The sequence below is a fragment of the Orrella sp. 11846 genome (assembly GCF_048820935.1).
GTDB lineage: Bacteria > Pseudomonadota > Gammaproteobacteria > Burkholderiales > Burkholderiaceae_B > Algicoccus.
Genome location: NZ_JBMERD010000008.1, coordinates 112644 through 158574 on the forward strand (window position 1 = coordinate 112644; position 45931 = coordinate 158574).

General features: G+C 48.5%; 42 protein-coding genes (1 of these 42 running past the window's edge). 37 read left to right on the forward strand and 5 right to left on the reverse strand.

Features of this window, described 5'->3' with window-relative positions; all coding sequences use genetic code 11:
• From ACOI06_RS08630 to ACOI06_RS08695, 14 genes are all read left to right on the forward strand, one after another.
• On the forward strand, window positions 1–239 hold the 3' portion of the coding sequence (locus ACOI06_RS08630) for an NAD(P)-dependent oxidoreductase (protein ID WP_420662125.1). The gene continues 661 nt to the left of window position 1, outside the view; the window shows 239 of its 900 coding nt (coding positions 662–900); the start codon falls outside the window, past its left edge; the stop codon is at window positions 237–239.
• 260 nt (window positions 240–499) lie between these two features.
• Entirely contained in the window at window positions 500–1354 is an 855-nt protein-coding gene (locus tag ACOI06_RS08635) for an amidohydrolase family protein (protein WP_420662126.1), read from the forward strand.
• A gap of 114 nt (window positions 1355–1468) precedes the next feature.
• Window positions 1469–2467: a DctP family TRAP transporter solute-binding subunit gene (locus tag ACOI06_RS08640; protein ID WP_420662128.1), complete on the forward strand. Its 999-nt coding sequence runs from the start codon at window positions 1469–1471 to the stop codon at window positions 2465–2467.
• Window positions 2468–2983, forward strand: coding sequence for a TRAP transporter small permease (locus ACOI06_RS08645; RefSeq protein ID WP_420662129.1), 516 nt, complete (start codon window positions 2468–2470; stop codon window positions 2981–2983).
• Window positions 2980–4251 carry a TRAP transporter large permease gene (locus ACOI06_RS08650; protein WP_420662130.1) on the forward strand — a complete coding sequence of 424 codons (1272 nt, stop codon included), beginning with the start codon at window positions 2980–2982 and terminating at the stop codon, window positions 4249–4251. Before ACOI06_RS08645 ends, ACOI06_RS08650 begins: the two co-directional genes overlap by 4 nt.
• Before the next feature lie 127 nt (window positions 4252–4378).
• Window positions 4379–5152: a class II aldolase/adducin family protein gene (locus ACOI06_RS08655; RefSeq protein WP_420662131.1), complete on the forward strand. Its 774-nt coding sequence runs from the start codon at window positions 4379–4381 to the stop codon at window positions 5150–5152.
• Between the two features lie 57 nt (window positions 5153–5209).
• Window positions 5210–6175, forward strand: coding sequence for a ZIP family metal transporter (locus ACOI06_RS08660; protein ID WP_420662132.1), 966 nt, complete (start codon window positions 5210–5212; stop codon window positions 6173–6175).
• A gap of 253 nt (window positions 6176–6428) precedes the next feature.
• Window positions 6429–6680 carry a helix-turn-helix transcriptional regulator gene (locus ACOI06_RS08665; RefSeq protein ID WP_420662133.1) on the forward strand — a complete coding sequence of 84 codons (252 nt, stop codon included), beginning with the start codon at window positions 6429–6431 and terminating at the stop codon, window positions 6678–6680.
• 1 nt (window position 6681) lies between these two features.
• Complete coding sequence (locus ACOI06_RS08670; RefSeq protein WP_420662135.1) at window positions 6682–7977, forward strand: type II toxin-antitoxin system HipA family toxin; 1296 nt, start codon at window positions 6682–6684, stop codon at window positions 7975–7977.
• A gap of 172 nt (window positions 7978–8149) precedes the next feature.
• Window positions 8150–9610: a DUF3375 domain-containing protein gene (locus ACOI06_RS08675; RefSeq protein WP_420662136.1), complete on the forward strand. Its 1461-nt coding sequence runs from the start codon at window positions 8150–8152 to the stop codon at window positions 9608–9610.
• Window positions 9597–10307, forward strand: a complete 711-nt coding sequence (locus ACOI06_RS08680) for a DUF4194 domain-containing protein (RefSeq protein WP_420662137.1) — start codon at window positions 9597–9599, stop codon at window positions 10305–10307. Before ACOI06_RS08675 ends, ACOI06_RS08680 begins: the two co-directional genes overlap by 14 nt.
• On the forward strand, window positions 10304–13678 hold the full coding sequence (locus ACOI06_RS08685; RefSeq protein ID WP_420662138.1) for an ATP-binding protein: 3375 nt from the start codon (window positions 10304–10306) through the stop codon (window positions 13676–13678). Before ACOI06_RS08680 ends, ACOI06_RS08685 begins: the two co-directional genes overlap by 4 nt.
• Window positions 13665–14861: a Wadjet anti-phage system protein JetD domain-containing protein gene (locus tag ACOI06_RS08690; protein WP_420662140.1), complete on the forward strand. Its 1197-nt coding sequence runs from the start codon at window positions 13665–13667 to the stop codon at window positions 14859–14861. The genes ACOI06_RS08685 and ACOI06_RS08690 overlap by 14 nt, the downstream gene beginning before the upstream one ends.
• A gap of 242 nt (window positions 14862–15103) precedes the next feature.
• Entirely contained in the window at window positions 15104–16153 is a 1050-nt protein-coding gene (locus ACOI06_RS08695) for an FUSC family protein (RefSeq protein ID WP_420662141.1), read from the forward strand.
• Window positions 16154–16353: 200 nt separating this feature from the next.
• On the opposite strand, the gene ACOI06_RS08700 is transcribed toward ACOI06_RS08695, so the two are convergent.
• The 3 genes from ACOI06_RS08700 to ACOI06_RS08710 are packed head-to-tail and all read right to left on the reverse strand — an operon-like array spanning window position 16354 to window position 19101.
• Window positions 16354–17544, reverse strand: a complete 1191-nt coding sequence (locus tag ACOI06_RS08700; RefSeq protein WP_420662142.1) for a CaiB/BaiF CoA transferase family protein — start codon at window positions 17542–17544, stop codon at window positions 16354–16356.
• The gene (locus ACOI06_RS08705) at window positions 17534–18292 is read right to left on the reverse strand and encodes a CoA-transferase (RefSeq protein ID WP_420662143.1); all 759 of its coding nucleotides are present in this window, start codon (window positions 18290–18292) and stop codon (window positions 17534–17536) included. The genes ACOI06_RS08700 and ACOI06_RS08705 overlap by 11 nt, the downstream gene beginning before the upstream one ends.
• Window positions 18289–19101 (reverse strand): CoA transferase subunit A, encoded by an 813-nt coding sequence (locus ACOI06_RS08710; protein ID WP_420662144.1) that lies wholly within the window; start codon window positions 19099–19101, stop codon window positions 18289–18291. Before ACOI06_RS08710 ends, ACOI06_RS08705 begins: the two co-directional genes overlap by 4 nt.
• Before the next feature lie 332 nt (window positions 19102–19433).
• Between ACOI06_RS08710 and ACOI06_RS08715 the strand changes: the two genes are divergently transcribed.
• Both ACOI06_RS08715 and ACOI06_RS08720 read left to right on the forward strand, forming a co-directional pair.
• Window positions 19434–20627, forward strand: coding sequence for a CaiB/BaiF CoA transferase family protein (locus tag ACOI06_RS08715; protein WP_420662145.1), 1194 nt, complete (start codon window positions 19434–19436; stop codon window positions 20625–20627).
• Between the two features lie 119 nt (window positions 20628–20746).
• On the forward strand, window positions 20747–21343 hold the full coding sequence (locus ACOI06_RS08720; RefSeq protein ID WP_420662146.1) for a cysteine dioxygenase: 597 nt from the start codon (window positions 20747–20749) through the stop codon (window positions 21341–21343).
• A gap of 93 nt (window positions 21344–21436) precedes the next feature.
• Here the strand turns inward: ACOI06_RS08720 and ACOI06_RS08725 are convergent, their stop codons facing one another.
• Both ACOI06_RS08725 and ACOI06_RS08730 read right to left on the reverse strand, forming a co-directional pair.
• A complete protein-coding gene (locus tag ACOI06_RS08725; protein WP_420662149.1) occupies window positions 21437–22195 on the reverse strand; it encodes an SIR2 family NAD-dependent protein deacylase in 759 nt (252 codons plus the stop codon).
• A 32-nt stretch (window positions 22196–22227) separates the two neighbouring features.
• Entirely contained in the window at window positions 22228–22482 is a 255-nt protein-coding gene (locus ACOI06_RS08730) for a hypothetical protein (protein WP_420662150.1), read from the reverse strand.
• Between the two features lie 411 nt (window positions 22483–22893).
• Between ACOI06_RS08730 and ACOI06_RS08735 the strand changes: the two genes are divergently transcribed.
• The 21 genes from ACOI06_RS08735 to ACOI06_RS08835 form a co-directional block, all read left to right on the forward strand.
• Window positions 22894–24084: an ABC transporter substrate-binding protein gene (locus tag ACOI06_RS08735; protein WP_420662152.1), complete on the forward strand. Its 1191-nt coding sequence runs from the start codon at window positions 22894–22896 to the stop codon at window positions 24082–24084.
• A 72-nt stretch (window positions 24085–24156) separates the two neighbouring features.
• Complete coding sequence (locus tag ACOI06_RS08740) at window positions 24157–25035, forward strand: branched-chain amino acid ABC transporter permease (RefSeq protein ID WP_420662153.1); 879 nt, start codon at window positions 24157–24159, stop codon at window positions 25033–25035.
• The gene (locus ACOI06_RS08745; RefSeq protein WP_420662154.1) at window positions 25032–25976 is read left to right on the forward strand and encodes a branched-chain amino acid ABC transporter permease; all 945 of its coding nucleotides are present in this window, start codon (window positions 25032–25034) and stop codon (window positions 25974–25976) included. The genes ACOI06_RS08740 and ACOI06_RS08745 overlap by 4 nt, the downstream gene beginning before the upstream one ends.
• Entirely contained in the window at window positions 25976–26668 is a 693-nt protein-coding gene (locus ACOI06_RS08750) for an ABC transporter ATP-binding protein (protein WP_420662155.1), read from the forward strand. The genes ACOI06_RS08745 and ACOI06_RS08750 overlap by 1 nt, the downstream gene beginning before the upstream one ends.
• A gap of 5 nt (window positions 26669–26673) precedes the next feature.
• Window positions 26674–27378: an ABC transporter ATP-binding protein gene (locus ACOI06_RS08755; protein ID WP_420662156.1), complete on the forward strand. Its 705-nt coding sequence runs from the start codon at window positions 26674–26676 to the stop codon at window positions 27376–27378.
• A gap of 20 nt (window positions 27379–27398) precedes the next feature.
• The gene (locus tag ACOI06_RS08760; protein ID WP_420662157.1) at window positions 27399–27593 is read left to right on the forward strand and encodes a hypothetical protein; all 195 of its coding nucleotides are present in this window, start codon (window positions 27399–27401) and stop codon (window positions 27591–27593) included.
• A complete protein-coding gene (locus ACOI06_RS08765; RefSeq protein ID WP_420662158.1) occupies window positions 27586–28977 on the forward strand; it encodes an amidase in 1392 nt (463 codons plus the stop codon). The genes ACOI06_RS08760 and ACOI06_RS08765 overlap by 8 nt, the downstream gene beginning before the upstream one ends.
• A 345-nt stretch (window positions 28978–29322) precedes the next feature.
• Window positions 29323–30411 carry a TRAP transporter substrate-binding protein gene (locus ACOI06_RS08770; protein ID WP_420662161.1) on the forward strand — a complete coding sequence of 363 codons (1089 nt, stop codon included), beginning with the start codon at window positions 29323–29325 and terminating at the stop codon, window positions 30409–30411.
• A 108-nt stretch (window positions 30412–30519) separates the two neighbouring features.
• A complete protein-coding gene (locus ACOI06_RS08775; protein ID WP_420662162.1) occupies window positions 30520–31131 on the forward strand; it encodes a TRAP transporter small permease subunit in 612 nt (203 codons plus the stop codon).
• 2 nt (window positions 31132–31133) lie between these two features.
• Complete coding sequence (locus tag ACOI06_RS08780) at window positions 31134–32882, forward strand: TRAP transporter large permease (RefSeq protein ID WP_420662163.1); 1749 nt, start codon at window positions 31134–31136, stop codon at window positions 32880–32882.
• 189 nt (window positions 32883–33071) lie between these two features.
• Window positions 33072–34238 (forward strand): TAXI family TRAP transporter solute-binding subunit, encoded by a 1167-nt coding sequence (locus ACOI06_RS08785; protein WP_420662164.1) that lies wholly within the window; start codon window positions 33072–33074, stop codon window positions 34236–34238.
• Window positions 34239–34465: 227 nt separating this feature from the next.
• The gene (locus ACOI06_RS08790) at window positions 34466–34858 is read left to right on the forward strand and encodes a VOC family protein (protein WP_420662165.1); all 393 of its coding nucleotides are present in this window, start codon (window positions 34466–34468) and stop codon (window positions 34856–34858) included.
• 186 nt (window positions 34859–35044) lie between these two features.
• On the forward strand, window positions 35045–36634 hold the full coding sequence (locus ACOI06_RS08795; protein WP_420662166.1) for an AMP-binding protein: 1590 nt from the start codon (window positions 35045–35047) through the stop codon (window positions 36632–36634).
• Between the two features lie 36 nt (window positions 36635–36670).
• Complete coding sequence (locus tag ACOI06_RS08800) at window positions 36671–37831, forward strand: ABC transporter substrate-binding protein (protein ID WP_420662167.1); 1161 nt, start codon at window positions 36671–36673, stop codon at window positions 37829–37831.
• Between the two features lie 108 nt (window positions 37832–37939).
• The gene (locus ACOI06_RS08805) at window positions 37940–38743 is read left to right on the forward strand and encodes an enoyl-CoA hydratase/isomerase family protein (protein WP_420662168.1); all 804 of its coding nucleotides are present in this window, start codon (window positions 37940–37942) and stop codon (window positions 38741–38743) included.
• 8 nt (window positions 38744–38751) lie between these two features.
• Window positions 38752–39579: a cyclase family protein gene (locus ACOI06_RS08810; RefSeq protein ID WP_420662169.1), complete on the forward strand. Its 828-nt coding sequence runs from the start codon at window positions 38752–38754 to the stop codon at window positions 39577–39579.
• A gap of 10 nt (window positions 39580–39589) precedes the next feature.
• Complete coding sequence (locus ACOI06_RS08815; protein ID WP_420662170.1) at window positions 39590–40453, forward strand: branched-chain amino acid ABC transporter permease; 864 nt, start codon at window positions 39590–39592, stop codon at window positions 40451–40453.
• Complete coding sequence (locus ACOI06_RS08820) at window positions 40450–41382, forward strand: branched-chain amino acid ABC transporter permease (protein ID WP_420662171.1); 933 nt, start codon at window positions 40450–40452, stop codon at window positions 41380–41382. The genes ACOI06_RS08815 and ACOI06_RS08820 overlap by 4 nt, the downstream gene beginning before the upstream one ends.
• The gene (locus ACOI06_RS08825) at window positions 41379–42137 is read left to right on the forward strand and encodes an ABC transporter ATP-binding protein (protein WP_420662172.1); all 759 of its coding nucleotides are present in this window, start codon (window positions 41379–41381) and stop codon (window positions 42135–42137) included. Before ACOI06_RS08820 ends, ACOI06_RS08825 begins: the two co-directional genes overlap by 4 nt.
• A complete protein-coding gene (locus tag ACOI06_RS08830; RefSeq protein ID WP_420662173.1) occupies window positions 42124–42834 on the forward strand; it encodes an ABC transporter ATP-binding protein in 711 nt (236 codons plus the stop codon). Before ACOI06_RS08825 ends, ACOI06_RS08830 begins: the two co-directional genes overlap by 14 nt.
• Window positions 42835–43197: 363 nt before the next feature.
• Window positions 43198–45931 (forward strand): retention module-containing protein (locus tag ACOI06_RS08835; RefSeq protein ID WP_420662174.1); only part of this gene is annotated, 2734 nt, incomplete at its 3' end.

Below are 45931 nucleotides of genomic sequence, written 5' to 3' on the forward strand. Positions count from 1 at the left end.
AATTTCCTGCACAGATTCTGAGTGGAAAATTTGAACGCGGCTTTACGGTGGCACTTATGACGAAAGATCTCGGTATTGCGTTGGGCATGGGGCAAGTCAATGGAATTCCTGCCCCTGTCTCGGCCGCCGTGAATGAACTCTGGAAAGCCAGTGTCTGTGCTGGACTGGGAGAGGAAGATCATACGGCTATTGCCCAGTACGTTGAAAACATGGCGGACGTGAAGCTTAGATACGTCTAAGACTGAAAAAGTGAAGGCTTTTCTTTCATCTCTGGCGTTAGGAATAGGTTGTTTGATGAAACATTTTCACTATATGAAAATATTTCGCTAAAACTCCAGAGAATCGCTGGCAGTCAGCGAGCCCCTCATATACCTTTTGTTTTGCAAATGACAACTATAAATAACGACTGGAGATGATAAATATCAATAAAACATCAGAATGTATGTTTGGTTTAGAACAAAAAACTCCGACCAAGATGTGACAGAAAAGTGAGGAAACTTTGGAATACTTACCCTTTGACACCAATTTAAAGCCAGCTCGAGCAAAGCTTCCCAGAGGCACCTGTGATTGCCATTTTCACTTCTTTCAGGATTTTGATCGATTCGCACTCGCAAAGACGGCCGTTTATAAGCCGACACCGGCCACGATCGAAGACTATAGAAAAATGGCCCACGCGTATGGGATTGACCGTGGCGTTTTGGTTCATCCCAGTGTGTACGGTTCTGATCATTCAAGCTATGAGGTTTTTATGGCTGAAAATCAGGACTGGTTACGTGGTGTGGCGGTATTGCCTGCGGATGTCGATGAACAAACGGTTGCTCGTTTGGATGCATTAGGTACACGAGGTACCCGCATTAATCGTAGTTTTGCAAACGGGCCCAGCGATCGAGAAATCGAAAATATCATTCAGAAAGTCAAACCATTTTCGTGGCACGTTCAGCTTTTTGCACCGTTAGTGCAAGAGGCCGGCTTGTTAAAGCGTATTGCAGACCAGGACGTGGTGGTCGTTGTTGATCATCTGGGTCACACGTCTAGCTCAGAGCTTTTGGCCAGTCATGAGTTTGCAACACTCACGGAATTGATGCGTCAAGGTCAAGCTTGGGTCAAGCTTTCTGCACCTTATCGTTCCTCGGAACAGATGCCTGATTACGCTGATTTGCGGCCTTTGGTTGATGCTTTGTTGAAAGCGAACCCCGATCGACTTGTTTGGGGAACGGATTGGCCACACCCCCACATTACGTCGATGCCTAACGATGGTGATCTGGTTGATTTGCTGTTTGATTGGCTACCTGATGAGTCTTTGCGACAAAAAGTATTGGTCGACAACCCAACTCAGTTGTATTGGGATGCGTAAATTAACACGGTGTGTTTGAGTGGCTAGTTCACGGCAACTTATTCACGCAGCGTTATGGATAGAAGATATCCAGTTTTATTTTATAAAAAATAATTTTTATCTCAGGAGACAAAAATGAAATTACTACCTAAGCTTTTAGCAGTTGCTGCAACCTGTTGTGTCGTCGGCATTTATACGGGGGCCAATGCGCAAACCAAAATCCCCCTGAAATTAGGCTGGACGACGACGGATGCGCAAACGGACCCTTATGCAATTGGAGCACGTGCTTTTGCGCAGGCTTTGAGTGAAGATCCGAACGGTAAAGTGTTTGATGTTCAGTTCTACCCTAATCGTCAGTTAGGCGATGAAAAAGCATTACTTGAAGGTCTCAGAATGGGTACCGCGCAAGCTGGGCTTATTACCAATGCAGTTACCTCTCAGATTGAGCCAGCTTTTCTCTTAAATGATCTGCCGTTTTTGTATAGTTCATCCGATCAGGCTTATGAAGTGCTAGACGGGGAAATTGGTCAAATACTTGCTGACAAAATTAGTTCTAAAGGAATTACCCTCATGGGTTATATGGGTGGTGGATTCCGAAACATGATTAATAATGTGCGTCCGGTTAGTACGCCCGAAGACGTTGCTGGTGCAAAGTATCGCGTGATGCAAAGCCCGATCTATATCGGGATGTACGAGGCGTTAGGTGGTAACCCAGTGCCCATGGCTTGGAGCGAAACCTACACAGCAGTTCAGCAAGGTGCGCTCGATGGTTTGGAAATTCCCCTGTCTGTCATTGATTCCACAAAATCTTACGAGATCGCCAAATATCTCTCACTCACGAACCACACTTTCTCTGTCATTGAACTTTTGTTTAATAAACGCTGGTTAGACAAGTTGACACCTGCGCAACAGGAGGCGATTGCCAAAGCGTCCAAAGTGGCAGTTGAAAAGCAACGAGTGGCCAGTGAAGAGAACGCGAATCAGTTAGTGACTGTACTGGCAGATAAAGGCATGGTTGTCAATGAAGTTGCGAGCATGGATCAGTTCCGTGACAAAGTGAAACCAGTCTATGAGCAGTTCCGCCCGCAAATTGGAGCGGATCTTCTTGACAAGGCTTTAACGAGAGTTCAGTAAATGTTAGGGCGCCTTTCATTCATTCACGCAATGCTGCGCCGATTGAATACAGCGATCACTTTGCTGGTTAAGTGGGTGGTCGTTGTACTTGCTCTGGGGATGGCGTTTTGTATCTTGTTTCAGATCATCATGCGATATGTTTTTAACAATCCGCCTGTCTGGACCGAGGAACTGGCCTTATTGCTTTTTAGCTGGAGCATGTTGTTGATGCTTGCCGTGGGCGTCAGAGAGGCATTTCATGTCCGCATGGATTTGTTTCTGGCCTGGCTGCCTAAAACTGGCAGCCAGGTGATAGAGCGCATCATTGATTTTGCCATTGCCGCATTTGGTGGGTTCCTAGCTTGGTCTGGGGCTGAGTACATGGAGATGATGGCTGGCTCAACATCGGCAGCAATTGCTTATCCGATTAATGTGTTGTACGCCGTTGCACCAGTCTGTGGCGTGATGGTGTTTCTTTTTAGTCTTGAATTGTTGCTTGATCCGAAACGATTTGAGAGACAGGAGGATGCATCATGAGTGATGTGATCTGGGTCCTGACGATAAGTTTCACATTGCTCGTGATTCTTGGTTTTCCGTTTGTTTTTGCAATTGGTATCACGGTTGTTCTAGCACTGATTGTGGCTGATTTGTCCATCATGCTGCTGCCACAAACCTTGGTTGCCAGCTCTCAGTCATTTAGCCTCTTAGGCATTCCGTTTTTCATGTTAGCGGGCGAGTTGATGCTTCAAGGCGGTTTATCACGGCGCTTAATTGCTGTGGCAGATGTATTTGTACGGCATTTGCTCGGTGGGCTTGGGCATGTGACAGTCGTTGCATCCTGTATTTTTGCATCAATATCAGGATCTGCACCAGCCACCACTGCGGCCATTGGTTCTGCCATGATTCCTGCAATGGCTCAGCGAGGCTATTCAAAAGCTTATGCCACTTCACTCGTTGTCAGTACCGGCGTATTGGCACCGCTCATCCCACCTTCGATTGCTTTCATCATCTGGGGTGTGATTGCAGAACAATCGATTGCCACATTGTTTCTTGCAGGCATTGTGCCGGGGCTGGCATTGGCAGTTGGGCTCTCAAGCCTAGTCGCTTGGCGGGCTCATCGTGAAAACATTCCGCGACTAAAGCGTGCATCTTTTGCTGAGGTTAGGGTTGCTTTTAGAGAAGGTATTTGGGCGCTACTTGCACCGGTGCTGGTTTTGGGGGGAATCTATGGCGGTATTTTTACGCCAACAGAGTCAGCCGCAGTCGCTTGCCTTTACAGCTTTGTCATTGGCGTATTTGTCGAGAAAAAACTCAAACTTCGTGACGTGCCGGCCGTGATTTTGCAAGCCATGAAAATCAGTGCAGTGGTGATGGCGGTCGTGGCAGTTTCTGGTGGTTTGGGTGTGATTGTGGCGCAAGAGCAGTTAGCCACAAAATTCGCAGCGTTTCTGTCAGCAACCGTCTCTGAGAAATGGATGATGTTGCTGTTACTGAATCTGGGCTTTTTCTTATTAGCTGCTGTGATGGATGAAGTGGCTTTGATGCTGATTTTTGGTCCTTTGCTGATCGCGATTGGCAATCAGTTCGGGATTGATCCCATCCATTTTGGCGCAATGATTGTGACCAACGTTGCGATTGGAATGGCCACACCACCCGTCGGATATTGTCTGTTCGTCGGTGCATCGGTCAGCGGGGAAAGCCTTTGGTCAATTTCTAAAGCGATCTGGCCGCAGATTCTCGTCATGCTCATTGTTTTGATGCTGGTCACCTATTGGCCAAATTTTTCTTTATTTTTCATTAAGTAAGACACCGTACTGTGATGATTCGCATCAGGCTGCGTTGTTTATTTAAAACGGATGTGCCGGAACTGCCAAGTCTATTGAGTTAATTATCCGTACAACATAATGCATTTTTAATATTTGGAGATACACCATGAATAAGATGAACACCGATAATGTTCGAGATCTGGTTTCTGAGGCAGAGTGGCAAGCGCGCGTTGAGCTGGCAGCTTGTTATCGGTTGATGCCAATGTTTGGTATGAGCGATCTCGTCTATAACCACATCACTTCGCGCATCCCAGGCGAAGAAGGGCGCATCCTCATCAATGCATTTGGATTAATGTATGAAGAAATTACAGCATCCAATCTGATCACAATTAATGTTGAAGGCGATGTGTTACTCAACCCGAACGAAGACTACGAAGTCAACCGCGCCGGCTACGTGATTCATAGCGCTGTCCATGGTGCCCGTCATGATGTTGGATGTGTTATTCACACCCATTCACGGGCTGGTATGGCAGTGTCTGCGCTTAAGTGTGGCTTGCTACCTCTGACGCAAACAGCCATGCGTTTTGCAGGCAGTATGACTTATCACGATTACGAGGGACCAGCTGTTGACCTTGATGAGCGTGCGCGTCTTGTCGCGGACTTGGGCGAAAACGATGTCATGATTTTACGTAATCACGGTCTTTTGGTTGCTGCGCCCAACGTACCTGAAGCGTTTAACAAAATCTATTGGTTAGAAATGGCGTGCAAAGCGCAAATTGATGCCATGTCCTGCAATACAGAGCTGAACTTTCCTGATCCGGAGGTCATTGAGAGAACGGTTCATCTGTATAAGCCCGAGACTCGCAGACCTTATGGCCTGATGGAATGGCCTGCGATGTTGCGTATGTTGGATCGTCGTGATGCGTCGTACCGAAATTAAGATTTTGTAAGCGTTTATTCGGCAGCTTCTATTCCAGTAGGAGCTGCCACTTATGTTTTGAAGAACCGGAATCGACTGAGTCGCATGCGCCAAAACCCCATATCTCCCGTCTATCCACAGCCTTTCTGGATCAGACGTTTATATAAACACACCCAAAAACACCGCAAGCATCTTGCTCTGCTGATCGGTGCGTTCTGTGTGTTGTTGCTGCTTTGGGTTTTTGCATGGCTTAATCCCCTAGAAAACCGAAGAGAAGTGACCAGCTTGGCGTTGTTAGGAGGTCTGGCCGGATTTGTCAGTACAACGTTGGGCGCCATCCCTGCTTTATTAATCAAAAAACTTCAGCAACGAACCGAAGATGTCATGCTGGGCGCTGCCGCGGGGATGATGCTTGCAGCCACATCGTTTTCGCTCATTCTTCCAGGGCTTGAAGCAGGCATAAACCTAACAGGACATATGGTTTGGTCAGCCACCCTTGTCGTGACTGGGATGACAATTGGTGTGCTTCTCATGCTTGGTTTAGAGGCTTTAACACCACACGAGCATTTCAAGCTCGGCCCCTGTGGTCCTGGGCATGAGCGTTATGCGCGGGTCTGGTTGTTCGTATTTGCAATAGCCTTACATAATTTGCCAGAAGGCATGGCAGTTGGTTTTGGGTTTTCTCGGGGTGATTTGACCGTTGGAATTCCATTAACCTTGGCGATTTCATTACAAAACCTACCTGAAGGCCTTGCGGTTGCAATGGCGCTTCGAACTGTGGGCGCTAGTCGCTGGACTGCGCTTTGGATTACGGCTGCGACTGGACTTTTAGAGCCATTGGGTGCGCTTATCGGCGTGAGCCTTGTGGGAGGTTCTGCCTTTGCATACCCAGTTGGCCTCGGGTTGGCTGCGGGTGCCATGATATTTGTCGTTTCTCATGAAGTGATTCCAGAAACGCACCGCAATAACCATCAGACTCCGGCTACTTTGGGATTGATGGGTGGATTTGCACTCATGCTGGTGCTAGATAGCATCTTGATTTGATCGGTTTTCAATAGATTGATGTGGTGTGTCTAAGTAGGCTTGATCGTGCAATTGCGCGTCTACGTGACTATCGTATGTCAGCATAAGTCTGCCAAATATTTTAATATAAAGTGTTGTTTTACTCCATAAAACTTCCCGATCGGGAAGTTTTATGCCTAAGTTTGAGTTTTTTGATAAATATTTCCCGATCAGGAAATATTGCTTGATTCATTCTTTAAGTTGATCGATAATTTCCCGATCGGGAAAAAAATTAATGATGACCTCCATTCGAACGACAAAGCAACTTGGTGACGCATTACGTGCCGCACGCAAGCAATTGAGCTTGACGCAGCCACAGCTTGCACTGGCTGCGGGTGTTGGTGTGCGCTTTATTGTTGATCTAGAAGCAGGCAAACCTACATTGCGTTTAGAAAACGTAATGCGCGTGATTGATGTATTGGGTGGAACGTTACAGATCATTGACCTGCCATCGGATACATCTAAGAATTTCTCTAGAGGCAAATAGCATGGCGCGTGAACTTGATGTTTGGCTGTGCAATCAAAAGATTGGTGTTTTATCCCTTATCGATGGACGGTTGTCTTTTTGTTACACGCCGGTTTGGCTTTTGCGGGCTGATGCAATTCCTTTATCTAGCTCTTTGCCGTTACAGGTAGATCCGTTTGACGATCAGCATACCCGCCCCTTTTTTTCAGGGTTGTTACCGGAAGGGCAATTAAGACGCATCATTGCTCAGAAATTTCAAGTGTCGCGTCAGAATGATTTTGCGTTGCTTGATCACATCGGTGGAGAGTGCGCTGGTGCTATCACCTTATTGAGACCAGGGGAGTTAATCACTCAATCCCAGAATGAACAAGATATTCAATGGTTAAACGATGAGGAAATTGTTGCACTGCTGGCGGAACTGCCTCATCGACCAATGTTGGCTGGTCGAGATGGTCTGCGGCTTTCACTAGCGGGTGCGCAAGATAAGCTACCTGTGGTTTTTGATGGTGAACGGATCGGCCTACCAAAAAATGGAGCACCCAGCACGCATATTTTGAAACCGGCTATTCGCGCTTTAACGGATACGGTGATCAATGAAGGTTTTTGTCTGGCACTGGCTGATGCCATGAAACTCAAACCAGCGAGATCTCAGATGCGAATCGTACAAGGACAGAGGTTTCTTTTGATTGAGCGTTACGATCGGGTGATTAATGAGCAAGGCCAGCTGCAACGTTTACATCAAGAAGATTTTTGTCAGGCGTTAGGTGTGGTACCTGAAATGAAATACCAGAACGAAGGGGGTCCGAATCTGGCGCAGTGTTTTGAACTGATCCAACGTCTTACACGCCCGAGTGCGCCACATATTTTACGCATGTTGGATTATGTGATCTTTAACGCTTTGGTTGGCAATAACGATGCGCATGCTAAGAATTTTTCACTGCTTTATGAAGGGAAGTCCCCTGTTTTAGCACCTTTTTATGATGTGCTTTCAACAGTGGTCTATCCGAACCTGACACCGAAAATGGCGATGATGATTGGTGGTAAATACAAGTTTAGTGAAGTACAAACGCGGCACTGGGATCGGTTTCTGGAAACATTAGGTCTCAATGTGGCTCAAGGTAGAGCTCGGATTCTGACCTTGGCAAAATCGATGCCGGCTATTGCGCGTGATCTTAAGTTTGATGTATCGCGCGGTTTTGCTAACTATGATGTAGTGGATCAAATTGTGGCCGTGATCGAACAACGTTGTGCCTTAACTGAAAGAAGACTGACGTCACTTTCTGTCGATTTAAAGGATGAGTCCGGGGCATCTATTTAATTGCCGATTGTATTTGACGCTTGTTACAGCAACTAACAAACCAACCGCGCTGACATCACTAAGATTCGTAGGCCGTCGGATTGTTATGATCTAGCAAACCATCCTGAGCCTGCTGTTATGCTGAAATTCGGATAAGCACTCAGGATAAACACAGCTATTATTCGAATTTGGTATGAAAGCAGACAAAGCCATCGCAACCTATCAACGTCTACGAACGCAGCCTTTGTGGCGTTTGCTTGCTTCGGCTCATGGACCCATCGTCATTGGTCTATTACAGACCCATCTTTATGAAAACGAACGTAATCTGCCCGCCTCTATTTTTCATGAGCGAATTGCACGGGCATTGGAAGAATTGCGCGCCCAAGGGGAAGACTTTCCGCAGACAGCACAAGCGTATGTTGCGAGCTGGTTGGTTGATGGTTACCTAGAAAGACGCTTTCCGCCGGGTTCTACAGAAGAAGAGTATGAGTTGTCCACGGCTGCAGTCGAAGCGATTCGGTTTGTTTCCGGTCTAGAACAACCACATTCGGCCGCGACTGAAAGCCGATTAACTTTAGTGATTGAGGCGTTGTCTCGGCTTGCAGAGGATACAGATACCGACAAGTTTCGTCGTGTCGATCGACTGATGGCTGAACGTGCTCGTATCGATAAAGAAATCGATGCCATCGAACAGGGTCAAATGCGGGTATTGCCGCATTCCACTGCGCTTGAGCGTACGCGTGAGATCATTACATTGGCCGATGACCTTGCGGGTGATTTTCGGCGTGTTCGTGATCAGTTTGATCAGCTCAACCGTAATCTACGTGAGCGAATTATGGACAGTGATGGCAATCGAGGAGAGGTGCTGGATTCTCTGTTTTCTGGAATTGATCTCATTGCCGAAAGTGACGCAGGCAGAACTTTCTCGGCTTTCTGGCGATTGCTGACGGATCCGGAGCAGGCGGCAACGCTCGACCAGGCCCTTGATAACGTCATGTCGCGTACGTTTGTTGATCAGCTTGATATGAAGGAGCGACGTTTTTTGTTGCGATTGACGCGAACGCTTCTTGAGCAAGGTGGGATGGTTCATGATGTGTTGCAAACTTTTGCACGCAGTTTGAAGCATTTTGTGGAAAGTCGTGAATACTTGGAGCAGCGTCGATTGAATCGAGTGCTCAGAGAGGCACAGCGTGCAGCACTGACCTTAAAAGATGAAATCAGGGTCACCGAAACATTGCAGTACACATTAGAACTGACAGGTAGTCGCTTGCGATCTTTGTCTCAATGGGTGTTGCATGATCCTTCTTTGCAAGCGGCGCCCAGTCAAATGATGCAAGGTGAAGCGGCACCTATTGACCTAGAGTCGGTCAGTGACTTGATTGCGCATTCAGAGATCGATTTTCGGACTTTAAAACTGAATGTGGTAGCGGTGTTGGAAAAACGTTCGCAGGCCTCAATTGGGGACGTATTGGATCAATATCCAGCGGCTCAGGGTTTAGGGAGTGTGGTCGGTTTGTTGGCACTCGGTAGTCGACATGGATTGAAATCGGATGGGCAAGAAATGGTGAGCTGGATTGGAGACGATGAGGTGCATCGAAGTGCCAGAATTCCGAAAGTTTTCTTTTTGAAGGAGCGTGTGCATGAGCTGGTCTGAAGAGGATGAGAACGTTGCACAAGAAGGTGAAGCGGCGCAGACAGACACGGATGTCCTTTTTGTAGGCGACTACGGTGAACTTGCGCTAGAGACGCGTCGAGTATTAGTGCAGTTACTGGCGGGTCCATCGCTGGATGCGCGCCGACATTCAAAGCTTTGGCCAATCTTAGTGCGCGATGAAATTGCCGTGCGTCGGTTTCTGGCTGAGTTGTTTCTAGAGCTTGTGGTCGATCTGGACATGCAAGTGGCCTTTACACGTCAAGCGGATACGGGTGAACTCGATGTTCCAATTCTATTGCGACGTGTGCAGCTCACTTTCATTGACTCTATTTTGTTGCTATACCTTCGCCAACGATTAACGCAAGCGGAGTCTCAGGGCGATCGTGCGGTAGTTTCCACCGAAGAAATCACAGAGTTTCTGTCTCTCTATGAACGGGCCGCCAGCACGGATCGGGCTGGGTTCGTAAAGCGAGTTCATGCGTCTATAGAAAAGATTAAAAAGCACAGCATTCTTCAAAAAATACGTGCAAGTGACGATCGTTTTGAGGTGTCACCCACATTAAAACTTTTGTTTTCAGCCGAGGAAATTCAAGGCTTGACCCGTTTGTATCAACAAATGATTGATGATGACGTTCCATTACAAACGCCGCAATTGGCTGTTGATTCTGGTACGGATGAAGAGGAGATTGAGCCATGATGCAGCAGCCACAAGCCATCTCTTTGTTTTCTCGCGAGCAGTTCCGGATGACTCGGTTGCAGGTGTACAACTGGGGGACTTTTTCAGGACTGCATGACGTTCCGATCAGTGAACGAGGCTTTTTGTTTGTGGGACGTTCGGGAGCGGGTAAGTCTACGCTACTGGATGCGTTTTCAGCTTTGCTCGTGCCACCCCGGTGGGTTGACTTTAACGCAGCCGCGCGTGAAGCGGATCGCAGCGGCCGAGACCGAAGCCTAGTGACCTACATACGAGGTGCTTGGGCAGAACAAAAGGATGATGATTCGGGTGAAATTGCCACACGTTATTTGCGTTCAGGCACCACGTGGTCAGCTTTGGCTCTGACTTATCGCAACAACTTAGACCAGTATGTTGTCCTGGTTCAAGTGTTCTGGCTTCGTGGCAATGCGAATGGTAATGCCGATGTGAAGCGTCACTATCTTGTTTTGGAACGAAATTTTGAACTCAATGAGCTCGAGGATTTTGGGCAGTCCAATTTTGATATTCGAAAGCTCAAGCAATCGTTGCCAGATGCTTTTGCACGCAATGAATTTCGTCCTTATTGCGAGCGGTTTTGTCGCCTGCTTGGCATTGAAAGTGAAATGGCTCTGCGCTTGTTGCATAAAACTCAGTCCGCAAAGAATTTAGGCGATCTCAACACGTTCTTGCGTGATTTTATGCTCGATAAGCCTGAAACCTTTAAAGTGGCAGATCGCTTGGTCAGTGAGTTTGGTGAGTTAAACGCTGCCCATCAGGCAGTTGTAACTGCGCGCGAACAGGTTCAGACGCTCGTGCCGGCCAGAGAACAATATGAGCGCCGAACGTCTTTGATACAGGAGCGCAACGAATTAGATGAATTGCGCCTAGGTGTCGACAGTTATCGGGAAACCCGTCGTATTGCGCTTTTGAAGCAACATGTCGAGTCTTTGGAGATACAAGCCAGCGGCTCGCAAGGTGAAGTTAATCGACGTCAGCAAATTCTAGATAATCATACGGTTGCTTTGCGTGATTTGGAGCGTCGTCATCGGGAAGCCGGTGGTGATCAAATTGAGCAATGGGAGGCGGAGAAATCTGGGCTTGAAACCCAACGCAATGAGCGCATGCGTAAACGAAACCAGGCTGAGGACGTGTGCCAAAAGCTTGGTTGGCACTTCCCAGATTCACCCCAAGGCTTTGCGCAGCTGCTAGGCAATGCACGTCAAGAAGTTGAAGGCTGGGAGCAACACAGTAATGAAAGCCGCGAGGAACAGTTTCGTCTTGCTGCTCAAAAAAGAGATGCAGAGACGTTATTTTCTGAGACCGTGAAAGAAGTGCAGGCACTTCAAAGCCAACCATCCAATATTCCTGCCGATATGCTGGCCATGCGTCGCAACATCGCTCAAGCGATCGAGGTGTCAGAAACAGCACTTCCATTTGTTGGGGAGCTCATTGAAGTCAAGCCAGATGAGTCCGCTTGGCAAGGTGCCATTGAGCGTGTTATGCGAGGTTTTGCGCTTTCTATCCTGGTGGATGAGCGACATTATTCGGCGTTGGCAAATTATCTTAATCACGCTCACCTTGGACAGCGCTTGGTGTATTACCGAACGGATCGTTCGGCATCGCGCCAAACCCGACCCATTGGCATGGGATCGATGGTTTTGAAGTTGAATGTGAAAGACGGCGTGAATACGGAATGGTTACAAACCGAATTGCGACAGCGTTTTGATTATGCGTGTGTGGATTCTGTCCAATCGTTTAGAAGCGCGGATCGTGCGATCACCCGAGAAGGGCAGATTAAACATAGCCAAACCCGCCATGAAAAAGATGATCGCAGAAATGTCAGTGATCGACGCAATTGGGTGCTTGGGTTTGATAACCGCGAGAAGCTTGACTTGTTTAAAGCCCAAGCTCAGGAACTCGCTGAAACGATTACTGATCTTCAGAAAAAGATTGAATCACTGGCTAATCAGGATAAGAACCGCGCGAATCGGGCCATGCAGTGTCAGATGCTAGTGAACCTGCAGTGGCAAGAGGTCGATGTCATCCCGCTGTTAGATCGTATCTCGATGATCGAACGTCAGATTGAAGAGGCGCGCAAAGGCAATGAGGCTTTGTTGCAAATCAGTGATCTGCTTGAGCAGCAAACCAAGCGGGTGGATCAGGCGGATCACGATTTGCGTGATGCAAAGGTTGCGTATGACGCCACACTCAAACAAATCAGTGAAAGCCGACAACGACTTGAAACACTTCTTCAAGATGTCTCGATTGTTGCTTTGACACCGCATCAGACGCAAGGGCTGGACGCCTGTTTTGAGAAACAATCGGGTGCAATTCGACTAGAGAACCTCGATAGAGTAGCCACGGCAGTTGAGCGCAGCTTAAATACGGACATCAGTGAAATCCAAGCGGGTGTTGGTGTTTGCGAAAGAACCATCGAAACGCACTTTGCGGATTACAAGCGGCAATGGCCGATGGATGCCGGCGACATGGACACCACCATGGCCAGTGCGTCAGACTTTTTTGCCAAACTGACTCGGTTGGAAACGGATGGGTTGCCAGCCTATGAGCAGCGGTTTTTTGAGTTGCTGCAAAACCAAAGTCACCAGAATTTGGCTGCGTTGTCGACGTATCTGAATGATGCCCGTAAAGCCATCTTAGAGCGCATGGAACTGGTCAATGAAAGCTTGGGTCAGGTGCCGTTTAATCAGAGCGTGGATCAACGCACTTATCTTCGTATTGATGCCAATGACCGACAGCTTGCAGAGGTTCGGGAGTTTAAACAAGAGATTCACCAGACACTGAGTCATGCATGGTCCGAAGATCGCGAGTTTGCTGAAGAACGGTTTTTGGTTTTGCGCCAAATGGTGGATCGCCTTGCAAGCTCAGAACCAGAACAAAAGCGCTGGCGTGAAACGGTTCTGGATGTGCGCCAGCATGTGGAGTTTGTTGGGCGAGAAATTGATGAAGGCGGCGTTGAAGTTGAAATTTATCGCAGTGGCGCTGGCAAATCAGGTGGTCAACGTCAAAAGTTGGCGACTACGTGTTTGGCTGCTGCGCTTAGATATCAACTCGGTGGACATCACTACGGTGTGCCGATGTATGCGCCGGTCGTTTTGGATGAAGCTTTTGATAAGGCAGATAATGAGTTCACCGCTCTGGCGATGAATATTTTTGCCAACTTTGGCTTTCAAATGGTGGTTGCGACACCTTTGAAGTCAGTCATGACCCTGGAGCCTTTCATTGGTGGTGCCTGTTTTATCGACATCAGTGATCGACGAGTCTCTGGTGTGCTGCTGATTGAATACGATTCTGAACAGCAACGACTCAAGTTGCCAGCGCAGACGCAAGAGGACGGTGCCATTGAGGCTTCCTGAAGAGGTTCACAAGTTGCTCGTTCGCCGTTTTCAGCGTAAGCATCGGGAATGGCTCGTGGGTGATGCCCACGATCAGCAGTGGCCGTTGGAAGTTACGCTGGGCGTACCGACTGAGCAAACCGCACTTAAGCAGATTGACGGTGTTCGTGCCTGGGTGCAGGCTTGGCGAAGCTGGCAAACCAGTGGGCAGAGTGTGGGCACATTGTCGTGGTGCGAGCGACGCTGGAGAACGCTGGGTGTACAGAGTTTGCCAGACAAGCTGTCATTACAAAATGCACAAGAGGTCGCTTTGTGGGCTGGTGAACTGACCAGATGGGAGCGAGCGAAATCTCGCTACCAGACGCTTGTCACGCGCTGGCCAGCGTTGGAACGACAACTTGCGAAGTATTTTGAAGTTCTTGCTGATTACGACGACATTGATTTTCGTCGAATGGTTGACATGTTGGACTGGATTTTTAGCAATCCTCATTCCAATCTGTATCCACGGCAAATTCCGGTCGTAGGTGCCGACAGTAAATGGCTGGAAAGCAGAAAAAGTTTGATTTCTGATTTAATCGGCGTCCTTCGGGGTGATTTGGCAGATGATCGCGACTTTTTTAGTCGATGTGGCTTGAAGGCACAACCGCAATTAATCCGTCTGAGAATCTTAGATCCTTCGTTGCGGGTACGTCTAGGTGGCTTGAGCGATGTGAGTGCACCGATTGATGAGGTGGCGAGACTTACAATCGAACCCCAGAATGTTTTTATTGTTGAGAACCTGCAGACCGGCTTGGCATTTGAAGATTTGCCTAATAGCGTTGTCATCATGCGCTTAGGTTATGCCGTCGATGTCTTAGGTCAACTGCCTTGGTTGCAACAGGCACGATGTTTTTACTGGGGCGATATGGATACACATGGTTTTGCGATTCTGAATCGTGCACGGACATATCTTCCTAATCTCCAATCTGTGCTCATGGATGAAGCAACGCTTCTAAGTCATCAGAGTCTGTGGGTTCAAGAGAAAGACCAGCATCCCGCCAGTGAGCTTGGATTGCTCACCGATGCAGAACAACGAATCTATGCTTCACTCAAAACTCAGACTTATGGTCAGCAAGTTCGGCTTGAACAAGAACGAATAGGTTGGGACGGGGCGTGGACTGTGATTCAAACTGTTTCAGCACAAGACGCGGATAGTGGTGAGTGAATAGGTTTTCTCGACAGTTTGTCGTAGAGTTTGTGGCCAGACTGGATAAGCTTTCAACACCCAATGAATCATTGCAAAACTGCACCTTGGGAGGTACAGTCGTAAAGATTGTCGTCTCTGAAACATCTGAGTCACTTCCACAATGTGTATTGGCGGTAGGGATTGATAGGAATCGCGTCTGAAGGTCTTTGCGCTATAAATTCCTTTAATATCCATGTGACGAACTGAAAGAGCAGAATCACATGACAAACTCCTCGAACGTGACTGGCTTGACGCTTCACAATCTGTTGCAACTAAAACCCGCAACATGGAATTGGGGGCGTTGCTTACGTGCTGCGTTCTGCGTGGGTGTGCCTTTTTTGATTGGGGTCGCGGTTGACGACATCATGTCGTGGATGTGGATCGCCATGGGCACATTAATGATGACGACAGGCGAGCGCGGCGCGGTTGCTTACGGTCCTCGCGCACTCGGTTTGTTGGGGACCGCTTTATTGGGTGCAGCGGGTTATCTGTTTGGTTATCTGAGCCTTGTCCCTTTCGGTTACACCATTGTCGTGATGGCGGTTGTTGGCTTTCTTGCGGGCAAACTGAGTCAGCGAGGTCCTAACTGGTCAATTGGTTTTTTGCAGTTGTTGCTCACAGCCAGTATCGCCATCGGGGTGCCCAGTATCGGCACATTCTGGTGGTCTTCAGTGTTGTATTTGGTGGGTGCGGTTCTCTATGTGATGGTTTTGGGGATTGAGGCGCTTTTGGTTCGCTCAGTGCCCGCGTCAAGCGTGACCCCTAACACGCCCCATAAAACGCCCAGTGTGACAAACACTGTGGGAGCCATCATTCTGTCAGTGAGCCTGACGATTGCGTATGCATCGCATTTTGTGATCTCAGCCAGTCATTGGTTCTGGATCCCATTGACTGTTGGGCTCATTGTGAAACCTGATTTAGGAAATATCTTTGAACGTTCGGTTTTGCGTGCTATCGGAACCGTCTTTGGTGTCCTCATTGCAACCGCGCTCTTGATGGTTTTTTCAAAGGGGGGTTGGTTAGCGTTTAGTCTGGCATTGTTGGCAGGTGTTTTGCCATGGTGTATGGCACGCTCTTATGCGTTACAAGCCATTGTCTTGACGCCTTTAGTGTTGTTGCTGGTCGATATGATCATGCCAGGTGCACACAACATTAATTATGGTCTGCAGCGTTTAATCGACACGGTGATTGGTGGCGTCATTGTCATCCTGACAGGCTATCTGACATTATCTGCATCTAAATTTTTGACAAAAGATTCAAAAAATATCTAACTCAACGGTTTTTGTCTTCAAGCGTTAAATTGGTTTGGACATACGGTTTCACTGCACCGTTTACATCACACTGTTTACGCCACACTAAGTGGCAGAACCTAAACGGTAAAAATGAGGTCTGAAATAACAGCACGCCGATACGATTTGTAACCGTACCGGCGTGTTGTTGGTTTTTTCGACTGGTAGAATCGAGTGCTGTCTTAATGCTGTGGTTTACGGGGCAAGACGCCTTCGTAATCGGCAGGATCAATGCCCAACTCTTGCAGTACCTCGTCAGTGTGTTGTGCAAATGAAGGTGGACGCATGCGATATGTTGCAGGTGTGCGAGACAGTTTCACAGGGCTGCCCGTACCACGATAATCATCGATATCAACAATCATGCCACGGTGCAGTGTGTGTTCATCAGTTGCAACCTGGTGGATATCGCGCACGGGTCCGCAAGGCACACCCGCCTCCATCAAATCGTTTGAGATCTGAACACCGTCTTTGTCAGCCAGCAATGCAACGAGCTCTTCACGCAGCTCATCGCAGTGTTGATTGCGATCAGCTGTGCTGATGAAGCGAGGATCTGAAGACAGTTCGGGCTTACCTAAAACCTTACACAAAGTGACAAACTGGCGATTGTTACCCACGGCCAAAAAGAGAGGCACTGTGCTGGTTTTAAAGGAATCGTATGGGCTGATGTTGGGGTGTCGGTTACCTGTACGTCCGGGCACTTTGCCGTTCAGGTAATAGTTTGGCAAATGCGGGTGCAACATTGAAATGCCGGAATCGTAGAGCGTGGCTTCGACAAACTGACCTTCGCCGCTGCGATTACGTTCTTGCAATGCCAGCAAGATCCCAATGACACCGTTCATGCCTGTGACCATGTCAATAATGGGCACACCCATGCGCAAGGGTTCGCCACCGGCTTCACCGTTGACGCTCATCAGGCCACTCATAGCTTGGACGGCTGCGTCGTATCCAGGCAGGCTGCCATATGGGCCATCTGCCCCAAAACCTGAAATTCGGCAATGAACCAGACGCGGGAATTTCTCTCGCAAAGTTTCTGCGCTCAACCCCCATTTTTCTAGGGTGCCGATTTTAAAGTTCTCGATAAAAACGTCAGCATCTTCGAGCATGCGCATCAGGAGTTCCTGACCTTTGGGTTCGCGCATGTCGACAGAAATGTCACGTTTGTTGCGGTTGACACCAATAAAATAACTGGCTGCATCACCCACAAACGGAGGCCCCCAGCCACGTGTTTCATCACCCATTGGGGGCTCGACTTTAATGACGTCAGCGCCATGGTCAGCCAGAATTTGACTACAGAAAGGCCCGCCCAGCACGCGGCTTGCGTCGATAATCCGAATGCCCGCCAGCGCGCCTACGGAAGCGTTTTCATTCTGCATGAGAAGCAATCTCCTTGGTAAGTTGTGAAGCAAAATCAGGGTAGGTTTCTTTGAGTTCGGTCAGCACTCGGCCTCTGAGTAATGCCAACGTGTCGGCATCGGCATCGGGTGTTGCGCACAAATCCGGATCGACATCAAACTCAAAACCCGTCGCTTCACGAATGTCTTCAAGCGTGAAGCCAGGATGAATGTGTTTCAACCGAAATTTGGCCTTGTCTGGATCGAACATAAACAGGGCTTTGCCTGTTAACAGCGCATAAGGTCCACCCTGACGATAAACCTCAGGCGCGCTGGTGCCCGGTGCACTAATAAAATCAACTTTCTCCACCAAAGTACGGGCTGAGTGCTCTTCCCGAAACAAAATAACTTTGGGGACTGTGAAATAGAGGTAGGCAGAACCAAAGGAACCTGGCCAGCGAACCTTACTCGTGGGATAGTCGCCGATCCCAACCAGGTTAATGTTGCCCTGACCATCAATTTGACCGCCCCCTAAAAAGAAGGCATCAATTCGTCCTTGACCCGCGCAGTCAAACAATTCAGCTGAACCATTGGTAAACAGGTTGTGTTTGACAGAGCCCAGAATCGACAACCGCACGATGGGCTCATTGAGCGCTTCTTTCTGTGCACGTAAGAGCATCGCAGCCGCAGCCGGAATGGGTGAGGAGGCGCCTACAGCGACGTGACGTGCGCCATCAAGGAGCGAGGCAATGGTGATGATTAAGCGTTCACGTGGGGTTACTGTCGTCATCGATAAGTCTCCGAAATCCATTGCTCAAACCCTTCAGGGGTGCGGGCCATTTGAGCATACTTTTGTAAGACGGCAATGTCAGCAGGATACTCGCCCCACAAACCATAAGGCCAAGCGCCTTTGGGTGCCAGTGCTACGCCTTCGACATATAAAGCGGGTAACACGCCAGCAGCGGTCATCTCATCATCTAATAAGCGTTCATCAACGATGCGCTCTACCGTCACAAATGTTTTACGGCTGGCATAAGCCATAGCGGCGAGTTCACGGCGACGTCCGATCCAGACGTTACCTTCCCGATCGGCCATTGGCGCATGAAAGATTGAGATATCAGGCTGCAGTGCAGGAATGGCAACGACCGGATCTGGTTCTTCAGAAAACACGTTCTGAATCACTTTCCAGTCAGTGCGATGACGTAAAACATCGGTACCAATCAAACCGCGCAGGGTCACAAAGGGTGAACCTTTTTGGGCTGCCATAAGACCTGCATGAACTGCAGGACAAGTGCTGTCTTTAATCTCAACCGTGCCTTGTGCCGTCGCGCGCATAAAGCAGGGTGCGCCACCAGCCTCCCCTAGGCTGACTGCACTGGTTTCAAGACTTTTAACCAGACCTGCACCAATGAGGATGTCAAAGGCAAGGCCGCCGGTAGGGACGCCGATTAGGTTAAGGTTTTTTGGGGCTTGTTTTAAGAGGGCAGGAATCGTGGCCATCGACACCCCGGCATAGTCGACCGGGAATGCCAGTCGACATCCGTCTTGGATGTGTTTGACGATATCCTCCACGCTGATTTGGGCCATAGTCTGTGCCATGGAGTCTCCTTTTTTGATCATCGCTTGATAAACAGCTTCTAAAGATCTGTCGTTGTGTGTCACGCAAGTGTTTGATACGTTAGCCTATACGGATTCAGATCAAGAACTATTGCTTGTTGTGACTTTACCCGATTCGCGGTCTGAAAATGACCATGACGCAGGGTCGACTACTCAATGCATTCTAGGCTCAGGAATGACGAAATCAACTCGTATTGTGGATTTTGATGCGTGAAGTATCAAATTTGTTGTGGTTTTGCTAATTGAAAATAATTTCAATTGAACATGGTGAACATGAATCATACGCTAATCCTAATCAGAATAAGGAGGGATTCATGACGATAGATCAAGTGGGTGCGCTAACCGGACTGCGCGTGCTTGATATGTCCCGCATTCTTGCAGGACCCAGCGCAACACAACTTCTCGGTGACCTTGGTGCCGATGTGGTGAAGGTGGAAAAGCCTGGCGAGGGCGATGATACCCGTAAATGGGGGCCTCCTTATGTACAAGATCCTCAGGGGCAGGCTACAGACGAAAGTGCCTATTATTTGTCTGCTAACCGTAATAAACGATCGATTGCGATCGATTTGTCTAGTGAAGAAGGTCGCGAGCGCATCCATCAACTTATAGCCAAAGCCGACGTGCTGGTCGAGAACTACAAAGTTGGTGGACTGTCTCGCTATGGGTTGAGCTATGAGCAAATCAAAGATCGGTACCCACGTCTGATTTATTGCTCCATTACTGGGTTTGGTCAAACAGGTCCCTATGCCAGTCGTGCAGGCTATGACTTCCTGATTCAGGGTATGGGCGGCATTATGAGCTTAACCGGTGAGCCGCAAGGCCAGCCCATGAAAGTCGGTGTGGGCATTGCGGATGTCATGACCGGTATGTATGCCACAGTCGGGATTTTGTCAGCGCTGCGTCATCGCGACCAGACTGGGCAAGGGCAGCATATCGATATTTCATTGTTGGATTCGCAAATTGCTTGGTTAGTCAACGGTGCAACCAACTATCTGACAGATCGTCAGTTACCCACCCGATTGGGTAATGGCCATCCGAATATCGTGCCTTACCAAGTTTTTACAGCCGCGGATGCACCCTTGATCCTAGCTGTGGGCAATGATGCTCAGTTTAGACGGTTCTGTGAAGTGGCTGGGATTGAGGCGCTGGCGGATGATCCGCGTTATGCGACCAACGTTCAACGCGTTCACAACCGTGAGGCGATTTGTGCTTTGGTTCAGGAGGCGTTAACGAAACAGCCTCGTGCCTGGTGGCTTGAGAAGTTGGAAGCGCAAGGGGTGCCTTGTGGACCTGTCAATAACCTAGAAGATGTCTTTAATGATCCGCATGTTCAAGCCCGAGGTGCTGAGTTGCGCATGCCTTGCGATTGGTCAGAGAGTGGCGAGCTCAGTTTGATTGCAAACCCGCTCAAATTATCTGTAACGCCACCGACTTATCGTCATGTGCCACCGCGTTTGAATGAACATGAGGCTGAGATTCTGGCCGATTGGTTGGCAGAATCTGACTAAATGTCACAACCGAATTGTCGATGATGGACTGCGTTCGGCTAAGCTATAGCAATGCATTGCAGGAAATGCGAAAAAAATTGACAGAAAACTCGTCAAAATCAGGAAAAGAGGAAGACAAGATGGAAAAAAATACAGCACGATTTGAAAAGTTCGCCAAAGACTTTACGGCCGTAGTGGATGCACACGAAAACGACGAGGTGCAGATTCTTGAGAAAGGGCGCTCAATTCTGCAGGAGCTGGTGGCCAATGATGACTGGTTGCCTGAAGAGTTTGCACAACCACACCCTGAGTATTATCAGCAATACTTGCTACACGAAGATCCACAGGATCGGTTTTCTGTGGTGAGTTTCGTGTGGGGTCCTGGACAAAGTACACCGATTCATGATCACACCGTGTGGGCATTGATCGGCATGATGCGTGGTAGTGAACGTGCCGAAAACTTTGAGCTGGGTGAACCCGGTACGCCGATGAAATCACTGGGTGTGGATATTCTTGAGCCGGGTGTGGTTGAGAGCCTGCGTCCTGTCACTGGCGATACGCACAAAGTATCTAACGTCTATGATGATCGCGTCTCCATTAGTATTCATATTTACGGTGGCAACATTGGCAAGATTGCTCGTCATGTGTTTGACGCACAAACGAGCACAACCAAGCCATTTATTTCTGGCTACACCAATCGTCCAGATTTACCATCGGGTGCACAAGCGGTTCAGTAAAATCGATTCATCGATTGTCATGTTTTGAAAGCTTGACATCGATGTTCAGTCGTAACAAACACGCGCTCAGGCTACAAGGTCTGACGCGTGTTTTTAAATGGATGAGACTAAAGCGGTGAGCACTTCACCAGCTTTACCGTGCAAGTTGTAATCGGCTACGACATCTAGACTTGTCGTTTGTGGATTGATTTGAATGACACAAGCACCATTCTCTGACGCGGTAAAGGGTAGTTCTGCAGCAGGATAGACCACCGAGGATGTGCCCACACTGAGTAAGACATCACATTGCTCGATCACTTCAACCGCGCGCGACCATTCATGTTCGGGCAACATTTCACCAAACCAAACAACCCCTGGGCGAATCGGTCCACCACATTCAGGACAGCTGGGCGGTGGTGAGGCACGATGTGCGTCGATGACTGAAGTGGCTGTTTGTGTGTATTCAAAAGGTGCATGGCAATTGCGACACCGTGTCTGAAAGATGCTGCCATGTAAATGGATGACGTCTGAGCTGCCCGCTCGTTCATGGAGGTCATCGACGTTTTGTGTGACGACGTGAACGTTTGGTTGCAGCGCTTGAAGTTGGGCGATCGCAAGGTGTGCCGGGTTGGGTGCGCATTGCAAGAGTTGCGCGCGACGAAACTCATACCAGCCCCAGACAATCTCTGGCTGACGGTCAAATGCTTCGAGTGTGGCCAGTTCATTGGGGTCAAAGTTTTTCCAAAGACCCGTGAGTGCATCCCGAAACGTCGGAATGCCGCTTTCTTGAGAAACGCCAGCGCCCGTAAACACAACAACGGATTTGGCTTGCGCCAAGCGTTTGAGCATGAGCGGATCAAAGTCGAAAGACATGGCAGGTTTCTCCTAAGGGTGAAATTAGCGGCTTAGAGATTCAAGTTTTGAATTCTGGCAATTTCAAGCTTGTTCAAGCGTCGTGCCTCGAGTTCTGCATAGCGTGCTTCACCCGGTTCATATTGACCTTTGTAATCACAACTTGCTGGACTTAATGTGCACTGCATCGAGCGGCTTTGACGCTGGTGACTGCTGGAACTGTGAAAGTTCATCGCATCAAATAGCGTGCAGCCTGAAAAGAGAGCCAGTAAGGCGGATAAAAAACTGAGGCGAACAAGTTGTTTCATACGTAGCATTTCCTGCGTGTAGCGACTTAGAAATCAGTCCTTGATGTGGATGCGTTTAGTGGTTTGCGCATGCCGCAAAAAGATTGGTGTCGTACTTAAAGGATTTAGGTTAACAAAACAAAATGATTTGGTCATCGTGTCAGAATCGAAAATCATAGAATTTCTTAAGGTGTGATTTCTTTGTGTGCTGAAATTGATATATAAATTGGAATATTTAATGTGTTTTTGAGCATAACTGAGCAGAGATTCTTTGTGATAGGATCATTTACGATATTTTCAATAAAAATTTAATGGGTTTTTGTTGAATAATATCCGGTCAGCTCGAAATGTGCTTTCTGAGTCGCATCAGCGCAGACACGTAAATTCAAAGTGCTTGATTGCATTGTTTAAAAAGTAGGGGAGATCAGAAGTATGAACGTTTTTCGACAAGGCTTGAAATTGGCGGTGTTGTCCTCCGCGCTCATCATGATGGGAACGTCAGTCGCAGCAGATAAGAAAATTGTCGTGGGCGGTAGTTTGCCGCTCAGTGGTGAGTTTCAGCGCATTGGCGATATGACCAATAAAGGTTATCAGCTTGCGTTTAAACAACTCGCAGATTCTGGTGATCTGAAAGATTACTCAGTTAATTTGATCATTGAAGATGATCAGCAAACGCCAACACAAACCAATAACATTTGGAATACGCTGATTGCGGATAATAACGCTGTGGCGATGCTTGGACCCTACGGGAGCACCACATCCATTGTGGCCAGTAATGTAGCTGAGCGTTATCAAGTACCACACGTGCTCAATAGTGCCAGCTCATACAAAGTGCACGAAAGAAATACCAAAAACCTCTTTAACGCCTATGCCTCATTATCAGTTGTTCGTGATCCACTGATTGCAGACTTTTTGGAGAGCGTGGGTGCTAAGAAAGTCGCCGCGTTTGGTGAAGATGGCGAATTCGGTACCGAAGGTACACGTCGTTTGGACTCCTATGGCAAAGACAAAGGTTATAGCTTGTCTAGTAATGAACTGATCAAAGGGGGGACACCTGATCTGTCGCCATCATTGCTGAAATTTAAAGCCAATGAACCAGATGCTTTTGTTGGTTACTTCTACATCAACGACTGGGCAAAAATTGTCCGCCAAGGTCGCGAAGTTGACTTCAACCCCAAGTATTTCATCGTGCCCCCAATGGGTGATGCCATCGATAAGAAGTTTATCGATGCAATGGGTAAGGATGCAGACTATTTGGTTGAAGTGAACGTCTGGTTGCCCACGCTAGAGTCAGATCAGAACAAAACCTTTATGGATGGCTTTCGTGCCATGTTTAATGAAGAGCCTGATTACAACGCAGCAGCTGGTTATGTGGCCGCTCAAGTCTTGATCGATGGTTTGAAAAATGCAGAAAAACCAGATGATCGTGCCAGTGTCACAAAAGCACTCAAAGATGCCAAAGTGGATACGCTGTTTGGTGAGCTGACATTTGACAAAGATGGTCGCGGTTTGGGCTCAAACTTGTTCCTGACTCAGACAATCGAGGGTAAGCCCGTGGTTGTGTTTCCTGAGAATGTCGCTGAGAAGCCGGTTGTCGAAACGCCGAAGTGGAAAGATCGATAAACGGATAAGTACTGCGAAAAAAAACACTCGGTCTAGATCTCTAGATCGGGTGTTTTTCAATGAGACTTTTGATTGGGAACATCTGTAATGATTACGTTCTTGCAGGGCATCATTACTGGCATCTCGATGGGTGCCATTTATGTCACAGTCAGTCTAGGACTGACTTTAATTCTTGGTGTCATGAACTTCAAGAATTTTGCGCACGGTGAGATGGTGACCTTAGGGGCCTACTCGTCTTTCTTACTTTTCTTTTTTCTGGGAATTAGCCCATTTATTTCGTTATTTTTGGTCGTACCCATCCTGTTTTTCTTTGGTGTTTTCCTTCAGAAAACCATCGTGAAACCGGTGATGAACCGAAGCTTTACGACCCAGTTGGTGCTGACTTTTGGTCTATCGATTTTTATCCAAAGCTTGTTGACGTTTGTGTTCACATCTGACTTGAAAGGTGTGCCGACACAAATTTCCGTGGCAAGCATTTCTCTGGGTGGAATCGCCATTTCGACCATCAAACTGATCAACATCGTGTTCGCTATTGCATTGGTGATTGCGTTGGCCTTGTTCTTGAAGAAAGGACGGATGGGTCAGTTTATGGTTGCCGTGTCTGAAAGTCGCCAGGGTGCAGAATTGGTGGGTATCAACGTCAACCGAGTTGACCAGTTTGCATTTGGCTTAGGAACCGCGCTTGCGGGGGTTGCGGGCGCCATGTTGATCCTGACTCAAGCGATTTCGCCGTTTGTTGGATTTCACTTCTTGCTCAAGGCGTTTATTGTGCTGGTGTTGGGAGGCATGGGCAGTATTGTGGGGGCCATTTTTGGTGGATTCTTGCTGGGTGTCGTTGAGAGCCTGACAGGTATTTACCTGACGGCAAACTTAATCGATCTGGTTGGATTCATTATGTTGGTTGTGGTCTTGATTTTCAAACCAACCGGTTTATTTGGAAAGTCGTTATGAATAGTTCCCACTCAAATAACAAAACACTGCCATTCATTGTGCTGGCCATCTTGGCGTTGGTTGTCATTGCTGTGCCGTATGTGGGTAACACCTACCTAGTCAAGATTGTGATTAACTTGTGCATCCTGATTGGTTTAGCAGCAAGCTGGAACCTGGTGGGTGGATTGGCGGGGCAATTGTCTTTTGGTCATGCTGCATTTTTTGGGATGGGTGCGTATGTGCTTGCCGTGGCATCCGATCATCAGATTCCCTATCCGGTGGCATTTTTGCTCGGCGGATTTGGGGCGGTTGTCCTGTCACTAATTGCCTATCCGACTTTCAGAACGAGCGGGACTTATTTTGCAATTATTACGATTGCATTTCTGGAATCCGCTAAGCTTATAGCCGTCAACATGGAAGGCATCACGCACGGTAACTCGGGCTACATCATCATGGACTCTTTCATGAGTAATGATTTGTTCCCTTATTACTTGATTGCTGGAATTGCTGCGCTGATCTTGCTGTTGTCTTGGGTCATTATTCATTCACGCTTTGGTTTGCGTTTGCGTGCTTTGAGTCAAGATCAGGATGCGGCGCAAGATCTGGGTGTTCCCGTTCAGCAATACAAGATGGCAAGCCTTGCAATCAGTGCGTTTTTCTGTGGCGTTCTAGGCGCTTATTACGCCAAGTACATTGGCTTTATTGATCCGGAATCTGTGTTCTCCATTCGCTGGAGTTTTGACATGATCATGATGTCAATCATTGGCGGTTTAGGCACATTTTTTGGTCCGATTGTCGGTGCGATTGTGCTGACTTTGGTGTCCGAGTTCTTCAGAATTACGGTGCCTTCTTTGAGCCTGTTGGTCTATGGCGCCATCATGATGTTGATGATTGTGTTCTGGCCGAGCGGCATTGTGGGCTTCTTCCAGAGGCTTTCTTCCGGCTTCAAGAGAGGTAACTGATGTTAAAAGTCGAAGGTTTATCAAAGTCATTCCGGGGATTGCGCGCAGTCAATGAGGTCAGTTTCAACGTGGCGCAAGGTGAGGTGATCGGACTGATCGGACCTAACGGTGCCGGAAAAACGACCTTGTTTAACATGATCTCAGGCCGGATCCGCCCTGACAGTGGACGTGTTCATTTCAACGGTGAAGACATCACGGGTAAGCAGGCGAACTGGATTGCTAAACGAGGTTTGCAACGAACTCACCAGATTGTGAAGCCGTTTAATGAAATGACGGTTTACGAAAACATGCAGATTCCCTTTCATCGTAAGGGTGATGGGCAGGTTTATGAAATGCTTGAGTTTCTGGGCTTGTCATCGACCCTGAATGATCTGGCGAAGAATCTGACGTTTCCGAACCAGAAAAAACTGGAGCTGGGCAGAATCCTGATTTCAGAACCCAAGATGGTGTTACTCGATGAGATCGCGTCAGGTCTGAACCCGACAGAAATCGTTGATTACATTGAGTTGATCCGCGCAGTGCAACAAAAGGGCATCACAGTCATTCTAGTGGAGCATATTATGCACTTCGTTAAAGAGTTGTCTGACCGGATTGTAGTGCTGGATCTGGGGGCAAAGATTGCGGATGGGTTGCCAGAAGACGTGCTGAAAGATCCCAAAGTCTTGACAGCGTACCTGGGTCAGAGCGAGTAAAAGTCATGCTTGAAATCAAAGATGTAAATGTAAGTTATGGCAATGTTCAGGTTCTCTGGAATCTGAGTATGCATGTCAAAGACCGTGAAGCACTGGCCATCTTGGGTGCCAATGGTGCAGGAAAAACCAGCCTTTTGCGCACGATTTCTGGTCTGAATGTGCCCACATCTGGAGAAATTCGCTTTCAAGGCGAAAACATCGTCGGTGTGGAGCCTTATAAGATCACGCAGATGGGCATTGCGCACGTTCCTGAAGGTCGTAGCCTGTTTCCCAATATGTCGGTGGGCGAGAACTTAGTTCTGGGGGGTAATCTTTCGACACCACAACAACGTGCACAAACATTGGAGTGGGTGCTCAGTTTGTTTCCAAAGCTTGAAGAGCGTTACAAGCAAAGTGCGGGCTCATTGAGTGGTGGTGAACAGCAGATGGTGGCACTTGGGCGTGCTTTGATGCTTAAACCCAAGTTGTTGCTTTTGGATGAACCATCGACTGGGTTGGCCCCCATCATGTTGCCAGTCATCTTTAACGCAATCGAGAGTATTAAAGATGAGGGTCTGACGGTCGTCGTGGTGGAGCAGCACGTTCAGGAAGCGTTTAAACATGTGGAGCGTGCCTACATCATTGAAAACGGGCGTATCACCATTGAAGGTCTGCCAAAAGACCTCGAAAACAATCCAGAAGTTCGTAGAGCTTATCTGGGTATTGATTAAATTAAATCAAGGGGAGACAAATGCAGGATCAAACCGTCTTTAACGATGATCGGGCACAAAAGCTCGCACGGGCCCTGGCGTTGGCCGATACGCAGGCACTTAAAGCACAATTTGCAGCAAATGAGGCAGCTGACGAGAAGATCAAACAAATGATCGGGATTGCGTTGACCGCACCTGTTTTTTCAGTCAATCAGAAGGTTGCGAGCGATGAGTAATACACCCGAAAACATTTGTGCATTGAGCTTGACGCAACTCTCAAAAGCTATTCATAGCAGAGAGATCACCTCGCAAGCGGCAACCGAGGCGATTTTCCAGCGCATTGATGAAAAAGATTCACAGATCAATGCGTATGTGCACCTGTTCCGTGAAGCAGCTTTGCGCCAAGCGCAGCAAGCCGATCAAGAGATTGCACAAAATCAATCGCGCGGTCCACTGCATGGTGTGCCCGTTGCGATTAAAGACATGATTGATACGATTGAGGGACCCACCACCATGGCGTCTCCGATTTATAAAGATCATGTGGCAGGGCGTAATGCCACGGTGGTGGATCGATTGGATCAGGCAGGTGCAATCCTGATTGGTAAGCTCAATATGCACCAATTTGCGTTCGGTGCCATGGGTGACCGATCGTTGGAAGATCCAGCCAGAAACCCCCATGATTTGTCCAAAATTACAGGTGGCTCGAGCTCTGGTTCTGGCGCAGCTGTTGCAGCTGATATGGCGTTTGCAACGATTGGAACCGATACCGGTGGTTCAATCCGTATTCCTGCCTCTTGTTGCGGCATTGTGGGGATGAAGCCGACTTTTGGGACGGTCAGTAAATATGGTGTCTTCCCTTTGAGTTGGACGCAAGATCATATTGGGCCCATGACAAAAACGGTCGCGGATAACGCCACTTTTCTGAATGTGCTTGCAGCCCATGATCCAAAAGATCCCTATTCCTTGCGCCGACCTGAAGAAGATTTTGGTGCGTTGATTGGGCAAGCGGTAACTGGTTTGAAGGTGGGGGTGCCAGAAAATTATTTTTTTGACATCATGGAGCCCGAGGTTCAGAAGATTTTTGATAGAAATGTCAAAGTCTTGCAAGATCAGGGTGTTGAAATTGTTCCGATTCAACTGCCCTTGATGGATGAGTTGATGGCTGCGAATCAGATGATTCTTGCGTCCGATGCGTATGCCGTCCTGGGTGAACATGTTGTCAATCAGCCAGAAAACTTTGATCCTGAAGTCTTGACTCGAATACTGTCAGGGGCAGGTGTTTACGCCAGTCAGTACGTGCGAATGCTGGCGGCAAAGAATCAAATCATTGAAGCCCATGCAAAGGTGATGGCATCACTCGATGCGGTGATCACACCGACTTTGTGTGTGCTGCCGTTTGACATTGATCAGCGCCAGATTGATGTCCAGGGTGTTATGCATCAAGCGCGTGTCATTGTGCGTATGACTGTGCCTGCGAACTTGACGGGTTTCCCAGCGATTTCTGTACCAGGTGGTCGTGTCGGTGCTTTGCCGGTCGGAATTCAGATGATGGGATTGCCGTATACGGAAGGCAAACTGTATCAGTTGGCCGCCGCACTGGAAGCTGCCACAGACGCATAAATTAAAGCTCGATGTTGTGAGCACTTAGGCCGGATTGGGTGTGATTTGCCTAGTCCGGTTTTTTTGTTGGTTACGCATATTTTGCTCAAGAAAACACACAAAAATTGATCGTGTCTGGAGGTTATAGAACGTGTGGATGGTGGAATGTTGAAAAGGTTAAAGCCTTTGTGAATGCTGGTCTTCGCTGGATGATTTTAGAGTTTTTGTGACTCTAAAGCGTATTGGACTAAGCGTTTTTACTGATTGTGAACCCTAAGAAAAGTAGCGCATGATGCAAAGGACTTGAAGTTTGTATTTGTTTTCTTTCGCTTTGCGACAGGTTCGTTCATTTCTTAAGGGGCTCATATGCAACGTCGATCTTTTATCAAAAAAGCCGCTCTGGGTGCGGCAGCTGGGGGTGCAGCTTTTGCAGCACCGGCGATTGCTCAGGAAAATCCTACGATTCAATGGAACTTGGCGTCCAGTTTCCCGCGCAGTGCAACGGCGATCTACAACGGTGGTGAAAACGTTGCTAAATATATTTCAGAAGCCACAGGCGGCAAATTTAAGATTCGTGTCTATCCAGCCGGTGAGCTGGTGCCTGCACTAGGTGTGCTTGATGGTGTTGAAAACGGAACCGTTGAGTGTGGACACACAGCTTCGTATTACTACTACGGTAAAAACCCAGCGCTGTGCTTTGATGGTGCGGTGCCATTTGGTATGAACGCGCGGCAGATAAATGCTTGGATGCGTGCAGGCGACGGCATGACGCTCATGCGCAAGCTCTATTCCAAATACAATATTGTGAACTTCCCATGTGGAAACACAGGTGCCCAGATGGGTGGCTGGTTCCGTAAAGAAGTTAAAACGGTTGAGGATCTGAAAGGTCTGAAATTCCGTGCATCCGCCTTTGCTGGCGCTGTCTTAATGAAGCTAGGTGTGGTGCCTCAGCAAATTGCGGGTGGTGATATTTATCCTTCCCTCGAAAAAGGCACGATTGATGCAGCCGAGTGGATTGGGCCTTATGATGATGAGAAGCTGGGTTTCCATCGCGTTGCGCCTTATTACTACTTCCCCGGCTGGTGGGAAGGTTCATTGCAGGTCTCACTGTATGTGAACAAAGATAAATACGAAGGCTTGCCACAAAACTACAAAGACATTATTGCGCAAGCGTCTGCAACAGCCACTGAAACCATGCTGGCCACGTTTGATGCAGAAAATCCGAATGCACTTAAACGCCTTATTGGTGAAGGTGCCAAGCTGCGGATGTTCTCTAAGCCAGTGATGGATGCTTGCTACAAAGCGGCTGAAGAGACTTACGCAGAGCTTTCCGCTAAAGATCCTGAATTCAAAGAAATCTATGAGAACTACATGAAGTTCCTCGCGATGGAAGTGCCCTGGTTCCGTATCGCAGAAGGCAGTTTTGATCAGTTCATGGCATCGGTCGTCAAGTAATTGTCGTTTGTCTGTCTGGCCTGATCAGGCCAGTTTCCCGCCCCTATTCTGCGGTTCGTCTGCTGAGTGACGAATCGCAGGGGCTGCTTCTATAGAGTGATTCGCAACATGCAAATGCTGCTTGCTTTGGCAAGACTGATTGATGCGTTGACGCGACGTGTTGGTCAAGCTGTGACCTGGCTGATTTTGGTCGCAGTGCTCGTCAGTGCCACCAATGCCACAGTGCGTAAGATTTTTAATGTCAGCTCCAATGCGTGGCTTGAGCTTCAGTGGTACCTGTTTGGAGCCATTTTTATGCTCGCCGCGGGCTATACCTTGCTTAAAAATGAACATGTCCGTGTTGATGTGCTTGCATCCCGGTTTTCTCGCCGCACTCAGCTTTGGTTAGAAATTTTTGGGGTGGTGTTTTTTCTGTTTCCAGCTTGCGCCCTGATTATGTGGCTGGGTTGGCCATTCTTTATGGATGCTTTTGTGCGTATGGAGCAATCGGGTAATGCGGGTGGACTAATTCGCTGGCCTGCCAAACTGATGATTCCGGTTGGTTTCGCATTGCTGTTACTGGCTGGTTTGTCACATTTAATTAAGTGTGTGGGTGCGTTGATGGGGATTGCTCCGGATCCGCGTGATGTGACGCAAGGTAAGAGCGCCGAAGAAGAACTGGCCGAAGAAATCGCGCGTGAAGCCCAAGCGCGTGAAGCCGGCGTTCTGAAGGAGCATTGAGCATGGAAGCGTTTTTGATTGCCAACATGGCTCCGGTGATGTTTATCACCCTCGTGCTTTTGTTGCTGGTCGGGTTCCCAGTGGCCTTTGCACTGGCAGCGAACGGTATTTTGTTTGGGTTAGTCGGAATCTATCTGGATTTATTGTCACCCGCACTGTTTCAGGCCTTGCCTCAGCGGGTGTTTGGCGTGATGTCCAATGATGCCCTTTTAGCAATCCCGTTTTTTACATTCATGGGCTTGATTCTTGAGCGCTCAGGGATGGCGGAGGATTTGCTTGAAACTATCGGTCAGTTGTTTGGGCCATTACGCGGTGGGCTGGCGATTGCGGTCGTTTTAGTCGGTGCCATGTTGGCGGCAACCACAGGTGTGGTGTCTGCGTCGGTGATTTCGATGGGGTTGATTTCGTTACCGATTATGTTGCGCTATGGGTATGACCGTCGACTGGCAACAGGGGTGATTGCGGCTGCGGGCACCTTGTCCCAGATTATTCCGCCTTCGTTGGTTTTGATTGTGCTGGCGGATCAGCTGGGGCGCTCAATCGGGGATATGTATAAAGGGGCGTTTTTACCTGGTTTCGCACTCACAGGGTTATACATTCTCTATGTCATGGTGATGGCGTGGATGCGGCCTAAATCGGCACCAGCGATTCCGCCTGAGCACCGAGCATTTATTGAACCGAATGGCAGTCATGGCACTCGTTCATTGTTGGTTTTGATGGTGATTGCGGCCATTATCTCGATTGCCGGTGTGCAGATGATTTTCCCAGATGGGGATGGTCACGTCGATGAAACCATTGTGACCAGTATTCTGATTTGGGGGTTCTCAGCTTTTATCATCGCTGTCGTCAACAAAATTCTGCGCTTAGGCTGGTTGTCTCAGTTGGCAGAACGTGTCACGTTTGTCATGATCCCACCGCTTGCCTTGATCTTTCTGGTGTTGGGGACGATTTTTATCGGGGTTGCCACACCAACGGAAGGTGGTGCCATGGGAGCTGTAGGTGCTCTCATCATGGCGATCAGTAAAAAAAGGTTGAACTTTAAATTGTTACGCCAAGCGATGGATACCACCACAACATTGACTTGTTTTGTGGTGTTTATTTTGATCGGATCATCGGTTTTCAGTTTGACATTCCGTGGCGTCAATGGAGATCTCTGGGTAGAAAGTTTACTGATTGGCTTGCCCGGTGGCGAAATGGGCTTTTTGATTGTGGTCAGCTTGTTGACCTTTGGCCTAGCCTTTTTCTTGGACTTCTTTGAGCTTGCTTTTATCGTGGTGCCGTTGATTGCGCCTGTGGCTGAGAAGTTGGGCATTGACATGATTTGGCTGGGCATTTTGCTCGCAGTCAATATGCAAACATCCTTTATGCATCCGCCATTTGGTTTCGCACTGTTCTATTTGCGATCTGTGGCGCCGAAGAAAGACTATCTGGATAAGATCACTCGCAAGATGATTCCCAAAGTGTCGACTGGCGATATCTATTGGGGATCGGTGCCATTTATTGTGATTCAGATTGCGATGGTGATTCTTGTGTTGATGTTCCCAGGTATGGTCACACACTATAAAGCGGATCGGCCGGTGGTGAATGTGGATGAGATTAGTCTGGACTTTGGGCAGACTGAGTCTTATGGGTCAGGCGGTTATGGAACTGGTGGTTATGGGTCTGGATTTGGAGGCTTTGGTTCAGATGATGCAAAGTCAGAAGAAGAAAAGACGGACGATGATGACCAGTTCACAAAGATGTTTAAGTGACAAGTTCGTCCAGTACAGATACGGCTGATGTCGGCCAGAGACGCTGATCATTGGGGATATACCCTTGTTTTGTCGGTTTGTTATGGGTTTTACTGAGATTGCCTGATATAAAGAATAGTTGGACCGTTTCGAAATAAAGACGGTCCAAACCGTCACGTACGGGCCAAGTTGAATTTTTCTGGAGACAAGATGAAACAAACGTTTAAATGGGCTGGATTGTCGTTAGTTGGTTTGATGTTTTCACCGCTGGCACTGGCTCAGCAGAACTCATTGGAACTGCCCACAACTCTGGCATGGAGTGCCTATGACGTTGGATCGGCAGGCTACAACCAAGCCGTGGCGATCGGTAATGCATTTAAGCAAAAATATGGTGTGAATATTCGTGTTCTGCCAGGTAAAAATGACGTGTCCCGTAATCTGCCTTTGCGTGAAGGCAAGGTGAGCTTTTCTGTGAACGGCGTGGGGGGCGTGTTCTTTGCACAAGAAGGTATGTACGAATTCGGTGCCAAGCAGTGGGGTCCACAGCCTGTGCGTAACCTGATGTTGAATGCTGGTAAAGCCGCACTCACAGCGATGACGGCAGGTGATATTGGCGTGAAGACACCGGCCGATCTGAAAGGCAAGCGCATGGCTTGGATTATTGGTTCACCCGCATTGAACCAAAATATGACGGCCACACTGGCATTTGCTGGATTGACTTGGGATGATGTGGAAAAAGTCGAGTTTGGTGGATACGGTGCGGCATGGGATGGCATTGTAAACAACCAGGCTGACGCTGTGTTTGGTTCTTCCATTGCTGGTAAAGCGTATGCATTGGAAAAATCGAACCGTGGTATTACTTATCCAGTGATGGATCCCAATGATAAAGAAGGCTGGGCCCGCACGTTGACCGTTGGACCATTCTTTTACCCATTGCTCGCCACAGAAGGAGCGGGTTTGAGTGATGCTGATCCTGTGAACTCATCTGCCTATCCTTATCCTATTTTGATGACGTATGCCGATCGCGACAACACCTTGGTGACCAAAGTCACCAATGCCATGATCGATACATTCGATTTGTATAAGGATTCTGCACCGGGTGCCGATGGTTGGGCATTGGATAAGCAGCGTCTGGAATGGGTTGTGCCCCTGCATGAAGGCGCCATTAATGTTTACAAAGCAAAAGGCATGTGGAATGAAGACCTGCAGAAGAATCAGGATGCGGTTGTGAAGCGTCAGGAAATTCTGGAAGCAGCTTGGAAAGATGTGAATAGTCGTTCACACGATAGTGACGAAGCTTTTGCGAAAGATTGGATGAAAACTCGTGCAGATGCATTGAAAGCAGCTGGCATGGATCCAATTCTTGAGAGCTGGTAAGTAACCTGTTTAGCGCATACGTCTCATATGACATGATGTGCTTTGACTAGTGGTTGTTTAAAAGGAGCGTATTGCCCGAATGTGTGGTGATACGCTCTTTTTATTGACGGTTAGTGAATGAAACAGGCGATCGGTTTGGATGTTCGATTGGCCTGATTATTTGCGCCACTGTCTGTTTTTTACCAACAATCCCGAAACTAGATTGTTATTAGAAGGAAAAAAGACTCATGATTCAGATAGATCGGATTGATCATTTGGTTTTAACTGTTGCTGATATTGAGCGAACGTGCGCCTTTTATCGGGATCTTCTTGGTTTCAAAGAGGTGATTTTTGGCGAAGGTCGTCGGGCTTTGGAATTTGGGCATCAAAAATTCAATTTACACCAGGTTGGACAAGAATTTGAACCCAAAGCGGAGCGGCCGACACCGGGCTCAGCAGATCTGTGTTTGATTGCGCAGACACCGATTGAAACCGTTATTAAGATGCTTGAGCAGGCTGGTGTAGAAATCGAGCTTGGACCAGTGGTGCGAACGGGCGCACAAGGATCGATTCGTTCAGTCTATATCCGAGATCCCGATGAAAACCTTATTGAAATCTCGAATTATGACGGCCTTACATGAACATTGAATGGGGATGAGCAAATTCATTTAATAAGTCCGCACAAATAATCCAATGCGTAAAAACCCGAATTGTCGATGGGCGCGCCGAAGTTCACAGTGAGACGATAAGAAACAAAGTTGAATGCATAAAAAGACCGTTTTTTGCATGATCAACTTGAACTAGATGAGCATTTTGGCAGCAAAGTTATGACTATTGTTCTGGCCGATCTCTATCGGCATCAACTGTCTGATCGTGGAGATGAGATTGCTTTTCAGGCCCCTGGCGGTACGACAACGTTTGGTGAGTTTCATCAGCGCGTCCTAGAAACAGCCGGCTGGTTACGGGCGCAGGGTGTAAAGCCTAGTGATGTGGTGGCCGTGTGGATGGTCAACCGTGTTGATTGGCTGGCCTTGTTGTTTGCGATTTCTAGAGTGGGTGGAACCTTGGCAGCTGTGAATACCCGTTATAAGTCGGGTGATGTACAGCACGTTCTGAGGCAGTCGGGTGCGACAATGCTCATTATGGAAGCCAGCTTCCTGAAAATTGATTTTCTGAGTATTTTGGCCGATGTCGACTTTGAACAAACGCCCTCTTTGAAGCACATCAGTATTTTTTCAGACAATACCAGCTTACCGAATTTCCCAGAGATAACCGTCAGTCGGTTTGAACCCACGTCGGCTCAGGCAGCTTTGGGTGAAGCGGATGCGCATGATGCACAAACGCCATCGATCCTCTTTGTCACGTCTGGCACCACTAAAGCCCCCAAACTTGTCGCGCATTGTGCACACACATTTCATTACAACGCGGGCAAAGTCATTGCCTCACAAAAATATGACCATGACACTCGGTTGTTAGCGGCTCTGCCTTTGTGCGGCGTCTTTTGCTTGATGGGTGTTTTTACAAATCTGATGGCAGGTGGTCAGACGGTTCTGATGGAAACGTTTGAAGGCCAAGAAGCGGCTCGGCTTTTGTTAAAGCATCGGATTACACATTTGTATGGCTCTGAAGAGTTGTACATACGAATCGCAGAAAACATTCCTGAAGGCAGCGATCTGAGTTTTGCGCATTTTTATGGCATTGCCAGTTTTAATGCCAGTTTGCGTGTGGTCGGCCCCAAGCTGCTGAAGCTCGGCTTTCCATTGGGGAGTTTGTATGGATCGAGTGAAATTCTCGGGTATGTGGCGTCTTTTTATGACGATCCGGATGTCGAGGTACGTTTGACACCAGGTGGCTACCCCATTGCGGGTGCTGAGTTTGAAATGCGAGTACGGGATCTTGAAACAGGCGAACTCTTGCCACCGAATCACTCAGGTGCACTAGAAGTGCGTACGCCAGCAAACTTTGTGGGGTACTACAACAATCCAGAAGCCACTCAAGAGGCGATCACTGAAGACGGTTACTTTAAAACGGGCGATATGGCTCAAATCACGCCAGATGGCGCCCTAATCTATGAAGGTCGCATGGGTGACGCCTACCGATTAGCAGGATATCTGGTGAATGCCGAAGAAGTGGAAGATGTCATGAATGCGATCGAGGGGGTGCGCGAGGCGCACTTTGTAGTAGTACGACATCAGGGTGAGAACCACGCTGCTGCATTCGTGATGCTTGAGCCCGATTCAGACTTAACAGGGGCGTCAATACAAGCAATCTTGCGTGCCGGCTTGGCCAGTTACAAAGTGCCACGCAATGTGTGGATAGTGCAGGAGTTTCCAATGGCGCACGGCACCAACGGATCTAAAGTTCGCAAAGAGGTTTTGCGATCAGATGCGATTAACCGGTTATCTACCGGTCTTTAAAACAATATATTTCGTTTGCTCTGGAGGGGGGTGATTATGAAATTTTTAGTTAAACCAGTATTGGCATCTGTTCTGATGCTCTCGGCTGGGCTTGCAATGGCTCAGGAATCGATCAAGATTGGTGTGATTGCACCAATGACAGGCGCTGCTTCGGCTTGGGGGATTGCCGCAGCAGAGGGTGCGAAGATTCTCGCAGAAAAACATAATGCCAATGGTGGCATCGAAATTAACGGCCAGAAGCATCCTGTTGAGATTTTTGCGTATGACGATAAATATCAGGCTGCAGAAGCGGTTGCCGCATTTAATCGACTGGTGAAGTCTGACGGTGTGAAATACATTGTGGTCTTGTCGTCTGCCGGTACCGTGGCCGTGCGAGATATGGCTGAAGAAGAAAAAGTCATGATTTTGTCGGGTGCCTATGCCCAGGAACCGATGGATAAAGACAATCCCTATCTGTGGCGCATTTATTCACCACCAGCCGATTACATCCCATCCATGATCAGCTGGTTGCGTGGTCATGTAGGCGATGATGTGAAAAAAGTGGCCATTATGAACCCCAACGATGAAACCGGTTGGGGTGTGATGAAGGTGGACGAGAAAGCTTTTGCTGACAATGGCTTTGAGGTGGTGAATACTACTTTATTTGAACGTTCCACCAACGATTTTCAGGCCATTATCACCAAAATGTTGCGTGATAAGCCTGATCTGATTGAGCTGGGTGTGACCCCGCCAGGATCGGCTGCTTTGTTTGTTCGCCAAGCGCGCGAAATGGGTTTTAAAGGTCTGATCTTTATGTCAGGTGGTTCTGGCCCTGACCATGTAATTAAGACGGCTGGTGAAGACGCCGAAGGTTTGATCACCATGATGTTTGGTGATCCAGAAAACGAAGGCTGGAAAGAGCTGGAAGCTGTCTACAAAGAAAGAAATAATCACCAGCCCAATATGATTATCGTGCCTTACTACGACGGTCCAAACGTGTTGCTGCATGCTATTCAGAAAGCGGGCGGTGCAAACGATGTGGATAAGGTTCTGAAAGCCATGCCTGAAACCTTCCCTGTGAAAGCATTACAGGGTGATGATCTGATCCTAGGTGGTGAAAAAAGCATCGGTGTCCCACAGCAGATTAATACTGTGAACTATATCGCCGTGGTGAAAGACGGGGTGCCGGTGATTCAAGGCAAGACCGAGAATCAATAATAATCAGACGACAGAAACTGCTCATGAGCCGTCTCTGATCAATCAATACGCCAGATCGTTGGTCTGGATAGCATTTTGTCTTGAATTTAATCAAAGCAGCGAGGATTTATGAGTACAAGCACAACCATTCCCCAGTTTGACAGACTGACCGCCTTAGAAGTGTCGGTTCAAGGCAGTGTCGCGACGGTGACCCTGAATCGTCCAGAGCAATTGAACGCCATTAGTTTTGAGATGGCGGCTGAGCTTCGTGACGTTGTCACCACACTGGGTTGGCACCCTGGCATTAAAGTCATGGTTTTTAAAGGCGCAGGGCGTGCTTTTTGTGCAGGATACGATGTCACCACACAGCGCTCGATGAATTCGCCTCGGGAACGTATGGTGGATGCGCAACGGTTGAGTTCGGTTTTAGAGCTGATTGGTCGCGCACCCGTTGTTCGTGTGGCTCAGTTACACGGTCACGTGATTGGTGCCGGAATGGCTCTGGCATTGCAATGTCACATGCGTTACGCCGCTGACAACACCAAGTTCAGTTTGCCTGAAGTGAATTTTGGGATTCCATTCTTGTTGGGCGGAGCGTCTTTGCTGACACGTGAATTGGGCCCTGTGCGCACTGCGGACATGATTTTGAATTGCACCGTCTTGCCTGTACAGCATGCGGATGCGGGTCGTTTAGTGACGGAAGTCTTGTCTCAAGAGGCATTACCAGCTCGTGTTAAAGAGATCACCGATGCGTTGGGTAAACGTCCGGAAGCATTGCTGATGGCGACCGTTGCGACATTGGAGCGTGCGAACCAAGACTTACTGCCGCCTGCACCAACCGATATGTTCCACGGTTTCTTTGTGCGTGATGATGCCGAATGTAAGCAAGTGGGTGCCGATTACGTGCAGTCACTGAAATCGAAACGCAAGTGAGTTTGACTATGTCTGTGCATCTCAACACATCGTTGATTCCGGACGATGCGACCGTTTTTGATCTGAGTCAGCCGGTGAGTGCGCGTTCTCCGCATATGCCGGGTTCGCAACCTGCTTACCAGATGACTTTATGGACCACATCGGATCGCACGCGTTCGATCTTGCGCAGACACGGCGTCACCAATGATCCGGGCGTGAATGTGGAGCTAGCCACGACAACTTATCACGTGGGCACGCATGTCGATGCACTGGGTCATTTCTCCTGCGGTGAGTACATGCATGGTGGCTTAAGTGTTGATGAAACCGTGGGTGATCTCGGATTGAGAGATCTCGATGCCGCCAAAATTCCTTCCATGATTGGACGTGCAGTTTTACTGGATGTGTCAAAGCTTGATGGTGGAGACTACCTCGAAGGTGGACGACCAATTAGTGACAAAGATTTGGATCAGGTGGTGCAAGCGAATCAGATTGAAATCAAAAAAGGCGATGTGGTGATCTTGCATACGGGGTGGGGTCGGTTTTATGGCGACCGACGCTCTGATTATGCAACGCGTTGCCCAGGATTGACGCTCGAAGGTGCGCAGTATCTGACCCAGAAGAGTGTAGTGGCGATTGGTGCTGACACCATGGCGGTTGAAGTGATGCCAGGTGTCGATCCGAAAATCGTGATGCCCGTTCATGTTCATACTTTGGTGGATAACGGGGTTTACTTGATTGAGAATCTGAATACAGATGCGCTGGCAGTCAGTGGTGCCACAACATTCACACTGATGATGTTGCCACTGAATCTGCAGGGTGCCACTGCTTCGCCTGTCCGTCCTTTGGCGGTTTTGTAGGAGATTCGCTATGTCCATGCAGCTATTTGGACAAATCCTTGTGAATGGGTTGTTCAGTGGTGCCACCTACGTCTTGATGGCGACTGGATTTACGCTGATCTTTGGCATTATGCGTTTGGTGAACTTTGCGCATGGCGAGTTCTACATGGTCGGTGCTTTTCTTGTTTACACCATGGTGGTGTTGCTGGAATTGCCGTTTTTTGTGGCGATCGTGATTGCAGTCGGATTGGTGGTGCTGTTCGGGTTTTTACTTGAAAAACTGCTTTTCAGGCCATTACATGGCATGGAATTGCAGGGCATGATCATGGCATTGGCGATCGGCATTGCGCTGCAGTCCGCGGCATTACTGTTGTTTGGTCCGCAAGAAGTGACTGTGCCGAGATTGCTCAAAGGGGCCTGGATGATTGGCGGTGTGGCGATTGCAAAAGATCGTGCGCTTGTAGGCGCCATTGCAGTTGTGATCTTGATTGCTTTTTATTGGTTTATGCAAAGAACCCAGACGGGTCTGTCGATTCATGCGGTTGCGCAAGATCATCGGACCGCGGCCATGATGGGGATTCCGACTCGACGCACGCAGGCACTGGCATTTACGCTGGGTGCTGGATTGGCTGCTTTGGCGGGTGCATTGATGGCGCCGATTTATGACATCGGACCGTATATGGGCGAGATCCCCATGTTGAAAGCTTTTATTGTGGTGATTATTGGTGGGCTGGGCTCTATTCCAGGAGCAGCGATTGGTGGCTTGCTATTAGGATTGTTGGAGTCGGGATTTGCCACCTTCTATTCGCAGAATATCGCCATGATTTTATCCTTTACCTTTGTGGTGGTGTTGCTTCTTTATAAGCCTCAGGGCTTGCTAGGGAAGGCGGTATGAGAGCGCTCGCAGTTTTAATTGGACTCTTGGTTGTCGGTGCCATTCCGATTCTAGTGGACGCTGATTATGTTTATCACATCGCTGTGATGGTTTGCTTGATGGGGATTGTGGCGATCTCCATCAATCTGATTCTGCTGACTGGTCAGTTGTCTTTTGCGCAAGTTGCTTTTATGGCAGTTGGAGCCTATACCTCTGCGCTATTGTCGTTGCGTTTAGGGTTGCCCACCAGCCTGACGATTTTTATTGGAGCAGGTGCTGCAGCACTCATGGCGCTTGTGATTGCGCCGTTGGTCTTAAAGATTCGTGGTGTTTATTTTGTGTTGTTGACGTTTGCGTTTTCGCAAATCGTGAATATGACTCTACAAGAATGGGTTAGTCTGACTGGTGGTAATAGCGGCTTATATGGCATCAAGCGATTGGCGTTTGGATCGTGGGTTATTAAAAGTTCGTCGACCTTCTACATCGTGGCGTTTATTGCCCTGTGTGTGGTGCTGTTTTTGTCTTTGTTCTTTAACCGAGGCTTATTAGGTCGCATAACCGCTTGCTTGCGCACCAATGATGAGCTCGGTCAGTCGCTCGGTGTGCGCACTCTGTCATGGCGTATCTGGATCTTTGTGATTAGTGGTTTTTTTGCAGGTCTAGCAGGTAGCCTGTATGCCCATTACATTCGCTTCTTGTCACCCGCACCGTTTAGTTTCCATATCACGATGGATGCGATCGTGATGAATGTGGTGGGTGGAATTGGTAGCCCAATCGGCGCCTTGATTGGGGCGATTGTGATGCAACCACTGCCTGAGATATTGCGAGACATGCAAGAATATCAGTTGCTGACATTTGCGGTGATTTTGGCGGTGATTCTGCTCTTTGCGCCAACGGGGATCTTGGGTGTCGTAGAACGAATCCGCAAGCGGGTAGGTAAGTCGTCATGATTAAAACAGAAGGATTGACACGTCGCTTTGGTGGATTGTTGGCAGTTAATGACGTCACATTTGAAGCGAATGCGGGTGAGATTTTTGGCATTATTGGCCCGAACGGTGCAGGTAAAACCACGATGTTTAATTTGGTCGCGGGACTTTTTCCGCCTAGCAGCGGTCGGGTGTGGCTGGAAGGCGTGGAGATCACTACAAAATCCGTCGCTTCGATTGCGCAGATGGGTTTGTCGCGCACATTTCAATCTCCCGTTCTCTTCACAGAAGATACTGTTTGGGAAAACGTGGCTAAAGCCTGGTATTTACCGAAATGTCGCCATCCATTTAATTTTGTGAAGACGCTTTTTAGTGACCGTTCCGATGAGAAAGCACAGATTGCCCGTGCGCTCGAGTTTGTCGGTTTGACTGAAGACGCAGAGCATCAGGCTGGCGCGTTGCCTTACGGTAAACAAAAGGTCCTGAATGTGGCCATGGCGCTGGTAACTTCACCCAAGGTCTTGCTGATGGATGAGCCTGCAGCAGGTTTAAACCCATCAGAAAAAATTGAAATGGCCGAGTTGATTGGTCGTTTGCGATCGGAATTGGGTATTACAGTTTTAATTGTTGAACACGACATGAAGCTGATTATGGGGATTTGTGATCGCATTCTGGTACTCAGTGCAGGCACGGTGATTGCGCTCGATAAGCCAGACAACGTGCGCAATAATCCTGAGGTTGTGGAAGCGTATCTGGGGGCAACGTATGAATTTGCTTGAGGTCAGAGATCTCGATGCCAGTTACGGCAGTGGATTAGTGCTGGAGAATGTATCGATCGATGTGCCGCAAGGTCAGGTCGTGACAGTGCTTGGTGCGAACGGAGCAGGCAAAACGACGCTTTTAAATGTGGTCTCGGGACAGATGCGCGCTTTGCGCGGAACCATCTTTTTTGATGGTGAAGATGTTTCGCAAATGAAGTCGCATGAGGCGGCCCGCAAGGGAATGGCTATCTCACCCGAGGGCAGACGTTTATTCCCAGAAATGACCGTCTATGAAAACTTACGCATGGGCGGTTTTGTGTTGCCGAACTATGCAAAGATTCGCGAGCAAGCGGAAAAAGTGATGCAGCTATTCCCACGGGTTCGGGAGAGATTGCATCAGCGCGTTTCCACGATGTCGGGCGGTGAGCAGCAAATGGTTGCCATCGGTCGTGCATTGATGATGGAGCCTAAGCTGTTGATTCTGGATGAACCGACGTTGGGGCTCGCACCAAAACTCATCGTAGAAATTGGGAAGATCGTGAAACGCATCTCCGAGACAGGGGTTTCTGTCTTACTTGTCGAACAAAACGCGCAACTGGCTTTACGTCTGGCAGATTATGGCTATGTGATGGAGTCTGGTGTGATTCGTATGCAAGGACCGGCTCAAGAACTGTTGGTCAATGATGAAGTGCGCAAAGTATATCTAGGCGCTTAGTGACATTAAAAACGTAAACAAAAAATAAAGTTTAGTGTCAGAAAAACAAAATAGCAGAACAGAAAAATAGATGGCTTGGCCTATGTCACCTAGAATGTGCGCTGTCCTTAGCTGACAGTCATAGAAGCCCCAAATCTCTACATTGACCTTGTGCCTTAATGCACTTTGTAAGGCTAAATAATATTTTACTATCTCTGATTTTTACTCATTCGGCCATTAGACGACAAATGCTTGCAATATTGTCGTTGACGACAATAGGCAGTGAGATCAAATCTTTCTATACTTTGTGTAACTAAAAATTACTACACGTGCGCGCATGCTAAATATTTAAACAAAGCGCGAGCGATTATAGAGAGATAGAAAATGGCTAATGCATCTGTTGTGACTCAAGTGAAAGGTCAGGCATGGATTCGTGATGAGCAGGGTTCGCTGACGGTCTTGCGTGAAGGCATGGAAGTGCCGATTAATGCGGTGGTTGTTACTGCCGAAGGTGCTTCAGTGCAATTGCAGCCTGAAGGCAGTGAGCTGCTAGCGTTTGGTGGTGGCCGTGAAGTACGTTTCAGCCCGGAAGTGTTGCAGCCGAATGTTGATGCAACGACTGAGGCAGTGGCTCCGCTAACAGACACAGAGGCGGATTCCGTGCTATCCGCTTTGCTAGATGGCAGAGATCCATTTGCAGATCTAGAACCAACAGCTGCCGTGAACGCGACTGCTGGCGGTGCGGATGGTGGTGGTAGTGGTTTTGTTCGTGTGGTCAGTATTATTGAAACGACAATACCTATGGGATTGGAGTATCCGCGTCCACTGTTGCCACGACCAGAAGAAATTCGTTTGGGCGGTTACGAAGGCGCAGGTGCAGATGCTGTTGATGCGTTGCCCCCAAGCCTTGTTATCACTGATTTTAATGGTGTCAGTGCAGGTCATCTGAGCATTCGAGAAGATGCAACTGCACCTGTTGGCGGTTCGTTCGCTGTGTCTACACCTGGTGGCCTTAAAACGCTGGTCGTTAATGGGCAGAGTGTGACTGAAACCGAATTGCTGGAAACCCAAAGTGGGGGTTCTATCACAATTCTCACTGGTAAAGGTGAGCTGACAATTACTGGATTCGATCCAAATACAGGCTCAGTGACATACGAATATATCGTGGATGGTCCACAAGACCACTCAGCAGGTAAAGATAGCGTCCACGATGACGTCACAGTTGTCGTGGTTGATCAACAAGATCAGACAGCTGAAGGAGTATTGGGTGTTCAGATTCTGGATACCGAGCCTTTGGCTGAGGATGATAGCGCCACCATTGAGGAAGGCGCAACTGATCCTATTACAGGCAATGTGCTGGATAACGATCAACCAGGTGCTGACGAATACATAATCGAATTTGCAGATACAGCAGCTCAGTATGGTGAGTTGACAGTTAACCCGGATGGTAGCTGGAGCTACAAGCTTAATAACGAACTAGAAACTGTTAAGGCGTTGAACGCCGGTGACAAACTGACGGAAACATTTGAATACACCATCACGGATGCTGATGGTGATACATCGACAGCCACATTGACGATTACAGTTAACGGTGTAAATGATGCGCCCGTGTTTGAAGAGGTTGACAGACCGGGTCCAGAAACACCTGTGGATCCTGAGGACTCTGTTGCGCCTGGTGCGCCTACGACCGCTGCAGGTTATGCGTTTGTGACTGAGTCTGATCTGGAGAGCGAAGGCGCCGAGAGTACGTTCACTGGCACGATCTCGGTTGTTGATCCAGACAATACGAATGAAGAATTGACACTAAGTTTATTTAAGCCTGCAGATGATGAAATTACATCTAATGGCGCACCGGTGGTGTGGGATCTGTCTGAGGATGGTCAGACCCTTGTTGGCACGGCAGGTGGTGAAGATGTGATCACCGTTACGATAGGCAATGATGGTCAGTACAGCGTGACTTTGCAGGGTCCGGTGGATCATGCCGATGGTGATGGTCAAAACCTGTTGGGTTTGAATGTGGGTGTGACCGTCACGGATCCACACGGTGCAACTTCTAATTCTGTCATCCATGTGACAGTTCAAGATTCGGTGCCTGTGGCGGAAAGTGATGAGCAGACAGTCAATCACCTTGAGTCGGTTGTCGTAGATGCTGAAAACGGTGTCCTAAAAAATGATTCTGCAGGTGCAGATCAGTGGGCAGCAAGTGGTGCTGTCGTTGGTGTTGTTGCAGGTGATGACCAGGGTACACATACAGACAGTCCAGCAGGCACAGTAGGTAGTGTAATTACCGGCAAATACGGTAATTTGATTCTAAATGCTGATGGTAGCTATCAGTATGAATCGACAGTGAAAGATGCCCCCCTTGGCGCTGCGGATACGTTCGTTTACACAGTAAAAGATAGTGATGGTGATTTGGCCTCATCGACTCTGACGGTCGAAGTGAAAAATATCGAAGTGACACTGACGCTGAGCGACATTGAAGCCAAAGAGGGTGAGACGGGCACGATTACGGGGACATTGAGTCATGCTGCGGGTACAGACTTTACGGTGACCCTGAGCAACGGTTCAACCTTGAGCTTTGTGGCAGGCGCAACCGAAGCCACCACAGCACCGTTTGAGGTGCAAAGCGATGACGTGTTTGTGGATGCCGACACCTATGAGGTGACGGTCACGGATGCGGGTGCGCACAATTTTGAGAACCTTAACGCGAGTGACAAGTCAGTCGTAAAGGTTGCGGATACGACCGACACGGTGTTTGTGGATGTGACGGTGGACAATGCTGCGCCAGAAGAAGGCGAGACAGTGACGTACACAGTGACGTTGCGCAACGACGATGGTCTGCCTGTGGTGGATCATGGCGGTTTGACGATCACGCTGAGCAATGGCGAAGTGATTACGCTGGATGCTGGTGCAACGAGCGGTTCTGTGGCGCATGTGGTTACAGACAGTGATGACCTTTATGTGGGCGACTGGAGTGAGACGGTCTCGGTTGATAACATCTTTGAAGTTGCGACTGCTGAGTCTGGTCAGAAGTTTGAGGATATTCAGGCGGGCAATAGCATCACCATCGAGGTGACTGACCTACCGGGCACAACGCCCATTGGTCCAGGAGTGAATA

Excerpts from the sequence above, each read along its gene's own strand:
- ACOI06_RS08640 (WP_420662128.1), top strand. The coding sequence starts at position 1,469 with ATGAAATTACTACCTAAGCTTTTAGCAGTTGCTGCAACCTGTTGTGTC.
- ACOI06_RS08645 (WP_420662129.1), top strand. The coding sequence starts at position 2,468 with ATGTTAGGGCGCCTTTCATTCATTCACGCAATGCTGCGCCGATTGAAT.
- ACOI06_RS08650 (WP_420662130.1), top strand. The coding sequence starts at position 2,980 with ATGAGTGATGTGATCTGGGTCCTGACGATAAGTTTCACATTGCTCGTG.
- ACOI06_RS08655 (WP_420662131.1), top strand. The coding sequence starts at position 4,379 with ATGAATAAGATGAACACCGATAATGTTCGAGATCTGGTTTCTGAGGCA.
- ACOI06_RS08665 (WP_420662133.1), top strand. The coding sequence starts at position 6,429 with ATGATGACCTCCATTCGAACGACAAAGCAACTTGGTGACGCATTACGT.
- ACOI06_RS08670 (WP_420662135.1), top strand. The coding sequence starts at position 6,682 with ATGGCGCGTGAACTTGATGTTTGGCTGTGCAATCAAAAGATTGGTGTT.
- ACOI06_RS08675 (WP_420662136.1), top strand. The coding sequence starts at position 8,150 with ATGAAAGCAGACAAAGCCATCGCAACCTATCAACGTCTACGAACGCAG.
- ACOI06_RS08680 (WP_420662137.1), top strand. The coding sequence starts at position 9,597 with ATGAGCTGGTCTGAAGAGGATGAGAACGTTGCACAAGAAGGTGAAGCG.
- ACOI06_RS08685 (WP_420662138.1), top strand. The coding sequence starts at position 10,304 with ATGATGCAGCAGCCACAAGCCATCTCTTTGTTTTCTCGCGAGCAGTTC.
- ACOI06_RS08695 (WP_420662141.1), top strand. The coding sequence starts at position 15,104 with ATGACAAACTCCTCGAACGTGACTGGCTTGACGCTTCACAATCTGTTG.
- ACOI06_RS08700 (WP_420662142.1), bottom strand. The coding sequence starts at position 17,544 with ATGCAGAATGAAAACGCTTCCGTAGGCGCGCTGGCGGGCATTCGGATT.
- ACOI06_RS08705 (WP_420662143.1), bottom strand. The coding sequence starts at position 18,292 with ATGACGACAGTAACCCCACGTGAACGCTTAATCATCACCATTGCCTCG.
- ACOI06_RS08710 (WP_420662144.1), bottom strand. The coding sequence starts at position 19,101 with ATGGCACAGACTATGGCCCAAATCAGCGTGGAGGATATCGTCAAACAC.
- ACOI06_RS08715 (WP_420662145.1), top strand. The coding sequence starts at position 19,434 with ATGACGATAGATCAAGTGGGTGCGCTAACCGGACTGCGCGTGCTTGAT.
- ACOI06_RS08720 (WP_420662146.1), top strand. The coding sequence starts at position 20,747 with ATGGAAAAAAATACAGCACGATTTGAAAAGTTCGCCAAAGACTTTACG.
- ACOI06_RS08725 (WP_420662149.1), bottom strand. The coding sequence starts at position 22,195 with ATGTCTTTCGACTTTGATCCGCTCATGCTCAAACGCTTGGCGCAAGCC.
- ACOI06_RS08730 (WP_420662150.1), bottom strand. The coding sequence starts at position 22,482 with ATGAAACAACTTGTTCGCCTCAGTTTTTTATCCGCCTTACTGGCTCTC.
- ACOI06_RS08735 (WP_420662152.1), top strand. The coding sequence starts at position 22,894 with ATGAACGTTTTTCGACAAGGCTTGAAATTGGCGGTGTTGTCCTCCGCG.
- ACOI06_RS08745 (WP_420662154.1), top strand. The coding sequence starts at position 25,032 with ATGAATAGTTCCCACTCAAATAACAAAACACTGCCATTCATTGTGCTG.
- ACOI06_RS08750 (WP_420662155.1), top strand. The coding sequence starts at position 25,976 with ATGTTAAAAGTCGAAGGTTTATCAAAGTCATTCCGGGGATTGCGCGCA.
- ACOI06_RS08755 (WP_420662156.1), top strand. The coding sequence starts at position 26,674 with ATGCTTGAAATCAAAGATGTAAATGTAAGTTATGGCAATGTTCAGGTT.
- ACOI06_RS08760 (WP_420662157.1), top strand. The coding sequence starts at position 27,399 with ATGCAGGATCAAACCGTCTTTAACGATGATCGGGCACAAAAGCTCGCA.
- ACOI06_RS08765 (WP_420662158.1), top strand. The coding sequence starts at position 27,586 with ATGAGTAATACACCCGAAAACATTTGTGCATTGAGCTTGACGCAACTC.
- ACOI06_RS08770 (WP_420662161.1), top strand. The coding sequence starts at position 29,323 with ATGCAACGTCGATCTTTTATCAAAAAAGCCGCTCTGGGTGCGGCAGCT.
- ACOI06_RS08775 (WP_420662162.1), top strand. The coding sequence starts at position 30,520 with ATGCAAATGCTGCTTGCTTTGGCAAGACTGATTGATGCGTTGACGCGA.
- ACOI06_RS08780 (WP_420662163.1), top strand. The coding sequence starts at position 31,134 with ATGGAAGCGTTTTTGATTGCCAACATGGCTCCGGTGATGTTTATCACC.
- ACOI06_RS08785 (WP_420662164.1), top strand. The coding sequence starts at position 33,072 with ATGAAACAAACGTTTAAATGGGCTGGATTGTCGTTAGTTGGTTTGATG.
- ACOI06_RS08790 (WP_420662165.1), top strand. The coding sequence starts at position 34,466 with ATGATTCAGATAGATCGGATTGATCATTTGGTTTTAACTGTTGCTGAT.
- ACOI06_RS08795 (WP_420662166.1), top strand. The coding sequence starts at position 35,045 with ATGACTATTGTTCTGGCCGATCTCTATCGGCATCAACTGTCTGATCGT.
- ACOI06_RS08800 (WP_420662167.1), top strand. The coding sequence starts at position 36,671 with ATGAAATTTTTAGTTAAACCAGTATTGGCATCTGTTCTGATGCTCTCG.
- ACOI06_RS08805 (WP_420662168.1), top strand. The coding sequence starts at position 37,940 with ATGAGTACAAGCACAACCATTCCCCAGTTTGACAGACTGACCGCCTTA.
- ACOI06_RS08810 (WP_420662169.1), top strand. The coding sequence starts at position 38,752 with ATGTCTGTGCATCTCAACACATCGTTGATTCCGGACGATGCGACCGTT.
- ACOI06_RS08815 (WP_420662170.1), top strand. The coding sequence starts at position 39,590 with ATGTCCATGCAGCTATTTGGACAAATCCTTGTGAATGGGTTGTTCAGT.
- ACOI06_RS08820 (WP_420662171.1), top strand. The coding sequence starts at position 40,450 with ATGAGAGCGCTCGCAGTTTTAATTGGACTCTTGGTTGTCGGTGCCATT.
- ACOI06_RS08825 (WP_420662172.1), top strand. The coding sequence starts at position 41,379 with ATGATTAAAACAGAAGGATTGACACGTCGCTTTGGTGGATTGTTGGCA.
- ACOI06_RS08830 (WP_420662173.1), top strand. The coding sequence starts at position 42,124 with ATGAATTTGCTTGAGGTCAGAGATCTCGATGCCAGTTACGGCAGTGGA.